The organism is Pseudomonas sp. J380 (assembly GCF_009827115.1).
GTDB classification, from domain to species: Bacteria; Pseudomonadota; Gammaproteobacteria; order Pseudomonadales; family Pseudomonadaceae; genus Aquipseudomonas; species Aquipseudomonas paracarnis.
The window spans coordinates 5,579,223-5,633,477 of the sequence record NZ_CP043060.1; the positions used below are offsets into that span (position 1 = coordinate 5,579,223).

56 protein-coding genes and 2 pseudogenes (1 of these 58 cut by a window edge) are annotated in these 54,255 nt (G+C 60.0%); 37 read left to right on the forward strand and 21 right to left on the reverse strand.

Translation table 11 applies throughout. The features are described 5' to 3' along the window. Positions 1 to 208: 208 nt before the first annotated feature. Together FXO12_RS25455 and FXO12_RS25460 are read right to left on the reverse strand one after the other, a co-directional pair. Entirely contained in the window at positions 209 to 805 is a 597-nt protein-coding gene (locus FXO12_RS25455) for a superoxide dismutase (RefSeq protein ID WP_003175739.1), read from the reverse strand. 178 nt (positions 806 to 983) lie between these two features. Continuing rightward, complete coding sequence (locus tag FXO12_RS25460; protein WP_160049776.1) at positions 984 to 1,583, reverse strand: LysE/ArgO family amino acid transporter; 600 nt, start codon at positions 1,581 to 1,583, stop codon at positions 984 to 986. Positions 1,584 to 1,683: 100 nt separating this feature from the next. Between FXO12_RS25460 and FXO12_RS25465 the strand changes: the two genes are divergently transcribed. The 10 genes from FXO12_RS25465 (at position 1,684) to FXO12_RS25510 (ending at position 12,834) form a co-directional block, all read left to right on the forward strand. After that, a complete protein-coding gene (locus tag FXO12_RS25465; protein ID WP_054896698.1) occupies positions 1,684 to 2,577 on the forward strand; it encodes a LysR family transcriptional regulator ArgP in 894 nt (297 codons plus the stop codon). A 52-nt stretch (positions 2,578 to 2,629) separates the two neighbouring features. Next, positions 2,630 to 3,628 (forward strand): NAD(P)-dependent oxidoreductase, encoded by a 999-nt coding sequence (locus FXO12_RS25470; protein ID WP_034128528.1) that lies wholly within the window; start codon positions 2,630 to 2,632, stop codon positions 3,626 to 3,628. A gap of 127 nt (positions 3,629 to 3,755) precedes the next feature. Beyond that, positions 3,756 to 4,580, forward strand: coding sequence for a hypothetical protein (locus FXO12_RS25475; protein WP_057975126.1), 825 nt, complete (start codon positions 3,756 to 3,758; stop codon positions 4,578 to 4,580). A gap of 148 nt (positions 4,581 to 4,728) precedes the next feature. Beyond that, positions 4,729 to 5,988, forward strand: a complete 1,260-nt coding sequence (locus FXO12_RS25480) for an AGE family epimerase/isomerase (RefSeq protein WP_057975127.1) — start codon at positions 4,729 to 4,731, stop codon at positions 5,986 to 5,988. 104 nt (positions 5,989 to 6,092) lie between these two features. Continuing rightward, complete coding sequence (locus tag FXO12_RS25485; protein ID WP_003193767.1) at positions 6,093 to 7,379, forward strand: ABC transporter substrate-binding protein; 1,287 nt, start codon at positions 6,093 to 6,095, stop codon at positions 7,377 to 7,379. 169 nt (positions 7,380 to 7,548) lie between these two features. Then, positions 7,549 to 8,457, forward strand: coding sequence for a carbohydrate ABC transporter permease (locus FXO12_RS25490; protein ID WP_003193765.1), 909 nt, complete (start codon positions 7,549 to 7,551; stop codon positions 8,455 to 8,457). Next, complete coding sequence (locus tag FXO12_RS25495; RefSeq protein ID WP_003193763.1) at positions 8,450 to 9,295, forward strand: carbohydrate ABC transporter permease; 846 nt, start codon at positions 8,450 to 8,452, stop codon at positions 9,293 to 9,295. Before FXO12_RS25490 ends, FXO12_RS25495 begins: the two co-directional genes overlap by 8 nt. 2 nt (positions 9,296 to 9,297) lie before the next feature. Continuing rightward, a complete protein-coding gene (locus FXO12_RS25500) occupies positions 9,298 to 10,458 on the forward strand; it encodes an ABC transporter ATP-binding protein (RefSeq protein ID WP_057975129.1) in 1,161 nt (386 codons plus the stop codon). An 85-nt stretch (positions 10,459 to 10,543) separates the two neighbouring features. Then, on the forward strand, positions 10,544 to 11,890 hold the full coding sequence (locus tag FXO12_RS25505) for a carbohydrate porin (RefSeq protein WP_054918236.1): 1,347 nt from the start codon (positions 10,544 to 10,546) through the stop codon (positions 11,888 to 11,890). Between the two features lie 98 nt (positions 11,891 to 11,988). Continuing rightward, positions 11,989 to 12,834, forward strand: coding sequence for a D-hexose-6-phosphate mutarotase (locus FXO12_RS25510; RefSeq protein ID WP_054896703.1), 846 nt, complete (start codon positions 11,989 to 11,991; stop codon positions 12,832 to 12,834). Positions 12,835 to 13,022: 188 nt separating this feature from the next. On the opposite strand, the gene FXO12_RS25515 is transcribed toward FXO12_RS25510, so the two are convergent. Beyond that, complete coding sequence (locus FXO12_RS25515; protein ID WP_169856377.1) at positions 13,023 to 13,883, reverse strand: MurR/RpiR family transcriptional regulator; 861 nt, start codon at positions 13,881 to 13,883, stop codon at positions 13,023 to 13,025. A gap of 220 nt (positions 13,884 to 14,103) precedes the next feature. Here FXO12_RS25515 and zwf point away from each other — a divergent pair, with 220 nt between their 5' ends. From zwf to FXO12_RS25530, 3 genes are read left to right on the forward strand one after another with little or no spacing between them, the layout of a single operon-like run. After that, complete coding sequence (gene zwf, locus FXO12_RS25520) at positions 14,104 to 15,570, forward strand: glucose-6-phosphate dehydrogenase (RefSeq protein WP_057975130.1); 1,467 nt, start codon at positions 14,104 to 14,106, stop codon at positions 15,568 to 15,570. Beyond that, positions 15,557 to 16,270 (forward strand): 6-phosphogluconolactonase, encoded by a 714-nt coding sequence (pgl, locus tag FXO12_RS25525; RefSeq protein WP_034128520.1) that lies wholly within the window; start codon positions 15,557 to 15,559, stop codon positions 16,268 to 16,270. The genes zwf and pgl overlap by 14 nt, the downstream gene beginning before the upstream one ends. A 17-nt stretch (positions 16,271 to 16,287) precedes the next feature. After that, complete coding sequence (locus FXO12_RS25530) at positions 16,288 to 16,953, forward strand: bifunctional 4-hydroxy-2-oxoglutarate aldolase/2-dehydro-3-deoxy-phosphogluconate aldolase (protein WP_026067364.1); 666 nt, start codon at positions 16,288 to 16,290, stop codon at positions 16,951 to 16,953. A gap of 205 nt (positions 16,954 to 17,158) precedes the next feature. Here FXO12_RS25530 and FXO12_RS25535 read toward each other — a convergent pair whose 3' ends face one another. Further along, a complete protein-coding gene (locus FXO12_RS25535; RefSeq protein ID WP_057975131.1) occupies positions 17,159 to 18,334 on the reverse strand; it encodes an aminotransferase class V-fold PLP-dependent enzyme in 1,176 nt (391 codons plus the stop codon). A gap of 10 nt (positions 18,335 to 18,344) precedes the next feature. Next, positions 18,345 to 18,581 carry a DUF3820 family protein gene (locus tag FXO12_RS25540; RefSeq protein WP_003193750.1) on the reverse strand — a complete coding sequence of 79 codons (237 nt, stop codon included), beginning with the start codon at positions 18,579 to 18,581 and terminating at the stop codon, positions 18,345 to 18,347. A gap of 204 nt (positions 18,582 to 18,785) precedes the next feature. Here FXO12_RS25540 and FXO12_RS25545 point away from each other — a divergent pair, with 204 nt between their 5' ends. Continuing rightward, positions 18,786 to 19,253 carry a PA2169 family four-helix-bundle protein gene (locus FXO12_RS25545; protein ID WP_034128518.1) on the forward strand — a complete coding sequence of 156 codons (468 nt, stop codon included), beginning with the start codon at positions 18,786 to 18,788 and terminating at the stop codon, positions 19,251 to 19,253. Between the two features lie 147 nt (positions 19,254 to 19,400). Here FXO12_RS25545 and FXO12_RS25550 read toward each other — a convergent pair whose 3' ends face one another. Beyond that, a complete protein-coding gene (locus tag FXO12_RS25550) occupies positions 19,401 to 19,871 on the reverse strand; it encodes a MaoC family dehydratase (RefSeq protein WP_003193747.1) in 471 nt (156 codons plus the stop codon). A 56-nt stretch (positions 19,872 to 19,927) separates the two neighbouring features. After that, a complete protein-coding gene (locus FXO12_RS25555) occupies positions 19,928 to 20,872 on the reverse strand; it encodes an alpha/beta hydrolase (protein ID WP_057975132.1) in 945 nt (314 codons plus the stop codon). Positions 20,873 to 21,092: 220 nt separating this feature from the next. Between FXO12_RS25555 and fadD2 the strand changes: the two genes are divergently transcribed. Next, the gene (gene fadD2, locus FXO12_RS25560; protein WP_054918241.1) at positions 21,093 to 22,781 is read left to right on the forward strand and encodes a long-chain-fatty-acid--CoA ligase FadD2; all 1,689 of its coding nucleotides are present in this window, start codon (positions 21,093 to 21,095) and stop codon (positions 22,779 to 22,781) included. A gap of 381 nt (positions 22,782 to 23,162) precedes the next feature. Further along, positions 23,163 to 24,854 (forward strand): long-chain-fatty-acid--CoA ligase FadD1, encoded by a 1,692-nt coding sequence (gene fadD1, locus FXO12_RS25565; RefSeq protein WP_034128515.1) that lies wholly within the window; start codon positions 23,163 to 23,165, stop codon positions 24,852 to 24,854. Between the two features lie 162 nt (positions 24,855 to 25,016). On the opposite strand, the gene FXO12_RS25570 is transcribed toward fadD1, so the two are convergent. Next, positions 25,017 to 25,394, reverse strand: a complete 378-nt coding sequence (locus tag FXO12_RS25570) for a hypothetical protein (protein ID WP_003193739.1) — start codon at positions 25,392 to 25,394, stop codon at positions 25,017 to 25,019. A 201-nt stretch (positions 25,395 to 25,595) separates the two neighbouring features. Between FXO12_RS25570 and FXO12_RS25575 the strand changes: the two genes are divergently transcribed. From FXO12_RS25575 to def, 3 genes are all read left to right on the forward strand, one after another. Beyond that, complete coding sequence (locus tag FXO12_RS25575; RefSeq protein ID WP_003193737.1) at positions 25,596 to 25,781, forward strand: CsbD family protein; 186 nt, start codon at positions 25,596 to 25,598, stop codon at positions 25,779 to 25,781. Between the two features lie 181 nt (positions 25,782 to 25,962). After that, positions 25,963 to 26,916, forward strand: a complete 954-nt coding sequence (locus FXO12_RS25580) for a YihY/virulence factor BrkB family protein (RefSeq protein WP_032895581.1) — start codon at positions 25,963 to 25,965, stop codon at positions 26,914 to 26,916. Next, positions 26,913 to 27,452: a peptide deformylase gene (def, locus tag FXO12_RS25585; RefSeq protein WP_034128513.1), complete on the forward strand. Its 540-nt coding sequence runs from the start codon at positions 26,913 to 26,915 to the stop codon at positions 27,450 to 27,452. Before FXO12_RS25580 ends, def begins: the two co-directional genes overlap by 4 nt. 120 nt (positions 27,453 to 27,572) lie before the next feature. On the opposite strand, the gene FXO12_RS25590 is transcribed toward def, so the two are convergent. Then, on the reverse strand, positions 27,573 to 27,992 hold the full coding sequence (locus FXO12_RS25590; RefSeq protein WP_054896707.1) for a GNAT family N-acetyltransferase: 420 nt from the start codon (positions 27,990 to 27,992) through the stop codon (positions 27,573 to 27,575). Positions 27,993 to 28,294: 302 nt separating this feature from the next. Between FXO12_RS25590 and FXO12_RS25595 the strand changes: the two genes are divergently transcribed. The 6 genes and pseudogenes from FXO12_RS25595 to FXO12_RS29510 all read left to right on the forward strand — a co-directional run. Beyond that, positions 28,295 to 29,224, forward strand: a complete 930-nt coding sequence (locus tag FXO12_RS25595; RefSeq protein ID WP_054896708.1) for a fatty acid desaturase — start codon at positions 28,295 to 28,297, stop codon at positions 29,222 to 29,224. A gap of 9 nt (positions 29,225 to 29,233) precedes the next feature. After that, the gene (locus tag FXO12_RS25600; RefSeq protein WP_057975133.1) at positions 29,234 to 30,025 is read left to right on the forward strand and encodes a phosphate/phosphite/phosphonate ABC transporter substrate-binding protein; all 792 of its coding nucleotides are present in this window, start codon (positions 29,234 to 29,236) and stop codon (positions 30,023 to 30,025) included. Positions 30,026 to 30,133: 108 nt separating this feature from the next. Continuing rightward, on the forward strand, positions 30,134 to 30,655 hold the full coding sequence (locus tag FXO12_RS25605; RefSeq protein WP_057975134.1) for a sigma-70 family RNA polymerase sigma factor: 522 nt from the start codon (positions 30,134 to 30,136) through the stop codon (positions 30,653 to 30,655). A gap of 110 nt (positions 30,656 to 30,765) precedes the next feature. Beyond that, positions 30,766 to 31,716, forward strand: a complete 951-nt coding sequence (locus FXO12_RS25610; protein ID WP_054918256.1) for an aliphatic sulfonate ABC transporter substrate-binding protein — start codon at positions 30,766 to 30,768, stop codon at positions 31,714 to 31,716. Between the two features lie 293 nt (positions 31,717 to 32,009). Beyond that, a pseudogene (locus FXO12_RS29505) lies at positions 32,010 to 32,630 on the forward strand (PAS domain-containing protein); the annotation flags it as partial. Between the two features lie 198 nt (positions 32,631 to 32,828). After that, positions 32,829 to 33,224: pseudogene (locus FXO12_RS29510) on the forward strand (methyl-accepting chemotaxis protein); the annotation flags it as partial. Between the two features lie 106 nt (positions 33,225 to 33,330). On the opposite strand, the gene FXO12_RS25620 reads toward FXO12_RS29510, so the two are convergent. The 4 genes from FXO12_RS25620 to FXO12_RS25635 all read right to left on the reverse strand — a co-directional run bounded on the left by FXO12_RS25620 (position 33,331) and on the right by FXO12_RS25635 (position 37,333). Beyond that, positions 33,331 to 33,792, reverse strand: coding sequence for a hypothetical protein (locus FXO12_RS25620; protein ID WP_054896713.1), 462 nt, complete (start codon positions 33,790 to 33,792; stop codon positions 33,331 to 33,333). 132 nt (positions 33,793 to 33,924) lie between these two features. Beyond that, complete coding sequence (locus FXO12_RS25625) at positions 33,925 to 35,331, reverse strand: MFS transporter (protein WP_057975135.1); 1,407 nt, start codon at positions 35,329 to 35,331, stop codon at positions 33,925 to 33,927. A gap of 88 nt (positions 35,332 to 35,419) precedes the next feature. Next, positions 35,420 to 36,052, reverse strand: coding sequence for a glutathione S-transferase family protein (locus FXO12_RS25630; RefSeq protein ID WP_034128505.1), 633 nt, complete (start codon positions 36,050 to 36,052; stop codon positions 35,420 to 35,422). A 249-nt stretch (positions 36,053 to 36,301) separates the two neighbouring features. Then, positions 36,302 to 37,333: a LacI family DNA-binding transcriptional regulator gene (locus FXO12_RS25635; RefSeq protein WP_161793224.1), complete on the reverse strand. Its 1,032-nt coding sequence runs from the start codon at positions 37,331 to 37,333 to the stop codon at positions 36,302 to 36,304. 225 nt (positions 37,334 to 37,558) lie between these two features. Here FXO12_RS25635 and FXO12_RS25640 point away from each other — a divergent pair, with 225 nt between their 5' ends. Both FXO12_RS25640 and FXO12_RS25645 read left to right on the forward strand, forming a co-directional pair. Further along, a complete protein-coding gene (locus FXO12_RS25640) occupies positions 37,559 to 38,092 on the forward strand; it encodes a gluconokinase (RefSeq protein WP_057975136.1) in 534 nt (177 codons plus the stop codon). An 84-nt stretch (positions 38,093 to 38,176) separates the two neighbouring features. Beyond that, on the forward strand, positions 38,177 to 39,529 hold the full coding sequence (locus FXO12_RS25645; RefSeq protein ID WP_014719640.1) for a GntP family permease: 1,353 nt from the start codon (positions 38,177 to 38,179) through the stop codon (positions 39,527 to 39,529). A gap of 135 nt (positions 39,530 to 39,664) precedes the next feature. On the opposite strand, the gene alaC is transcribed toward FXO12_RS25645, so the two are convergent. Then, the gene (alaC, locus tag FXO12_RS25650) at positions 39,665 to 40,876 is read right to left on the reverse strand and encodes an alanine transaminase (RefSeq protein WP_057975137.1); all 1,212 of its coding nucleotides are present in this window, start codon (positions 40,874 to 40,876) and stop codon (positions 39,665 to 39,667) included. A 195-nt stretch (positions 40,877 to 41,071) separates the two neighbouring features. On the opposite strand from alaC, the gene FXO12_RS25655 reads away from it, so the two are divergent. Beyond that, positions 41,072 to 41,554 carry a GyrI-like domain-containing protein gene (locus tag FXO12_RS25655; RefSeq protein WP_057975138.1) on the forward strand — a complete coding sequence of 161 codons (483 nt, stop codon included), beginning with the start codon at positions 41,072 to 41,074 and terminating at the stop codon, positions 41,552 to 41,554. A gap of 66 nt (positions 41,555 to 41,620) precedes the next feature. On the opposite strand, the gene FXO12_RS25660 is transcribed toward FXO12_RS25655, so the two are convergent. After that, a complete protein-coding gene (locus FXO12_RS25660; protein WP_014719637.1) occupies positions 41,621 to 42,112 on the reverse strand; it encodes an N-acetyltransferase in 492 nt (163 codons plus the stop codon). Positions 42,113 to 42,257: 145 nt separating this feature from the next. Between FXO12_RS25660 and FXO12_RS25665 the strand changes: the two genes are divergently transcribed. Genes FXO12_RS25665 through FXO12_RS25680 form a run of 4 tightly spaced genes read left to right on the forward strand, consistent with a single transcriptional unit; the run spans position 42,258 to position 44,795 of the window. Next, positions 42,258 to 42,677 (forward strand): nuclear transport factor 2 family protein, encoded by a 420-nt coding sequence (locus FXO12_RS25665; RefSeq protein WP_057975139.1) that lies wholly within the window; start codon positions 42,258 to 42,260, stop codon positions 42,675 to 42,677. Positions 42,678 to 42,719: 42 nt separating this feature from the next. After that, entirely contained in the window at positions 42,720 to 43,073 is a 354-nt protein-coding gene (locus FXO12_RS25670; RefSeq protein ID WP_034128501.1) for a YciI family protein, read from the forward strand. Between the two features lie 25 nt (positions 43,074 to 43,098). Then, the gene (locus FXO12_RS25675; RefSeq protein WP_019819312.1) at positions 43,099 to 43,575 is read left to right on the forward strand and encodes an SRPBCC family protein; all 477 of its coding nucleotides are present in this window, start codon (positions 43,099 to 43,101) and stop codon (positions 43,573 to 43,575) included. After that, positions 43,572 to 44,795 carry an RNA polymerase sigma factor gene (locus FXO12_RS25680; RefSeq protein ID WP_057975140.1) on the forward strand — a complete coding sequence of 408 codons (1,224 nt, stop codon included), beginning with the start codon at positions 43,572 to 43,574 and terminating at the stop codon, positions 44,793 to 44,795. Before FXO12_RS25675 ends, FXO12_RS25680 begins: the two co-directional genes overlap by 4 nt. A 112-nt stretch (positions 44,796 to 44,907) precedes the next feature. Here the strand turns inward: FXO12_RS25680 and FXO12_RS25685 are convergent, their stop codons facing one another. Continuing rightward, positions 44,908 to 45,762: a LysR family transcriptional regulator gene (locus FXO12_RS25685; protein WP_034128498.1), complete on the reverse strand. Its 855-nt coding sequence runs from the start codon at positions 45,760 to 45,762 to the stop codon at positions 44,908 to 44,910. 88 nt (positions 45,763 to 45,850) lie between these two features. On the opposite strand from FXO12_RS25685, the gene FXO12_RS25690 reads away from it, so the two are divergent. After that, positions 45,851 to 46,288: a multidrug/biocide efflux PACE transporter gene (locus FXO12_RS25690; RefSeq protein ID WP_054896721.1), complete on the forward strand. Its 438-nt coding sequence runs from the start codon at positions 45,851 to 45,853 to the stop codon at positions 46,286 to 46,288. Between the two features lie 11 nt (positions 46,289 to 46,299). Here FXO12_RS25690 and FXO12_RS25695 read toward each other — a convergent pair whose 3' ends face one another. Further along, on the reverse strand, positions 46,300 to 47,058 hold the full coding sequence (locus FXO12_RS25695; protein WP_057975141.1) for an SDR family NAD(P)-dependent oxidoreductase: 759 nt from the start codon (positions 47,056 to 47,058) through the stop codon (positions 46,300 to 46,302). Between the two features lie 106 nt (positions 47,059 to 47,164). On the opposite strand from FXO12_RS25695, the gene FXO12_RS25700 reads away from it, so the two are divergent. Beyond that, entirely contained in the window at positions 47,165 to 48,061 is an 897-nt protein-coding gene (locus FXO12_RS25700; RefSeq protein WP_057975142.1) for a LysR family transcriptional regulator, read from the forward strand. Here the strand turns inward: FXO12_RS25700 and FXO12_RS25705 are convergent. Then, the gene (locus FXO12_RS25705; protein WP_014719628.1) at positions 48,058 to 48,975 is read right to left on the reverse strand and encodes a LysR family transcriptional regulator; all 918 of its coding nucleotides are present in this window, start codon (positions 48,973 to 48,975) and stop codon (positions 48,058 to 48,060) included. The genes FXO12_RS25700 and FXO12_RS25705 overlap by 4 nt on opposite strands. Positions 48,976 to 49,224: 249 nt before the next feature. Here FXO12_RS25705 and FXO12_RS25710 point away from each other — a divergent pair, with 249 nt between their 5' ends. Genes FXO12_RS25710 through FXO12_RS25720 form a run of 3 tightly spaced genes read left to right on the forward strand, consistent with a single transcriptional unit; the run spans position 49,225 to position 51,889 of the window. Continuing rightward, the gene (locus tag FXO12_RS25710; protein ID WP_034128493.1) at positions 49,225 to 49,983 is read left to right on the forward strand and encodes a 5-oxoprolinase subunit PxpA; all 759 of its coding nucleotides are present in this window, start codon (positions 49,225 to 49,227) and stop codon (positions 49,981 to 49,983) included. 56 nt (positions 49,984 to 50,039) lie between these two features. After that, positions 50,040 to 50,918 carry an allophanate hydrolase subunit 1 gene (locus tag FXO12_RS25715; RefSeq protein WP_054896726.1) on the forward strand — a complete coding sequence of 293 codons (879 nt, stop codon included), beginning with the start codon at positions 50,040 to 50,042 and terminating at the stop codon, positions 50,916 to 50,918. After that, positions 50,915 to 51,889 carry a biotin-dependent carboxyltransferase family protein gene (locus FXO12_RS25720; RefSeq protein ID WP_054918276.1) on the forward strand — a complete coding sequence of 325 codons (975 nt, stop codon included), beginning with the start codon at positions 50,915 to 50,917 and terminating at the stop codon, positions 51,887 to 51,889. Before FXO12_RS25715 ends, FXO12_RS25720 begins: the two co-directional genes overlap by 4 nt. A gap of 117 nt (positions 51,890 to 52,006) precedes the next feature. Here FXO12_RS25720 and FXO12_RS25725 read toward each other — a convergent pair whose 3' ends face one another. The 3 genes from FXO12_RS25725 to FXO12_RS25735 all read right to left on the reverse strand — a co-directional run. Then, a complete protein-coding gene (locus tag FXO12_RS25725) occupies positions 52,007 to 53,026 on the reverse strand; it encodes a transporter (protein WP_057975143.1) in 1,020 nt (339 codons plus the stop codon). 145 nt (positions 53,027 to 53,171) lie between these two features. Beyond that, a complete protein-coding gene (locus FXO12_RS25730) occupies positions 53,172 to 53,477 on the reverse strand; it encodes a PepSY domain-containing protein (protein WP_034128489.1) in 306 nt (101 codons plus the stop codon). Positions 53,478 to 53,571: 94 nt separating this feature from the next. After that, positions 53,572 to 54,255, reverse strand: partial view of a glycerophosphodiester phosphodiesterase gene (locus tag FXO12_RS25735; RefSeq protein ID WP_034128488.1) — the 3' portion only. Its footprint extends 444 nt past the window's final position; the window shows 684 of its 1,128 coding nt (coding positions 445-1,128); its start codon lies off the right edge, out of view — the gene reads right to left on this strand; its stop codon occupies positions 53,572 to 53,574.

Sequence of the window (54,255 nt, forward strand, 5' to 3'; positions counted from 1 at the left end):
CTCAAGAAGACCGGATAACATTGGCACTGCACCTGCGGCCGTTGAAATAGGATCCATTGTCATTCTCCACATTGATTCAGGAGGTTTATTCCTCCTGGCGTTTGTGTGGTGAATAGTTACCGTTGGGTTCCGGGATTTCTGGCATGGCAATCAGGGCGCCCATGAAAAAGCCCGGCAATCGCCGGGCTCTTTTTACTGCAAGCGTCGCTTAGGCAGTGAAGGTCTTGCCTTCGAACTGCTCAGCCACGAACTTCCAGTTGACCAGGTTCCAGAACGCTTCTACATACTTTGGACGCACGTTGCGGTAGTCGATGTAGTAGGCGTGTTCCCAGACGTCGCAGGTCAACAGCGGGGTGTCGCCGTTGGTCAGCGGGTTGCCGGCGCCGATGGTGCTGGCCAGGGCCAGGGAACCGTCAGCCTTTTTCACCAGCCAGCCCCAACCGGAACCGAAGGTGCCGACCGAAGTCTTGGTGAACTCTTCCTTGAACTTGTCGAACGAACCGAACGCAGCGTTGATGGCTTCAGCCAGTGCGCCGGTTGGTTGGCCACCGGCGTTCGGCGCCAGGCAGTTCCAGTAGAAAGTGTGGTTCCAGACCTGAGCGGCGTTGTTGAAGATGCCGCCCGAGGAAGACTTGACGATCTCTTCCAGGGTCTTGCCTTCGAACTCGGTGCCAGGCACCAGGTTGTTCAGGTTCACGACATAGGTGTTGTGGTGCTTGTCGTGGTGGTATTCCAAGGTTTCCTTGGAGATGTGCGGCTGCAGGGCATCGTGTGCGTAGGGCAGCGGCGGCAATTCGAAAGCCATGATGATTCTCCTAATCAGGTCAGTTGCGGTGAGCGCAAGGCCGATCACGGGCGGCCAAACATGCGCCGGGGAGTTTGTACTCTTTGCGGCGCAGGGGGCCGATCATAGCACCGGGGGTGCGGCATAACCACGCAACAACTGTGTGGGATAGAGGTTCCAGAGCGTTTTGGAATATTGCTCAGGCGCTGATCAGTTGATAGGCCACCGAGAACATCATCGCGGCCACCAGCAGGTCCAGCAGGCGCCAGGTGGCCGGGCGTGCCAGCCAGGGTGCCAACCATGCCGCACCCAGCGCCAGGGTGGCGAACCACAGGAACGATGCACTGGCTGCACCGGCTACGTAGGCACCGGGTTCGGTTTGTTGCGCGCCCAGGGAGCCGATCAGCAGGACGGTATCCAGGTAGACATGGGGGTTGAGCAAGGTGACCGCCAAAGCGCTCAGCAGCACAGCGCGCAATGAGCGCGTCTTGAGGGTGTCGCTTTGGTCCAGGCTCTGCTTGGAGCACGCCCTGCGCAGCGCGCATGCGGCATACCAGAGCAAGAACGCTGCGCCGCCCCAGCGTGCCACCGCCAGCAGTATCGGGCTCTGCGCCAGCACGGTGGCCAGCCCGAATACCCCAGCGGCCACTAGCAGTGCGTCGCAGATCACACACAACGCCGCCACGGGTAAGTGATGTTCGCGGCGCAGGCTCTGCGCGAGGACGAATGCATTTTGGCTGCCGATTGCCATGATCAACCCGAGGGCCACCAGCAAACCGTTCATATAGCTTTGCCACATAGAGGGAGATCCTTGTTGATGCTCAAACGATGCTGGCTATGGTGCGGGTCGGGGCTGTATAAGAAAAACCAATATTGCTGATCGCTCATTAGAGAAACTGATGTTCGACTATAAATTGCTTTCCGCCTTGGCGGCGGTGGTGGAACAAGCCGGCTTTGAGCGCGGTGCCCAGGTGTTGGGGCTGTCGCAATCAGCCATCTCCCAACGCATCAAGCTATTGGAGGCGCGCGTCGGCCAGCCGGTGTTGATACGGGCCTCGCCGCCAACGCCCACCGATATCGGTCGGCGCCTGCTCAACCATGTGCAGCAGGTGCGTTTGCTGGAGCGTGACCTGCAAAGCCAGGTGCCGGCCCTGGACGAGGAGGGCATGCCTGAGCGCTTGCGCATTGCCCTGAATGCCGACAGCCTCGCCACTTGGTGGGCCGAGGCAGTCAGCGACTTCTGCGCCGAACAGCACGTGTTGCTGGACCTGGTGGTCGAAGACCAGACCGTGGGCCTCAAGCGCATGCGCGCCGGTGAAGTGGCGGCCTGCATTTGTGCCAGCGAGCGTCCTGTGGCCGGTGCTCGCAGCCTGTTGCTGGGCGCCATGCGTTATCGGGCGCTGGCCAGCCCGGCCTTTCTGGCGCGGCATTTTCCTGGAGGCGTGCGGGCCGACCAATTGGCGCGCACGCCTGCGCTGGTGTTCGGCCCGGATGATTTCCTGCAGCACCGCTACCTGGCGTCCCTTGGCGTGGACGGTGGTTTCGAACACCATCTATGCCCGTCATCCGAAGGTTTTATCCGCCTGACGGAAGCCGGCCTGGGGTGGGGCCTGGTGCCTGAATTGCAGGTGCGCGACCAGTTGGAAACTGGTGTATTGGTCGAGTTATTGCCAGATAAGCCCATCGATGTGCCGCTGTACTGGCATCATTGGCGCAGTGGCGGGCAACTGTTGGGCTTGTTGACCGACCATCTGGCCGATGTGTGTGGTCATTGGTTGGTGCCGTTGGAGTGATGGCGCGCGTCAAGGCAAGAGCGATGAAAAATGAAAGAACACGGAGTACGACATGAAAATTCTGGTCACCGGCGCAAGCGGCTTCATTGGCGGGCGCTTTGCGCGCTTCGCCCTTGAGCAGGGCCTGGACGTGCGGGTCAACGGGCGGCGCGCCGAGGGTGTGGAACACCTGGTGCGGCGCGGTGCCGAGTTCATCCAGGGTGATTTGAATGATGCCGACCTTGTGCGCGACCTGTGCCGCGATGTCGAAGCCGTGGTGCATTGCGCCGGCGCCGTTGGGCTGTGGGGCAAGTACCAGGACTTCCACCAGAACAACGTATTGGTCACCGAAAACGTCGTCGAAGCCTGCCTGAAACAGCGCGTGGGGCGCCTGGTGCACCTGTCGTCGCCGTCGATCTATTTTGACGGTCGCGATCACCTTGGGCTCACCGAAGAGCAAGTGCCCAAGCGTTTCAAGCATCCCTATGCCGCTACCAAGTACCTGGCCGAGCAGAAGGTGTTCGGCGCCCAGGAGTTCGGCCTGCAAGTGATAGCCCTGCGCCCACGCTTTGTCACCGGGGCCGGCGATATGAGTATCTTCCCGCGCTTGCTGAAAATGCAGCGCAAGAACCGTCTGGCGATCGTCGGCGACGGTTTGAACAAAGTCGACTTCACCAGCGTGCACAACCTCAACGAGGCGCTGCTCAGCAGTTTGCTCGCCACCGGCTCGGCCCTGGGCAAAGCCTACAACATCAGCAACGGCGCACCGGTGCCGATCTGGGATGTGGTGAACTACGTGATGCGGCAGATGGAGCTGCCCCAAGTGACCCGCTATCGATCCTACGGTTTGTCCTACAGCGTGGCGGCGTTGAACGAGGCATTCTGCGCGATGTGGCCGGGGCGGCCGGAACCGGCGTTATCGCGTCTGGGCATGCAAGTGATGAATAAAAACTTCACCCTCGACATCAGTCGCGCCAGGCATTATCTCGACTACGAGCCCAAGGTCAGCCTGTGGGCCGCGCTCGACGAGTTCTGCAGTTGGTGGAAAGCCCAGGACCCGGGCCGCCAATAACCTCATAAGCAGCAACACTTCGGGAACCCCATTCCAGGTTCCGAGTCGATCCATGCGCCGGGAGTGCGGTTTATACTCCTGCCGCTCGGCTTTACAGCCAGCCATCTCATTGATTCAGGGTAGATTCATGCGTAACGATGCTAAAGACGACTTCGACAACGTTCCCAGCCTGCGGGCCGACCTTGGGGATGACGATGATTTCGTGCCGACCCCTGCGACGTCGGTGCGTTCGCGAACGACGCCCGTGGTCAAGGTCAAGAGCGCCAGCACTGGCCCGTTGTGGGCACTGGTCGGTGCGCTGTTGATCGCCTTTGCGGGCCTGGCCTGGTGGAGCTTCCAGCAGATTTCCCTGATGGGCCAGCAGTTGGTTGCCACCCAGGAAAGCTTTGCCCGCATCAGCGAGGAAGCGGCAGGACGGCTACAGGCGATTTCCGGCAAGGTCGTGGCCAGCGAAGCGAATGTGAACAACGGTAGCGAAGCCTTGAAGCTGCAGATCAAGCAACTGGAAGCCCAGTTGCAGGAGCAGGGCAAGCAACAGTTGGGCGTCGCCGGTCAAACCACCGAACTGGACAGCCGCCTGGCCCAGATGAGCGCCAGCAACACCGAGCTGACAGCGGCCAATACCAAGCTGCAAGGCCAGGTGCAGGCCCTCACTGACGCGGTCACCAGCCTCACGGCAGCACAGGCCGAGAGCAAGGGCCTGGCCACCGATGTGGCGGCCTTGAAGAAACAAGGCAACCCAAGCGCGGCCATCGCCCGCCTCGAGCAGGACGTGCTGGTGCTCAAGAGCGCCCAGGAAAACCAGCCGGCCAATATCGACGCGCCGACCAACAAGGAATTTGACGTGTTCCGCATCCAGACCACGCGCAATATCACCACTTTGCAGAGCCAGGTGCAGAACTTGAATCAGCGTCTCAATGCGCCTGCTGCGGCCACACCACTGGGTCAATGAACGCGAAATCGTCCTCTGTAGGAGCGAACAAGCTCGCTCCTACATGGATTGTCACCACTCGGTGACATTTCTTTTCCCCTTCGTTACTTGCCCATCCCACGCCCTTGTTTAGACTCCGGTCATCCCAAAAAAACAATAAGGGCCACCCATGACCACCCAACCACTGCCTGCCAGCAGTTGGCTGAATGCACCTGCCCATTACGCTTGGCTCGCCGCGGAAGGCCAGCGCCTGTTGGCGTTCGCCAAGGCATCGCGCCTGCCGGACGGGTTCGGCAACCTCGACGATAAAGGCCAGTTGCCGGCCAATGCCCGCGCCGAAACCATGAACACCGCGCGCATGACCCACAGCTTTGCCATGGCCCATGCCATTGGGTTGCCGGGTTATGCCGAACTGGTGGCGCACGGTGTGGCAGCGCTCAGCGGCCCGCTGCGTGACAGTGAGCACGGTGGCTGGTTCGCCGCGCCCCAGGCGGCTGATGGCAACACCGGCAAGGCCGCCTATCTGCACGCCTTCGTGGCCCTCGCCGCCAGCTCTGCCGTGGTGGCCGGCGCGCCGGGTGCGCGCACATTAATGAACGACGCCGTCCATATCATCGACCAGTTCTTCTGGAGCGAAGAGGAGGGCGTCATGCTTGAATCCTTTGCCCGGGACTGGAGCGGCGTCGAAGCCTATCGTGGCGCCAACAGCAACATGCACGCCACCGAAGCTTTCCTGGCATTGGCCGATGTCAGTGGTGATACACGTTGGCTGGACCGTGCGCTGCGCATCGTCGAACGGGTGATCCACACCCATGCCGCTGGCAATCAATTCATGGTCATCGAACATTTCGATGCGCACTGGAAGCCGTTGCTCGGTTACAACCAAGACAACCCCGCCGATGGCTTTCGCCCCTACGGCATCACCCCCGGCCATGGTTTCGAATGGGCGCGGTTGTTGCTGCACCTTGAAGCTGCGCGCCTCAAGGCCAAGCTAGCCACGCCGGACTGGCTGGTGAGCGACGCCAAAGGCCTGTTTGCCAGTGCCTGCGAGTACGCCTGGGCGGTGGATGGTGCGCCGGGCCTTGTCTACACTCTGGATTGGAACCAGCGCCCGGTGGTACGCGAGCGCCTGCACTGGACCCATGCTGAAGCCAGCGCCGCTGCTCAGGCGCTGCTCAAACGTACCGGCGAGCTGCATTACGAAACCTGGTACCGACGCTTCTGGGAGTTTTGCGAAACCCACTTCATCGACCGGCTCCAGGGCAGTTGGCACCACGAACTCAGCCCGCACAACCAACCCAGCAGTAAAATCTGGGGCGGCAAACCTGACCTGTACCATGCCTGGCAAGCGGTCGTGCTGCCTGCACTGCCCTTGGCACCCAGCCTGGCCAGTGCATTGGGCAGCGGATGCTATGTCACCAGGTGGTGACATTTGTGCGTCCCTTTGTTACCTGCGCCCCGAAAATCCATGTTTAAACTCCGTGCAGCGCAAGCTCTAGACTTGCATGCATAACAACAAGAAAAGGTACTCAGATGAACGCGATTAATCGCCTCGCCGTCGCTATTTCCATTGCCTCGTTGTTCCCCCTCAGTGCATTTGCCGCCGACTCCAAAGGTACGGTGGAAGTGGTGCATTGGTGGACCTCCGGCGGTGAAAAAGCGGCTGTGGATGTCCTGAAGGCCCAAGTTGAGAAAGACGGCTTCACCTGGAAAGACGGTGCAGTGGCAGGCGGCGGTGGCGCCACCGCCATGACCGTGCTGAAAAGCCGTGCGGTCGCTGGCAACCCGCCAGGCGTTGCCCAGATCAAAGGCCCCGATATCCAGGAATGGGCCTCTACTGGCCTGCTCGACACCGACGTGCTCAAAGACGTCGCCAAAGAAGAAAAATGGGATTCGCTGCTCGACAAGAAAGTCTCCGACACCGTGAAATACGACGGTGACTACGTGGCCGTGCCGGTGAATATCCACCGCGTGAACTGGCTGTGGATTAACCCGGAAGTCTTCAAGAAAGCCGGCATCACCAAGAACCCAACCACTCTCGAAGAATTCTATGCAGCGGGCGACAAGCTCAAGGCTGCAGGCTTCATTGCGCTCGCCCACGGCGGCCAGCCTTGGCAGGACAGCACAGTGTTCGAAGCGGTGGTGCTTTCGGTAATGGGCGCTGATGGCTACAAGAAAGCGCTGGTCGACCTGGATAACGGCGCATTGACCGGCCCGGAAATGGTCAAGGCCCTCACCGAGCTGAAGAAAGTCGCGACCTACATGGACGTCGACGGCAAGGGCCAGGACTGGAACCTGGAAGCTGGCAAGGTCATCAACGGCAAGGCCGGCATGCAGATCATGGGTGACTGGGCCAAGTCCGAGTGGACCGCCGCCAAGAAAGTCGCTGGCAAGGATTATGAGTGCGTAGCGTTCCCGGGCACTGATAAAGCCTTCACCTACAACATCGACTCCCTGGCGGTGTTCAAGCAGAAAGACAAAGGCACTGCTGCGGGTCAGCAGGACATCGCCAAAGTAGTGTTGGGTGAAAACTTCCAGAAGGTGTTCAGCATCAACAAGGGCTCGATCCCTGTGCGTAACGACATGCTGACCAAGATGGAATCCTACGGCTTTGATTCCTGCGCCCAGACCGCCGCCAAGGACTTCCTGGCCGACGCCAAGACTGGCGGCCTGCAGCCAAGCATGGCGCACAACATGGCCACCACCCTGGCGGTGCAAGGTGCGTTCTTTGATGTCGTGACCAACTTTATCAACGACCCGAAAGCCGACCCGGCCGACACGGCCAAGAAGCTTGGCGCGGCGATCAAGTCGGCCAAGTAATACCCTATGTAGGAACCCGGCTTGCTGTGGCGAGGGAGCTTGCTCCCGCTGGGGTGCGAAGCGCCCCCAAAGACAGCGTCTGCTTCGCAGCCGAGCGGGAGCAAGCTCCCTCGCCACAAAGGCGGGTTCCTGCAGGCTGTAGTCCTTTTTCCCTGTACTGGATTTTCCCATGAGTTCTGTTGCTGTGTTCAGCAAGGCCTCGCCATTCGATGTGCTGCAGCGCTGGCTCCCTAAACTGGTGCTGGCGCCGAGCATGTTCATCGTGCTGGTGGGCTTTTATGGCTACATCCTGTGGACGTTCGTGCTGTCGTTCACCACCTCGACCTTCCTGCCCAGCTACAAATGGGCAGGCCTGGCGCAGTATCAGCGGCTGTTCGATAACGACCGCTGGTGGGTGGCGAGCAAGAACCTGGCCGTGTTCGGCGGCATGTTCATCGGCATCACCCTGGTGATCGGTGTGCTGCTGGCGATTTTCCTCGACCAGAAAATCCGCCGCGAAGGCTTTATCCGCACCATTTACCTGTACCCGATGGCGCTCTCCATGATCGTCACCGGTACCGCCTGGAAATGGCTGCTCAACCCGGGCATGGGCCTGGACAAACTCCTGCGGGACTGGGGCTGGGAAGGCTTCCGTCTCGACTGGCTGATCGACCCGGACCGCGTGGTCTACTGCCTGGTGATCGCCGCTGTGTGGCAAGCCTCGGGCTTTATCATGGCGATGTTCCTCGCCGGCCTGCGCGGTGTTGATCAGTCGATCATCCGCGCTGCGCAGATCGATGGCGCAAGCCTGCCGCGTATCTACTGGAGCGTGGTGCTGCCGAGCCTGCGCCCGGTGTTCTTCAGTGCGGTGATGATCCTGGCGCACATTGCGATCAAGAGCTTCGACCTGGTGGCGGCAATGACCGCAGGCGGCCCGGGCTACTCGTCCGACCTGCCGGCTATGTTCATGTACTCGTTCACTTTCAGTCGCGGCCAGATGGGCATGGGTTCGGCCAGTGCAATCCTGATGCTCGGTGCGATCCTCGCGATCATTGTGCCGTACCTGTATTCCGAGCTGAGGACCAAGCGCAATGACTAGTCTCGCCGCCAAACCTGCCATCAGCCTGAGCCGCATCGCGATCTACGCGGTGCTGATCCTGGCGGTGCTGCTGTACCTGGTGCCGTTGGTGGTGATGCTCCTCACCAGCTTCAAGACCCCGGAAGACATCAGCACCGGTAACCTGCTGAGCTGGCCCACCGTGGTCAGCGGTATCGGCTGGGTCAAGGCCTGGGCCACCGTGGATGGCTACTTCTGGAACTCGATCAAGATCACCGTTCCTGCTGTGCTCATCTCTACCGCCATTGGCGCCTTGAACGGCTACGTGCTGTCGTTCTGGCGCTTCCGCGGTTCGCAGCTGTTCTTCGGCCTGCTGCTGTTCGGCTGCTTCCTGCCGTTCCAGACTGTGCTGCTGCCCGCGTCGTTCACCCTCGGCAAGATGGGCCTGGCCAGCACCACCACCGGCCTGGTGTTTATCCACGTGGTCTACGGCCTGGCGTTCACCACGCTGTTCTTCCGTAACTATTACGTGAGCATCCCGGATGCGTTGATCAAGGCAGCACGCCTGGACGGAGCGGGGTTCTTCACCATCTTCCGCCGGATCATCCTGCCGATGTCGACGCCGATCATCATGGTCTGCCTGATCTGGCAGTTCACCCAGATCTGGAACGACTTCCTGTTCGGTGTGGTGTTCTCCAGCGGCGATTCCCAGCCCATCACGGTGGCGCTGAACAACCTGGTCAACACCAGTACCGGGGCCAAGGAATATAACGTGGATATGGCGGCGGCGATGATCGCCGGGCTGCCGACCCTGCTGGTCTATGTGATCGCAGGCAAGTATTTCGTGCGCGGCCTCACGGCCGGCGCGGTCAAGGGGTAATCATGGCTACGCTTGAACTTCGCAATGTAAACAAGACCTATGGCGCCGGCCTGCCCGACACCTTGAAGAACATCGAATTGTCGATCAAGGAAGGCGAGTTCCTCATCCTGGTCGGCCCGTCGGGCTGTGGTAAATCCACGCTGATGAACTGCATCGCCGGCCTTGAGACCATCACCGGCGGCGCGATCATGATCGGTGATCAAGACGTGAGCGGCATGAGCCCCAAGGACCGTGACATCGCCATGGTGTTCCAGTCCTACGCGCTGTACCCGACCATGAGCGTGCGCGAGAACATCGAGTTCGGCCTCAAGATCCGCAAGATGCCACAAGCCGACATCGACGCTGAAGTGGCGCGCGTGGCCAAGTTGCTGCAGATCGAACACCTGCTCAACCGCAAGCCGGGCCAGTTGTCCGGTGGCCAGCAACAGCGCGTGGCCATGGGCCGTGCCCTGGCGCGTCGGCCGAAGATCTACCTGTTCGACGAACCGCTGTCCAACCTCGACGCCAAGCTGCGCGTCGAGATGCGTACCGAAATGAAGCTGATGCACCAGCGTCTGAAAACCACCACCGTCTATGTGACCCACGATCAGATCGAAGCGATGACCCTGGGCGATAAAGTGGCGGTGATGAAGGACGGCATCATCCAGCAATTCGGCACGCCGAAAGAAATTTACAACGACCCTGCCAACCTGTTTGTGGCAAGCTTTATCGGTTCACCACCGATGAACTTCGTTCCCATGCGCCTAAAACGCCAGAACGGTGGTCTGGTCGCGCTGCTCGACAGCGGCCAGGCCCGTTGCGAGCTGCCGTTGAGCATGAATGACGCAGGGCTTGAAGATCGCGATGTGATCCTCGGCCTGCGCCCGGAGCAGATTGTGCTGGCGGCGGGCGAGGGCAATGGCTCCTCAAGCATTCGTGCCGAAGTCCAGGTCACGGAGCCGACCGGCCCGGACACCCTGGTGTTTGTGCAGCTCAACGACACCAAGGTCTGCTGCCGTTTGGCGCCGGACGTGGCACCGCAAGTGGGCGAGACCCTGACCTTGCAGTTCGACCCGGCCAAGGTATTGCTGTTTGACGCCAAGACCGGTGAGCGGTTGGGCGCAGTGGCTTCATTGCCGGCACAGGGGCATGCCGACAATGTGACCCAGTTCAAGGGGCGTTGAGCAAGATAAGTGATTGTTTTAGTTAAAAAATGTAACCCGCGTTAGATAAAAACAGTTTAATAACAATAAAGACGAGGATGTAGGGATGAAAAAGCAACACAACAACACCCGGCTGATCTGCCAACTCTCAGCGGCAGCAGCCCTTGTATTGTCCGCCAATGCGATGGCGGCCGATGCATTCAGCGCCGATTCCAAGTGGATGACCGGCGATTGGGGCGGCGAGCGTACCAAGCTGATCGAGCAAGGTATCGACATCAAGGCCGACTACGTGGGCGAGATGGGCTACAACGCCCACGGCGGCTACAACGACGACAAGACCGGTCGTTACTCCGACCAGTTCGGTCTGGGCGTGGCGCTGGACCTGCAAAAACTGTGGGGCTGGGATAACACCCAGGCCAAGATCCAGTTGACCAATCGTAATGGCCAGAACATCTCCAATGACCGCATTGGCGACCCGCGTGCCGGCACCTTGAGTTCCTCGCAAGAAGTGTATGGCCGTGGCCACATGGTGCGTCTGACCCAGTTCTGGATTCAGCACCAGATGTTCGACAACAAGCTGGACGTGAAGCTCGGTTACTTCGGTGAAGGCGAAGACTTCAACACCTTCCCTTGCGACTTCCAGAACCTGTCGTTCTGCGGCTCGCAGGTCGGTAACTACGTCAATACCTGGTACAACTGGCCGGTCGCCCAGGCCGCTATCCGCGTGAAATACAACATCACGCCTGAGCTGTATGCGCAAATCGGTGCCTACAACCAGAACCCGTCGCAGTTGGAGCACGGCAACGGCTTCAAACTCAGCGGCAGTGGTACCAAGGGCACCGTGATTCCGGTGGAATTGGTCTGGTCGCCGAAGGTTAATAACCTGCCGGGCGAATACCGTGTGGGTTTCTATAAAAGTGCGGCCGATGCTCCGGATGTACGTGAAGACGTCAACGGTAACGATGCGGTCCTCAGCGGCGCCGACTTCCGTACCCGCAGCAGCAAGAAAGGCTACTGGTTCGTTGCGCAACAGCAACTCACCACCCATAACGGCGACGCTTCCCGTGGCCTGAACATTGCAGCCAACGCGACCTTCCATGACAAGGAAACCAACCTGGTCGACAACTACCAGTCGTTGATGCTCGTGTACAAAGGCCCATTCGACGCGCGTCCAAAAGATGACGTCGGCATTGGCGTCGCTCGCCTGCATGTCAACGATGACGTGAAGAAGAACTCTCAATTGCTCAATGCCGCCAATGGTGTGAGCGACTACGACAATCCGCTGTACACGCCGATTCGTGAGACTGAGTACAACGTCGAACTCAACTACGGTTTCCACGTCACCAACTGGCTGACTGTGCGTCCGAACCTGCAGTACGTTGTCCAGCCTGGCGGCGTGGATAAAGTCGACAACGCGCTGGTAGCGGGCCTGAAAATTCAGTCTACGTTCTAACGCTGTTGCGATAAGCTCCTCTCTCTGTGCGCATTTGCGGGTAGCCATGGCTATCCGCTTTTTTTTGCGTGGCACTGTGATATTCGGGACCTGGGCACATGCACGAGCAACCGCTGCAACGCTTTTTCAAATCCCTGCGCGAGCGTCCGGTGTTCGCCTGGGAGCGCTTTCAGATGCGCGATGTGTTGGTGATCGACCATCCGCTGTGCCAGGCGGTGTTCAGTCGCCAGGGCGCGCAATTGTTGCATTTTCAGCCCACCGGCCAGAAGCCCTGGCTGTGGTGCGCGGCCAAGTGGCCACAGGTCGGCGCCATTCGGGGCGGCGTACCGGTGTGCTGGCCGTGGTATGGCCGCCACCCCAGCGAAAATGCCTGGCCTTCCCACGGATGGGCCCGCTTGATCGACTGGAAACTGCTCGACAGCAGCACCGATGACGACGGCGTGCGCCTGCATTGGCAATTGCAGCTGTGCGACTGGCAGGTGGACTTGCACGCGCACCTGGGTGACACCCTGGAACTGCGCCTGAGCACCGAGCATCACGACGAGCTGCCGTGCCAGTTGAGTCATGCATTGCACGCTTACTGGCGTATTGGTCACGTTGATGAGGTAGCGCTGTCTGGGCTCGAAGGAGCACAAGGTTACGACCAGCTCAATCGCCAGGTTTGCCAGCAGGAAGGTGAATTGCGGGTCGATGGCGGATGTCAGCGGGTGTTCCAGCATGAGGGCGAATTGCAGCTCAAGGACCACGCCTGGCAGCGTGAACTGTGCATCGACACCGGCGACAGCGCCGACACGGTGGTGTGGCACCCGGGGAGCCGGCCGCTGTTGGGCGTGAGCTTTAACGAAGCGTCGGGGTTTGTGTGCGTAGAGGCGGCGATGGCGGCAGCGAGCCTGGCGCCGGGGGAGAGGGCCCACTTGAGTTTACAGGCCAGGGCAGGGGTTTAGCGGTGTGGCTGATGGCGCTATCGCAGGTACTGCTGGAAGAGCTGCCTGCTAGTTGAATTCATGATCGTTCCCACGCTCCGCGTGGGAATGCAGCCTATGACGCTCCGCGTCACGACGCTAAAGGCAGACGCAGAGCGTCCAGTGAGGCATTCCCACGCGGAGCGTGGGAACGATCAGTTGACACGGATTTAGTTGAATTCATCCCCCACCGGATATCGGCTGTCATTCAAGCTCTCTTTGATCTTGCGCAAATGCGGCTGGAAATCCACTCCGCGACGCAGGGTCATACCCGTTGCCAATACGTCCAATACCGTCAATTGGATAATCCGAGAAGTCATCGGCATGTAGATATCCGTGTCCTCCGGCAACGGGATGTTCAGGCTCACCGTACTGGCCTTGGCCAGCGGCGAGTTTTCGGCGGTCACGCCCAGCACTGACGCACCGTTTTCCCGAGCGATACGCGCCACTTCCACCAGCTCGCGGGTACGGCCGGTGTAGGAAATGATCACGAACAACTCACCGGTGTGCGCCACCGAGGCGATCATGCGTTGCATCAGCACGTCGGCATGGGCGGTCACCGCCAGGTTGAAGCGGAAGAACTTGTGCAACGCGTCCATGGCGACGGGGGCCGAAGCGCCGAGGCCAAAGAAGTGGATTTGCCGCGCCTGGATCAACAAGTCCACGGCCTTGCTGATCAGCGCCGGGTCCAGGGCCTGGCACGCACTGTCCAAAGAGGCAATGGCGCTGCCAAAGATCTTCTGGGTGTAGGCCTCGGGGTTATCATCGGCCTCCACGGCGCGGCTGACATACGCGGCGCCACTGGCCAGGCTTTGCGCCAACTGCAATTTGAGTTCAGGGTAACCGCTGACACCGAATGAACGGCAGAAGCGGTTGACCGTCGGTTCACTGACCGAGGCGGCCTGGGCGAGGGCGGCGATCGAGAAGCGTGTGGCCTGCTGCGGGTTGAGCAGGATCACTTCAGCGACTTTGCGCTCGGCCTTGTTCAATTCTTCGAGGCGGTTCCGGATCTGTTCCAGAAGATTTCGCACGCGGTCCATTCAGTCTTTCCTTCGGGCGACGATGCAAATAAAAAGGCGGTAACCAATCGATGAGTGGCTTTTCGCGGTGGCCTATCCTACTGAGGGTAGCTGAACACCACCACTCGCAATGCGTATTTCGGGAAAATGTTGTGGTTATTACTACATTTTTCCTTGAGTGATGCCTTGAAAAAAGGTATTTGTAGCTTAACTTGATAAAAGAACAAACATCATGCCTTCGATAACCGTGGAACCCTGCACCTTTGCCCTGTTTGGCGCCTTGGGTGATCTGGCGCTGCGCAAGTTATTTCCTGCCCTTTATCAACTCGATGGCGCCGGGTTGCTGCACGACGACACACGCATCCTGGCCCTGGCCCGTGAAGCCGGCTCCGAGCAGCAACACCTGGCCCATATCGAAAAAGAATTGCGTAAATACGTCGGCAAGGAGCTCGACGAAGCCGTGGCCCAGCGTTTCCTCGCGCGCCTTTCGTATGTGCATGTTGACTTCATGAAGGCTGACGACTACGTCGCCCTGGCCGAAAAAGCCGGCAGCGAGCAACGCCTGATTGCCTACTTCGCCACCCCGGCGGCGGTGTACGGCGCGATCTGCGAAAACCTGTCCAAGGTCGGCCTGGCGGAAAATACCCGCGTAGTGCTGGAAAAACCCATCGGTTCGGACCTGGAGTCGTCGCGCAAGGTCAACGACGCCGTGGCGCAGTTCTTTCCGGAAAACCGCACCTATCGCATCGACCACTACCTGGGCAAAGAGACGGTGCAGAACCTGATCGCCCTGCGTTTCGCCAACAGCCTGTTCGAAACCCAGTGGAATCAGAACTACATCTCCCACGTGGAAATCACCGTGGCCGAGCAGGTTGGCATCGAAGGCCGTTGGGGTTATTTCGACAAGGCTGGCCAGCTGCGCGACATGATCCAGAATCACTTGTTGCAACTGCTTTGCCTGATTGCCATGGACCCGCCTGCCGACCTGTCCGCCGACAGCATCCGCGACGAGAAGGTCAAGGTGCTCAAGGCCTTGGCGCCGATCAGCCCCGAGGGCCTGACCACTCAGGTAGTCCGTGGCCAGTACATCGCCGGCTACAGCGCTGGTAAAGCCGTGCCGGGTTACCTGGAAGAAGACAACTCCAACACCCAGAGCGACACCGAGACGTTCGTTGCCCTGCGTGCCGATATCCGTAACTGGCGCTGGGCCGGCGTGCCGTTCTACCTGCGTACCGGCAAGCGTATGCCGCAAAAACTGTCGCAGATCGTCATTCACTTCAAGGAACCGTCCCACTACATCTTCGCCCCGGAGCAGCGTCTGCAGATCAGCAACAAGCTGATCATCCGCCTGCAGCCGGACGAAGGTATTTCCCTGCGTGTGATGACCAAGGAGCAGGGCCTGGACAAAGGCATGCAACTGCGCAGCGGGCCACTGCAATTGAATTTTTCCGACACCTATCGCAGCGCACGCATCCCCGATGCCTACGAGCGATTGTTGCTGGAAGTGATGCGCGGCAATCAGAACCTGTTTGTTCGCAAAGATGAAATCGAAGCCGCGTGGAAGTGGTGTGACCAGTTGATCGCCGGGTGGAAAAAATCCGGTGATGCGCCCAAGCCGTATGCGGCGGGGTCCTGGGGGCCGATGAGCTCCATTGCACTGATCACGCGGGATGGGAGGTCGTGGTATGGCGATATCTGAATTGAAACTGCCTCAGGGCGTCACTGCCCATGAGTACCGTACGCCTGCGCTGCTGGCCGATGGCCTGGCCAATGACGTGGCTGAACAACTGCGCTCGGCCATCAGTGCCCGTGGCGAGGCGACGTTGGTGGTGTCCGGTGGCCGCAGCCCCGTGGCGTTTTTCCAGAACCTGGCCAAGCAGGGCCTGGACTGGTCCAAGGTCACCATCACCCTTGCCGATGAACGCTGGGTGCCGGTCGAACATGCCGACAGCAATGCTGGCCTGTTGAAGCAACACTTGCTGCAAGGTCCGGCGGCCAAGGCGAAGTTCTTGAGCCTGTACAGCCCCGCTGCCAATCTTGAAGACGCTGCCGAGCAGGCCGATCGCCTGCTGGGCGAGTTGCCAGCCATTGATGTGCTGGTGCTGGGCATGGGCGATGACGGCCACACCGCATCGCTGTTCCCCAACAGCCCTAACCTGAGCGAAGCGCTTAAGGCCGACGGTACCCGCCGTTGCTGGCCGATGCTGGCGCCCACTGTGCCGCACCAGCGCCTGACCATGAGTCGTGCGCTGCTGGCCACGGCCAGCTACACCGTGCTGTCGATTTCCGGCAGTTCGAAATTGACTACCTTGAGCGCCGCCCTGGCCAGCGACGATGTTGCTGCCATGCCGATTCGCGCGTTTTTGCAACCTACTCTAGAGATTTACTGGTGCCCATGAGCCAAGGATCAGCCGCTATGAAAAGCCCTCAACCGACCGTGTCCATGGCGGATAAAGTTGCCTTGATCGACAGCCTCTGCGCCAAGGCGCGGATCCTGCCGGTGATCACCATCGCCCGCGAGCAGGACATCCTGCCGTTGGCCGACGCCCTGGCCGCTGGCGGTTTGACCGCGCTGGAAGTGACCCTGCGTTCCGAGTTCGGCCTCAAGGCCATTCAGGTCTTGCGCGAGCAACGTCCTGAACTGTGCACGGGTGCCGGTACCGTGCTCGATCGTCACATGCTCGAAGCGGCAGAAGTGGCAGGCTCGCAATTTATCGTCACCCCCGGCATCACCCGTGACTTGCTGGAAGCCTCGGTGCACAGCCCGATCCCGCTGCTGCCGGGCATCAGCAATGCCTCCGGCATCATGGAAGGCTACGGCCTGGGTTATCGCCGCTTCAAGCTGTTCCCGGCTGAAGTCAGCGGTGGTGTTGCTGCCATCAAGGCTCTCGGTGGCCCGTTCGGCGAAGTCAAATTCTGCCCGACTGGCGGTGTTGGCCCGGCCAACATCAAGAGCTACATGGCGTTGAAAAACGTGATGTGCGTGGGCGGCAGCTGGATGTTGGATCCGGAGTGGGTCAAGAACGGCGACTGGGCGCGTATCCAGGAAGTCACTGCCCAGGCGCTGGCGCTGCTGGACTGAACTGATTTATCGAATCGTTGTTGCTGTGCTTAACGGCATTTTTGCGGCGCACTTGGTCGGTGTGCCGCTTTTTTTTGCCTGTAGAAAAACCTCAAGCACATCGCTGCTCTGAAGGTGGGAGCTGGCTTGCCTGCGATAGCCATTTATCAGTTAGCCCATCTTTGGCTGATACACCGTTATCGCAGGCAAGCCAGCTCCTACAGTTTTAAACGGTGTTTAGTTTGGTGATCGCGTGGACTAGCGCATTGATGTCCGCCGCCGACGTCACCAGCCCCGGCGTCACCCGGATACAGGTGCCAAACGCTGCCCCCGTGCGCGTAGTGGTGAACAGGCCGTGCTCCTTGAGCAACCTGTCCACCATCATCTGCTGATCACGCCCGATGAACTTGAAGGCTGTGATCCCGCAGTACAGTCGCGGGTCATCCGAGGTCAGCACTTCAATCCCCGGCAACGGCCGTACCTGGTTTGCCCACAGGTTGCGCAGGTAATTGACGCGTGCGCCCTTGGCCGCAGCGCCACCCAACTGTCGATGCTCTTCAAACACCAGGGGCAAGGTCATCAGCGCCGGAAAGTTCGGCGTGCTGTAGGACGTACGCGCTCGCACATCGGTGGCTGGGTAGTGAAACTCGCCCATATCCGGGTCGATATCGGCCAGGCGCTCCGGTGCGATGTACAAAAAGCCCAGGGTCAACGGCGCGCCGATCCACTTGTGCAGGTTGAAGCCTGCGAACTGAATGCCCAGTTCGGCCAGGTTGAATTCGATCTGGCCCAAGGCGTGGGCGCCGTCGAGGATCACGTCGATTGCGCGTTCGCGCGCGGCCTTGGCAATGGCCGCAACCGGCATGACCAGGCCCGTACGGTGGGTCACATGGGTCAAGGCCATTAATTTCAGACGCGGGTACTGCACAAACGCATCGTGATAAGTCTGCACCAAGCTGTCGACACTGGCCGGGTGGGTGTGGGCCACCTCTATCACTTCCACGCCGCGAGTCGATGCCAGCCAGCGCATGGCGCCTTTGACCGTGTCGTACTCCAGGTCGCTGATCAGCACCTGGTCGCCGGGTTGCAGGCGGTTGTAGTTGCGGATCAGTGACTGCAAGGCTTCGGTAGCGTTACGGGTGAAAGCGACCGATTCGGGGTCGACATCAATCAAGCCGGCCAACTGGCGGCGTATCTCGTTGTTTTCACCCTGTTCAAAACGCTGGCGCACATGCACAGAGTTGCTGCGGTTGATAAAGCTGATGTGCTCAAGGTATTGGGCCTGCACCGCCCGGCTCATACGCCCGAAGTAGCCGTTTTCCAGGTTGATCGGACCGGGCTCGTATTCATAGCGCTGGGCGATGGCCTGCCAGTGCGGTTCGTTATCAGCATTCCTTGGCATGGTGAGTCTCTTAGTGACGGGGGGCGGGTCTGCCGTGTTTGGCGCGCAGCGGTTCGAGCAATTCGGATAGGCCGTTGTGGTCGATTTCCTGCATCAAGGCCAGCAAACCGCCCAATTCGCCGTGGGGGAAACCTTCGCGGGCGAACCAGTTCAGGTAGGGCCCGGGCAGGTCGGCAATGATCCGGCCTTTGTATTTGCCGAAGGGCATTTGGCGGGTGATCAGTAGTTCGAGTTTTTCGGGATTCATGAGCGTCGTAGGATTGAGGCCAGGCTTTCGAAAATACAGGCATTCTGCATGAAGGCCAAATGACAGATCATGCAAATAACCAACATACAGATGGTTCAATAATTCGTAAGTTATTGAAAATAAGCATAAAAATAATTTTTATAAACCTGGCACGGGCGCTGCAATAACCAAGGCAACCTTCTAACCCGTACAAGGAATTGAAAAATGACTGATATCAACAAAGAATCGATCTCCGTACTGAACGACCTGATCGAGACCAGCATCGACGGCCAAAAGGGTTTCAAGGAATGCGCTGAAGACATCAAGCATCCGGAACTCAAGGCATTGTTTGCCAAGCGTGCTGTTGATTGCGGTACCGCTGCCGAAGAACTGAAAACTGCTGTGCGTGCCCTGGGCGGCGATCCAGAGAAGTCCGGTAGTGTTGCCGGCGCCCTGCACCGTGGCTGGGTCGACGTGAAGTCGATGGTCACCGGCAAGGACGAAGAGGCCGTATTGAACGAGGCCGAGCGCGGTGAAGACCACGCACTGAAGGCTTACAAGGAAGCGATCGAGAAGATCAACAAGCACAACCTGGTGGGCATTCGTGACTTGGTTGAGCGTCAGTACCACGGTGTACAGCGCAACCACGACCAGGTAAAAGCCCTGCGTAACCAGGCTCGCGCTCAGTCGTAAGACCTGAGGTAAGACCTACGCTGGACCTAGTGTGGGAGCGGGCTTGCTCGCGAAAGCGGTGGATCAGTCACTGTTGTATTGGCTGATACACCGCATTCGCGGGCGAGCCCGCTCCCACATTTTTTTATGCAAAGGCTGGAATGTAGATCAGCCGATGCTGATTGGCGGCAGCTCGGTCAGGGTCACGACTTGCTGTTTGCGCGGCGCCAGAATCTCCGCCTCGCCATCGACTACCAACTCATCACGCTGGTTGAACACCCGAGTGGCAATGCGCACGCGAAACTTCGGCAGTTTCTCGAGGATTTCCAAGCGCACGGTCAGGGTGTCGCCGATCTTCACCGGTTTCTGGAAGGTCATTTGCTGGCCGATATAGATCGTGCCCGGCCCAGGCAGCTCGCAGGCCACTGCCGCGCTGATCAGCGCGCCGCTGAACATGCCGTGGGCAATCCGCTCCTTGAACATGGTCGCCTTGGCGTATTCAGCGTCCAGGTGCACCGGGTTGTGGTCACCCGACATGGCGGCGAACAGCTGGATATCGCGCTCTTCGACGGTTTTGCTGAAGCTGGCAGTCTGGCCCACTTCAAGCGCTTCGTACGGGGTGTTGGTTACCTGGGTCATCTCAAGGTGCATCCTGTGGCTTAACGGTAATTAATCGGCTGATTTTAAAGCAAAAACTATTCGCAGCGGGTGGGCCTGCGCAACGCCAGCGCCTGGTCGAGCCAGGTCAGCAGGTCGGCGGTGACTTCATCACGGTTGGTTTCGTTGAATACTTCATGGCGCGCCTGCGGGTAAAGCGTCAATTGCACGTCCTGGCAACCGGCCTCACGCAGGGCGTGGGCCAGGTGCTTGAGACGCTTGCCTTCACTCACCGGATCACGATCGCCGCCCATCACCAGGATCGGCAGGCCGGGATCAATCTGCGCCAGGTTGGAGACTTTGCTGATCTGCTGCAAGCCGCCCAACAGGTCGATCCACAGTTGATTGGTGCAACGAAAGCCACAGAGTGGGTCGTTGATGTAGTTGTCCACTTCAACCGGGTCGCGGCTGAGCCAGTCAAACGCGGTGCGATTGGGTTTGAAGGCTTTGTTGAATGAGCCGAACGACAAGAAGTCGATCAACGCACTGCGCCCTCGCAGGCCTTGGCGTGCACGTTCGATGCGCGCAATGATTTGCGCTGCACGGTAGAGGGCCACCGGCTGGAAATTCGAGCCGCTGAGTATTGCGCCATGCAAGCTGGCGCTGTGATGCAGCAAGTATGCCTGGGAGATATAGCTGCCCATGCTGTGGCCCAGCAAGATGATCGGCAGCCCGGGATGCTGTTGGCCGATGTGCTGATTAAGGCTGGCCAGATCGCCCACGACTTTGTTCCAGCCATCCGTTTCAGCATATAGCCCAACGGTGCCGGCCTCGGCGGTACGGCCATGCCCACGCTGGTCCAGCGCATATACGCCATACCCTGCGCCACACAACGCTTGCGCCAGGCGCGCATAGCGACCGCCGTGCTCGGCCATGCCATGGGAAATCATCACCACGGCCCTGGGCGGGCCGTCGGGCATCCATTGGTTGACGTACAGACGGGTGTGGTCGTTCGCGGTCAGCCAGAAGGTGCTGTGGTTCATGGCGGCTTCCTTTGCTCAGGGTGGTTGCATTGTATAGCTCATCCGGCGTGGGGCGGGGGTATCTGCCTACGCCTTAGGTACAAGATTCATACAATCAATGACACAGTTCAGCGTCTTGCCTGTTTGGCCATAGCTGCTAACTTCCCCAAAGCTCCGCTTCTTATTGCTGCACATCTGCATGGCAGCGGCCGGACACACTCAGGTAAAGAGGACAAGAATAATGCAACCTGATTTCTGGAATGACAAACGCGCGGCGGGAGTCCCCAATGCCATCGACCTCAGCACCTACAAGTCGGTGATCGAGGTCTTCGAGCGTTCCTGCAAGACCTTTGCCGACCGTCCGGCATTCAGCAGCATGGGCATTACCCTCACCTACGCCGAGCTTGAGCGCCAGAGTGCGGCGTTTGCCGGTTACCTGCAGCAGCACACCGACCTCAAGCCCGGCGAGCGCATCGCGGTGCAGCTGCCCAACGTGCTGCATTACCCGGTTGCGGTGTTCGGCGCACTGCGCGCCGGGCTGATCGTGGTCAACACCAACCCGCTTTATACGCCGCGCGAGATGCGCCATCAGTTCAAGGATGCCGGTGTGCGGGCGCTGGTCTACCTCAACCTGTTCGGTTCACGTGTGCAGGAGGTATGCACCGACACGGAGATCGACTACCTGATCGAAGCCAGGATGGGCGATTTCATGCCCGCCGCCAAAGGCTGGCTGGTCAACACCGTGGTCGACAAAGTCAAGAAGATGGTCCCGGCCTACCACCTGCCGCGGGCGGTTTCGTTCAAGCGCGCCCTGCGCATGGGCGCGGGCCTTGGAGTGACGCGCCATCCGGTGACCCTGGACGACGTCGCCGTGCTGCAATACACCGGCGGCACCACTGGGCTGGCCAAGGGCGCGATGCTCACTCACGGCAACCTGGTTGCGAACATGCAGCAAGTGCGGGCGTGCATGTCGCAACTGGGCGACGACGGCCATCCGCTGATCAAGGAAGGGCAGGAGGTGATGATTGCACCGCTGCCGCTGTACCACATCTATGCATTCACGGCCAATTGCATGTGCATGATGGTCTCCGGTAACCACAACGTGCTGATCACCAACCCACGGGACATCGGCGGGTTTATCAAGGAGCTCAAACAGTGGCAGTTCTCCGGCCTGTTGGGGCTCAACACACTGTTTGTGGCGCTGATGGACCACCCGGATTTCAAGACCCTGGATTTCTCCCACCTGAAGATTACCAACTCCGGCGGCACCGCCCTGGTCAAGGCCACGGCGGAACGCTGGAAAGCGGTGACCGGCTGCGCCATCGGCGAAGGCTACGGCCTCACCGAAACCTCGCCAGTGGCCAGTACCAACCCCTACGGCGGCCTGTCACGCCTGGGTACCGTGGGCATCCCGGTGCCGGGTACGGCGATGAAGGTCGTGGATGACCTGGGGCAAGAACTGCCGTTGGGCGAGCGCGGCGAGCTGTGCATCCAGGGCCCGCAAGTGATGAAGGGCTACTGGCAGCAACCGGCCGCCACCGCCGAAACCCTGGACGCCGATGGCTGGTTGAAGACCGGTGACATTGCGGTGATCGACACCGATGGCTACATCAGTATTGTGGATCGCAAGAAGGATTTGATCATCGTCTCGGGTTTCAACGTGTACCCCAACGAAATCGAAGACGTGATCATGGCCCACCCGGCCGTGGCCAACTGCGCCGTGATCGGCGTGCCGGACGAGCGCACGGGGGAGGCGGTGAAGCTGTTCGTGGTGGCACGGGCCCAGGGGGTGAGCCTCGAGGAACTGAAGGCGTACTGCAAGGCCAACTTCACGGGGTACAAGGTGCCCAAGCATATTGTGTTGAGAGAGTCGTTGCCGATGACGCCGGTGGGGAAAATTCTGCGCCGGGAGCTGCGCGACATCGCTTGAATTGAAATAGGGTACAAAAATGTGGGAGCTGCTTTGCCCGTGATAGCAGTGTTTCAGTCGCCTGTTGAATTGACTGATCCATCGCTATCGCAGGCAAGCCAGCTCCCACACTGTATTTTTCGCCCGTGAGAGCCTGTTCTAGAGCCATTTCTGGAGTTATAGAATTTTTGCTCTAAAAGTGACCATTGGATGTTCTTGAGTCATGTTTATGACTGTAGGGGCCTCTTTTGGCTCTAGGCGGCCCTTGGCAAAGCTGCTACTCTCGGCGCGCTTTGTGACTTCTAGGCCTGCTTGAAAGCGCCAGACTCACCTAAAAACATACACCAATAATAATCGCATCAAATGCGATGATGAATTCGCGTCGCTGAGGAGTGGGCTTCCATGAATGAAGACTTTTGGAAGGATAAGTACCCCGCCGGGATTGCTGCACAGATCAATCCAGACGAGTATCCGAATATTCAGGCGGTACTGAAGCAGTCCTGCCAGCGCTTCGCCAACAAACCGGCTTTCAGCAACCTGGGCAAGACAATCACCTACGGTGAACTGTACGAATTGTCCGGCGCATTCGCCGCGTATCTGCAACAGCATACCGATTTGAAGCCTGGCGATCGAATCGCCGTGCAACTGCCCAACGTTCTGCAATACCCCGTCGCTGTATTCGGTGCGATCCGCGCCGGCCTGATCGTGGTCAACACCAACCCGCTGTATACCGCGCGGGAGATGGAACACCAATTCAATGATTCGGGGGCCAAGGCCCTGGTTTGCCTGGCCAACATGGCGCACCTGGCTGAAAAAGTCGTGCCCAAGACCGCCGTCAAGCACGTGATCGTCACCGAAGTTGCCGACCTGCTCTCGCCGTTCAAGCGCGTGCTGATCAACAGCGTGATCAAATACGTAAAGAAAATGGTCCCGGCCTATCATCTGCCCCAGGCCATCAAGTTCAACGACGTACTCGCCAAGGGCCATGGCCAGCCGGTCAACGATGCCAGCCCGGCCAGCGGCGATGTGGCCGTGTTGCAATACACCGGCGGTACCACCGGCGTGGCCAAGGGCGCGATGCTGACCCACCGCAACCTCGTCGCCAACATGCTGCAATGCAAGGCGCTGATGGGCTCCAACCTCAATGAAGGCTGCGAGATCCTGATCACGCCGCTACCGCTCTACCACATCTATGCCTTCACCTTTCATTGCATGGCGATGATGCTGATCGGCAACCACAACATCCTGATCAGCAACCCGCGCGACCTGCCGGCGATGGTCAAGGAACTGTCGAAGTGGAAGTTCAGCGGCTTCGTCGGCCTCAACACCCTGTTCGTGGCACTGTGCAACAACGAAGGTTTCCGCAAGCTGGACTTCTCTGCGCTGAAGGTCACCCTATCGGGCGGCATGGCGTTGCAGCTGGCGGCGGCGGAGCGTTGGAAGGCCGTGACCGGCTGCGCGATCTGCGAAGGCTACGGCATGACCGAAACCAGCCCGGTGGCCACGGTCAACCCGATCCAGCACATCCAGATCGGCACCATCGGCATTCCGGTGCCTTCCACCGCGTGTAAAGTCATCGCCGACGACGGTACCGAGCTTGCACTGGGCGAAACTGGCGAGTTGTGCGTGAAAGGTCCGCAAGTGATGAAGGGCTACTGGCAGCGCCAGGAAGCTACCGACGAGATGCTTGACAGCGAGGGTTGGCTGAAGACCGGCGACATCGCGATCATCCAGCCAGACGGCTACATGCGTATCGTCGACCGCAAGAAGGACATGATTCTGGTCTCCGGCTTCAACGTCTACCCCAACGAGCTGGAAGACGTGCTGGCGGGCCTGCCGGGTGTGCTGCAGTGTGCGGCTATCGGCGTACCGGATGAAAAATCCGGCGAGCACATCAAGTTGTTCATCGTGGTCAAGCCAGGGGCTACCCTGACCAAGGACCAGGTGATGGAGCACATGCGCGCCAACGTCACCGGCTACAAAGTGCCCAAGGCCGTGGAGTTCCGTGATGCGCTGCCGACCACCAACGTGGGCAAGATCCTGCGGCGTGAATTGCGTGATGAAGAACTGAAGAAACTCGGTCTTAAAAAGTAACCCATAAAAAACCCCGCCGATGCGGGGTTTTTTATGAGGGCGCTGGCGAAACACTTACCCCCGTGGGAGCTGGCTTGCCTGCGATAGCGCTACAGCAGCCATTGCTGTATCGCCTGACTCACTGCCATCGCGGGCAAGCCCGCTCCCACAGGGTTACCGGGCTTACAACGCGAACTGCGCGAAGCTCACACCCGCACCGGCGGGGCGTACGTCCTTCAAGAACGAGTCCTTATCCGCGCTTAGCTCCAGGGTAATCTCCGGCTTGCGCTTGCCCGCATTGCGTACCACCAGCCCTTCGAGTTTTTCACGCAGGAACACGGTCGGCACCTTCAGGTGCAGCAACTGGTCGGTGTCGGCGTTGTGCATCAACAGGTGGATCCACTCGTACTGGCCCACGGCAATACGCCCCACCGGCAGGTCGAACCACCAGATGTTGCGTTTGCGGTCCAGGTCGGTGAAGTGGCAGTTGTTGACGCCGAGTACGGCACCGCCCAGTTCCTGGTTTCTGCGGGCAATGGCCTGTGCTTTATTGAGTTTCATAACCTTCCTACGGGATCTGTTATCCAGCGTTGCAGCCTGAATGTGCCGGGCATTCTCGTGGGTTGGCTGCAAAACATAAAGCCAAACCTGCCGCTTTCGATGAAATGCTTGCGCAAAAATAATTGAAACTCTGCCGTTGCGCTTCGGGTCAACCGCTACGTAGTGACCAAAAACCATTTGATTGTTATCAGGAGTAATACCATGAGCAGCACTTCCGATAAGGTAAAGGGCTTGGCGAACGAAGCTGTCGGTAACATCAAGCAAGGCGTCGGTAAAGTCACAGACAATGACAAGCTGCGTGCTGAAGGCGTGATCCAAGAGAAAAAAGGCGAAGCTCAGCAAGCAGTGGGCAAGACCAAGGACGCAGTGAAAAAAGCCACTGAGTAACACGTCCTGGCTGGCTGACCCCAGCAGCCCGACGGCCATCCACGGATGGCCGTTTTTGTATCCGGTGCTGCAACTAAACTTTCGAAATTGTTTCAAAGTCGCCAAATGGGCTACTTTGATGTAGAAAACGGCCCCTGAGTCGCCCACGAACTCAACCTCTTTTGCGGCGAAAGGAGACGCTATGCTTTTTCCAGTACTCGATGGTCTCAAGCTGCACAAGGTGCTGGTACGCACCATCAAGGAATTCGTCGATGACGAGATGCCTACCTACGCCTCGGCACTGGCCTACCAGATGCTGTTCTCTTTGTTTCCGTTCCTGCTGTTCCTCATTGCCCTGATCGGCTTCCTGCATTTGCCCGACTTCTTCAGTTGGCTGCGCCTGCAATCGGAGCTGGTGTTGCCACCCCAGGCGCTGGAACAGGTCAACCCGGTGATCGATCAGTTGCAGCAGTCCAAGGGCGGCTTGCTCTCGGTGGGTATCGTTATCGCCCTGTGGACGGCCTCTGCGGGCGTGCGCCTGATGATGAGCGCCATGAACGCCGCCTACGATGTGGTTGAAGGTCGGCCGATCTGGAAGCGTTTCCCGCTGTCGATTTTCTACACCGTGGGTATCGCCGGCATGCTGCTGGCGGCCGCCGCGCTGATGGTGCTGGGCCCGCAAGTCATGGAGTGGCTGGCCGGGCAGATTGGCATGCAGGAATTCGTGGTCACGCTGTGGACCATCCTGCGCTGGCCGCTGATTGTGATCTTGCTGATGTTCGCCGTGGCCCTCATGTACTACGTGATGCCGGACGTCGAGCAGGAATTTCGCTTTATCACCCCCGGCTCCGTCTTGGCCGTGGTGGTATGGATCGTCGCCTCCCTGGGCTTTGGCTACTACGTCAAGACCTTCGCGGACTACAACGCCATGTATGGCAGTATCGGTGCGATCATTGTCTTGCTCCTGTATTTCTACATCTCTGCCGCCGTACTGCTGCTGGGCGCGGAGATGAACGCGGTGATCGAGCATATGTCTGCCGAGGGCAAGGACCCCGGTGAGAAGGAAATAGGCGAGCCGGGCCACACCGATGAAAAACAACACGTCTCAGGCCTAGGCCGGGACCACTCCAAGCCCATGACCGAGCCTGAACAATGATCCGTGAAATCCTGAAAATGGGCGACGAGCGCCTGCTGCGTATCGCCCCGCCGGTGCCGCCGGAGATGTTTGACAGCCCGGAGTTGTGGCAACTGATCGACGATATGTTCCAGACCATGGAGCACGTGGGCGGCGTTGGCCTGGCGGCGCCGCAGATTGGCGTGGACCTGCAACTGGTGATCTTCGGTTTCGAGGCCAGCGAACGCTACCCGGACGCGCCGCCTGTGCCGCAGACCATCTTGATCAACCCGCTGATCACACCGCTCAGCCCGCTGCAGGAAGAGGGCTATGAGGGTTGCCTGTCAGTGCCCGGCCTGCGCGGCGCCGTGAACCGTTACCAGCAGATCCGCTACGAAGGGTTCGACCCCAAAGGCGAGCCGATCGTACGTTTTGCCGACGGCTTCCATGCGCGGGTGGTGCAGCATGAGTGCGACCATTTGATCGGCCGGCTGTACCCCTCGCGGATTACCGACTTCAGCAAATTCGGATTTATTGAAGTGATGTTCCCGGAGCTGGACCCAACGGCTGACGAATAGCCCTTCTGACACACTCACAGTTCAACTGTGGGAGCTGGCTTGCCTGCGATGGCGGTGGGCCAGCTACCTTATTTGTAGCTGATACACCGCCATCGCAGGCAAGCCAGCTCCCACATTGGATCAGTGTTTTGGGGCATTGAGCCCCATCGCAATCATCGGTTTATTGCGCTTGTAACGCACCAGCCGCTCACTCAGCGATTGCGGCAAAACCGTGTCCTGGCTGAACCCCATGCCCTGATACAACCCTTCCAGGTCCGGATGGCACAGCAACCAGACCGTCCCCTCACAACCTGCCACGGCCTCGCCAATCAGTCGCGCCGCCAGCTGCTGGCCACGATAAGTCGGCGCCACAAACACCCCCGTCAGCCACTGCCCACCCATCACCGGGCTCAAGCACAAGCCGGCCACGATCTCGGCATCTCGCACTACCCACAAACGGCCGCCCTTGAGCGCCTTCATCGATGAATTGTGGCTGCGGTAAAACTTGTTCAGCAGTGGCCACAGAGGCTCGGCCAGCGGTTCGATGTGCATTGGGGGCATGGGGTTCAGACAAGCATTATCCAGGGCAGGGGATTATAAGCGCCTTCTGCCGGGCAATAGGTGGTATACCCAGTGCTACATCCCCTGTTAGTGGAGCATGCATCATGGCCAAAGGTATGGATTCAAAGAAAGCCGCGAAGAAAAAACCGGCAAAGACCGCGGATGAAAAACGCGCGGACAAGAAGACCAAAAAATCCGAAGCAGGCCTGTTCGGTCACTGAGTTACACGCTTAGAACCAAACGATCTGCAAGATTTTCCCGCCTCATTGCACAGAGCAGGAAACACCTGCTCTGAGCTGCCGATGGCCAATTACCTTGATCCGACCCACCGCCGGGAAATCGAAGCCCTGGCGACGACCTTTGTGGCAAGAACCGAGTGGCCGACCTGGCTGCTGTTGATCGGCGTGTATGCCGGCTGGTTTGCGGTGATCCTTGGCAGCCGGTGGCTGGGCGTGTGGCTGAGCATGTTGCTGCTGATTCCGCTGCTGACCCTGTGGCTATCGGTGCAGCACGAATTGCTCCACGGCCACCCGACCCGTTCGTTATGGCTGAATAAACTCCTCGGCTATGCCCCTTTCGCGGTGTGGTATCCCTACACGCTGTACCGCGACAGCCACCTGTTGCACCATAACGACCATGACCTGACCCTGCCGGGCATCGACCCGGAAAGCCGCTACCTCAATCAGCAGCAATGGAACAACAGCTCACTGTTCGAACGTGGCGTGCATTGGCTGACCAAGACCGTGCTTGGCCGCTTCCTGCTGGCTGCGCCGTTGGCGATTGGCCGGTTGGCACGTCACGAGTTTCAACGCCTGCCCCAGGTATGGCCGATGTGGCTGGCCCACGGCGCCGTCACTGTGCTGATGCTGAGTTTCATCGCCTACTACAGCGCGCTTGCGGTGTGGCACTACCTGCTGCTGGTCAGCGTGCCAGCCTTGTCCCTGGCCTCGATCCGTTCCTACTATGAGCACCGCCCCCATCCTCGGCCGGAACAGCGCACAGTGCTCAACGAAGCATCCTGGCCCTGGGCCTGGCTGTTTCTCAACAACAATCTGCACCTGGTGCACCACGATCTGCCAAAGTTGCCGTGGTACCTGCTGCCCAGGGTGTACCGTGCCCGGCGCGAGCAGTGGCTGGCGCGCAGCGGTGGTTTCCTGGTGCATGGCTACGGCCAGTTGATCAGCCGTCACGGCCTCAAGGCCATCGACAGTCCCCTGCACCCGTTTGCCTGAGAGGCGACCATGAGTGAGCACTACGCCGACCTGCGCATGTACGTTGCGCCCGAGCCCATCCAGCAGGCCAATCAATACTGGCTGGCGCGCATCCTTGAGCGCTTGAAGCTGCATCGTCTTGATGCCGACCACCTCGACTTGCGCGGCCTGTGGCTGGCGCCGCAATTGCTCGTCAGCCAAACCTGCGGCTACCCGCTGATGACCCAACTGCGCGGCCAGGTGCGCATCATTGGGCGCCCCCGTTACGAGTTGGCCCACAGCAGCCACGGCGAACATTGCAGCCTGCTGTTGACCCGCGCTGACAACCCGCGTACCCGCCTGGCGCAGTTCTACCAGAGCCGCGGCGTGATCAACGGCCACGACTCCAACAGCGGTATGAACCTGCTGCGTGACTGCCTGGCGCCGTTGCAGCGCGACGGGCGTTTCTTCGCCAGCGTCGGCATCAGCGGTGCCCATCGCGAGAGCTTGCGCTGGCTGCGTGAAGGCCGCGCCGACCTCGCCGCCATTGACAGCGTCACCTACGACTACCTCGCCCGATTCGCCCCAGCAGAGGTCGCGGGCCTACGCGTCATCGCCCGCAGCGCGCCGAGCCCGACTTTGCCTTACATAGGCGCGCTGGGCTTGAGCGATGCGCAGGTAGCGCAGATTCGGGAGGCGATGAACCTGGCGTTGCAGGACCTGCCGCAGGTGGCGCAAACCCTCGGTGTGCGAGCTGTGCTTCCTGCCAGCGAAGATGACTACCAGGTGGTGCTGGATTACCAGCACAAAGCCGCCAGCATCGGCTATTCGGTACTTCAATAAGGTTATATAAAAATGCGTTTTAAATATTATTAAAGCATAAGAAGCCTTGCTAGGATTGCTTCACCGGAACACCGGACATACCGCGCAACCTACTCAGAAGGAGCCACTATGTCCGGCGCCGATAGTGCTCACAGCGACTACGTGGGCTCATTGTTTCGCATTCATTACCCTTGGCTGTGCAGCCGCTTGCACCGCTACCTCAACTCCCGTGCCCACGCCGAAGACATCGCGGTCGACGCGTTTGTCCAGCTCTTGAGTGCACCTCAGGTAGCGCCGATACGACAGCCCCGCGCATTGCTCACCACCATTGCCCAGCGCCTGGTGTACCAGGTGTGGCGCCGGCGTGACCTGGAGCGTGCCTACCTCGCTGTGCTGGATGACGATGCAGCCTGCGCCGAGGAGCGGGCGCAGGTACTCGAAGCCCTCCAAGCCATCGATCTCTCGCTCGACCGCTTGCCGGCCAAGGTCAAGACGACGTTCCTGTTGTCCCGCGTCAACGGCCTGACGTACCCCCAGATCGCTGCCGAACTGGGGATTTCCCAGCGCTCGGTCAGTGACTACATGGCCCGCGCTGTTACCGGACTTGAATCCCACCCCGATCAAATGTGGGAGCTGGCTTGCCTGCGATAGCGGTGAGCCAGCCAACACCTCTGGCCATGTCAGGCCGCCATCGCAGGCAAGCCAGCTCCCACACTTCCTGTGCTCACTTTGAATCTGATCGAACCACCAAGAGGCAACTTATGAAAGCAATCAGACACCTGCTGGGCAGTTCGCTGCTGGCATTGGCAGTACTGGCGCAACCCACCTCGGCGGCCGAACCTTCCACGCTGCGCATCGGCTACCAGAAAAGCTCGGTCAGCATGGTGCTCGCCCGTGAGCACAAGCTCTTCGAAGCCGCACTGCCGGGCACCCAGGTGCAGTGGACCGAATTTCTCGGTGGCCCGCCGCTGATCGAAGCGCTCAACGCCGGCAGCCTGGACATCGGCAATATTGGCGATATCCCGCCGATCTTCGCCCAGGCAGCCGGGATCGACTTGCAGTATTTTGCCGTCGAGCCCAACGAGGGCAAGGCCGAAGCAGTGCTGGTGCCCAAGGCCAGTACCGTGCAGAACGTGGCCGAACTCAAGGGCAAGCGCGTGGCATTGCTCAAGGGCTCCAGTGCACACAACCTGTTCCTCAAAAGCCTGCTGCACGCCGGGTTGCAGTGGAAGGATGTGAACGTGGTGTACCTGTCGCCTTCCGACGGCCGCGCCGCGTTCGAACAAGGCAAGGTGGACGCATGGGTAGTGTGGGACCCGTACTACTCGGCCGCCGTGATCGACGGCTCGGCACGCGTGCTGCGGGACGGGCAAGGGTTGAACCCTGCGGGCAGTTTCTTCGTGGTCAACCACCCGTTTGCCAAGCAGCACCCAGAGGCCATTGCCACGATTATCCAGACGCTTGGCAAGGCGCAGCGGCTGTCGCTTGATGAGCCTGACGCGAGCATCACGCTGATGGCCGGCACCCTGGGCCTGCAACCGGCGGTGGTCAAAAGCTACTTCGAACATCGCTCGCCCGAGCCGATCCGCCCCTTGGCGGCCATCGACATTGCCAACCAGCAACGCACCGCCGACCTGTTTTTTGCCAACGGCCTGATCCCGAAAAAAGTCGATGTGCAGCAGGCTGTCTTCAAGCCCCTTGATCATCCCTGAGCAGCAATGCTGGCGGATTAGTGGCCTTGCAGAGTGCCAAGGCCTGTCTATGCTCACCCAGAACCGTTAACGACGCTTGGCCGATAAAGCGTTTCCAATGGTTATTTCCCCATGCAGGTGTACCAGAAATATCCAACGTATGAATGGAATGCGCCCTCCAGGCGCCGGGAATCTAGGGTGATCTGACCATGTTCAACCGCCAGCACAAATCCGACCTGCAAGAAATCCAGCGTTTTTCCTGTGCCCTCACCGAAGCCAACGCCAAGCTTGCCGCCATCAGTCGCTCCATGGCGATGATCGAGTTCGACCGCACGGGAGTGATCCTGAATGCCAACGAACGCTTTTGCCAAACCATGGGCTACAGCGTCGAGGAGATCCGTGGCAAACATCACCGCCTGTTTTGCGAGGAGGTGTATACCCACACCGATGCCTACCACCAGTTGTGGCGCGATCTGGCGCGAGGCGAGGCGCTCAGCGGCACCTTCATGCGCCTTAACAAACGCGGTGAGCAAGTGTGGCTGGAAGCCAGCTATTTGCCGGTGCTGGACAGCGACCATCAGGTACGCAGTGTGATCAAGGTGGCGGCGGATATTTCCGCACGGGTCCATCACGAACACGAAAACCAAAGTCTGATCGACGCCATCAGCCGTTCCATGGCGGTAATCGAATTCACTCCCCAGGGCCAGATCCTCAATGCCAACGACAACTTCCTGCGCACGGTGCAGTACACGCGCGAAGAAATCATCGGCCAGCATCACAGCATGTTTTGCCACCGCAGCGAAGTCGAGTCCCCGGCGTATAAAGCGTTCTGGGTTTCACTCAATCGCGGTGAATTTCACTCCCACCGCTTCGAACGTAAAAACAAATACGGCAAGACCCTGTTTCTGGAAGCCTCTTACAACCCCATTTTCGACACCCATGGGCGCTTGTACAAAGTGGTGAAGTTCGCCAGCGATATCACCGAGCAAGTCAGCACCCTGCGCACGGCCGCCGACTCGGCCCACGCCACTTCGGTACAGAACGATGCCTGCGCCCGCAAGGGCTCGCAGGTAGTGCAGCAAACGGTGCAGATCATTGAAGCCATGTCCCACGACCTTAACCAGGCGGCGCAGAGCATCGATGCGGTGAGCAAACAGTCGGACATCATCGGCGCCATCGTGCAAACCATCCGCAGCATTGCCGAACAAACCAACATGCTGGCCCTGAATGCGGCGATTGAAGCCGCGCGTGCGGGCGAGCACGGGCGTGGGTTCGCGGTGGTCGCCGATGAAGTGCGCAGCCTTGCCGCTCGCACCAGCCAGGCCACCGTTGAGATCGTGGACGTGGTGCGCAAGAACCATGACCTGTCGTTGAGCGCCGTGTCGAGCATGCAGTCGAGCTTGAGCCGTACGGGCCTGGGCGTGGAGTTGGCGAACGAGGCGGGGCAGGTGATCCTGGAGATCCAGGAAGGGTCACGGCATGTGGTAGATGCGATCAGTCAGTTCAATTCGACGCTGCAATTGCAATAGCGCAGCCGCCGCTCTATGTGGGAGCAGGCTTGCCTGCGATAGCATCACCTCGGTCCTGCAGATCCACCGAGTTGTTTGCATCGCAGGCAAGCCAGCTCGCACCTGTTTAGATCGCGGCCAAGGTTTCTTTAAGTGTCTGGGCTGGCGAAGCAGTAGCCTTCGCCGCCACCTGCTGCTGTTGCTGCTCTTTCAAGCGCTCGGCCACTTGTTTGGCGATGGCGTCTTGTTTGTCCTGGGGCATCGCCTGCACTTGTTCTTCGGTCAGCCCTTGTTCCTTGAGTAACTGTTCACGAATACGTTCGGCTGGGGTCTTGCTCATGTATTCGGTGAACTCGGTACGTGCCCCATTAGTTGTGGCCTGTAACTGCACGCGGGTCTTGGCGAAGGCTTCGTCGATGCGATCGCTGGCCTTGTCCAATTCCCTCTGCGCGGCGGGCACTGTCACGCTGTGTTGCGCAGCCTGCAGGGCGCCGCTGTACAGCGCACTGGCGGCGGCGTTGGCGGGGTCCATGTCGGGTCGCGTGATCTGTTGCACGTTCGACGCGGCTTGAGTGTTGTTAACCAGCATGATCGTTCACCTATGAAAACAGACGGTGCGACAGCTGGAGCAAATACTGTGCCGGTTGCCAGACCCCAGTGTTTACTGGGGCTGGCGTCGTCGACGCGGCAAGCCTTCTCCTTGTGCGGCCAACCGTTGCCGTCAGTGAGCGATGTTCTCCAGGGCCAGGTTGCGCGTGCGCGGCCCAAACCAACTGATGGTAATCATCACGATCAACATGCTGCTGGCAATAAACGCCAACACGCCCGGCGTGCCCAGGTGTTCGAGGATAAAACCGATCAACAGGCTGCTGAACACCGTGGATAAACGGCTGAACGAATAACAGAACCCGACCGCTCGCGCACGGATATTGGTGGGGAACAATTCGCTTTGGTACGAGTGATAACTGAAGCTCAGCCAGGCATTGCAGAAGGTGATCATCACCCCGCAGAAAATCAGCCCTAACGCCGTGGTTTGCAGGGCAAACAGGCTGCCGAAAATCACTGCACCCATGGCCGATCCGACAATTTGCCACTTGTTCTCGAAGCGGTTGGCCACCTTGACGAACAACAGCGGGCCCAGCGGGTAGGCGAGGGTGATGATGAAGGCGTAGAGCAGGCTGTGGGTCACGCTGACACCCTGGCCCGAGAGCAAGGCCGGCAGCCAGTTGCCGAAGCCGAAGAAGCCGATGGCCTGGAATACATGAAACACGATCAGCATCAAGGCGCGGCGACGGTAGGGCGGCTGCCAGATATCGGCGAAACGGCCAGTGCCCTGCACGCTGATCGCTTCGGGTTCCGGTTCGTCCAGCGGCTTGCCTTGGTCCTTTCGGCAGCGTGCCTCCAGGTTGTTCAGGATCGTGTCGGCCTCTTCGAAGCGTCCCTTTTGTGCAAGCCAGCGCGGTGACTCCGGCAGGCGCTTGCGCAGTTGCCAGATAAACAATGCAAACACTGCACTGCTCAACACCACCCAGCGCCACCCGGCGATACCGAACGGCGCCTGTGGCACCAGCCACCACGACATCAACGCCACGGCCGGTACGGACAGAAACTGGATAAAAAACGCAAAGGCAAACGCCGAACTGCGCATACGTTTGGGCACCAGTTCCGAGAGGTAGGCGTCGATGGTCACCAGTTCGATGCCAAGGCCAATGCCCACCAGAAAGCGCATGCAGATGATGCCCAAGGCCGAGGTTTGAATGCCCATCAACACCGTGGCCACCGTGTACCAGACCAACGCAAAGGTGAAAATCGCGCGTCGCCCGAAGCGGTCAGCGATGGGGCTGAGCAGGCTGGCGCCGAGGAACAGGCCGAGGAACGTGGCCGAGGCGAAAGCGGCTTGGTCCGAGAAACCGAAAACACCTTCGCTGCCGGTATGAAAAATCCCGTCGCTGATCAGGCCAGGGCTGATATAGGCGGTTTGGAACAGGTCATACAGCTCGAAAAAACCGCCGATGGAGAGCAACGCCACCAGGCGCCAAATAGTGGCGACGGCGGGCAGGCGGTCGATGCGGGCGCTGATGTGGGCGGCGCGGGTTGGGTCTGAGACGCAGGCGGCGAGTGTGGGCATGAATAACCTTCAGTTGGGCGAGTTGGAAGCTTCGAGCTTTAAGCCAAACCGCTATTGGGCTTGGAGCTTAACGTGCGCAACTGCTTCTCTAATTGTGGCCGTCGAGCGCGAACGTCTTGAAGCCGGCGTGCTGGCTGAGGCGTTGGTAATACGCCGCGATGGCGGGGTAGGGTGGCCGCTCCATGGGTGTCATCTGCCACCGATGTACCGAAAGGCCTATCAAGATGTCAGCGAGGGTGAACTCTTCGCCGGCCACGTAGGCGCCGGTCTTGGTCAACTGTTGTTCTAGCAAGGCCATCTTGTCATTCCAGGCCTGCACACCCGCCTGGATGCGTTGCGGGTCCTGATAGTCCGGGTTTTGACGCACCAGTGCGTGGAACGCATAGCCCCACGAAGGGTTGAGTTCGGTGGCTTGCCAGTCCATCCACTGTTCGACCCGTGCACGCAAGGCAGGCTCAACGGGTAGCAAGTCATGGCGCTGGTAGAGGCCGACAAGGTAGCGGCAGATGGTATTGGACTCCCACAGCACGCCATGGTCGTCGATCAGCACTGGCACCTGGGCGTTGGGGTTCAAGGCGAGGAAATCGGGGGATTGGGTAGGCTTGAAACCGATGCCCCAGTCTTCGCGCACGTAGTCGATGCCCAACTCCTGGCAGGTCCACAGTACTTTTCGCACGTTGATTGAAGAGGTACGACCCAAGATTTTCAGTGAATGGCCCATGGTGCTTCCCTGGCATCTAAGAGAGTGACCAATCTAGCAGGGGCCGGGCACGGCGGCGAGGGTGTGAAGCGGGCACGGCCGAAAATGTGGGAGCTGGCTTGCCTGCGATAGCGGTGGTTCAGTTGAAGATGCGTTGACTGAGCCACCGCCTTCGCGAGCAAGCCCGCTCCCACAGGGGATCTGTGCCAGGCGCTGATTCTGTGGACACTACATGGCCAGCTCTCACATTGATTGCGTTCGGCTCGACGCTCAGGTGCTCTCGCGCACCTGCAACTCAAACCCCATATCCACCACTGGCTTGGCCACCTTGTTGCCCGCCATGATCGTCAGCAGATGCTCTGCTGCCCGACGCCCGATGGCTTCCCGTGGCGTGCTGATGCTGCTCAGGCGCGGCACCATGAATGACGAGGCGGGTAGGTCGTTGAAGCCCAGCACCGCCACACGTTCAGGCACCTTGATGCCATGGCGCAGGGCTTCGAGCAGGGCGCCCTGGGCCAGGTCGTCGTTGCCGAAGAAGATCGCGTCCACATCCGGGTGGGCGGCCAGCAGTTGCAAAAACAGTTCGCCTCCCAGGCCCACGGAGGACGGGCGTGGCGTCAGCAGCTCCAGCGCCGGATCGTACATGCCGGCCTGTTGCAAGGCGCGGCGAAAGCCTTCGCCACGCAGCAAGGTGCGTTGGTCCAGTTGTGCGCCGATATAGGCCAGGCGCTTGCGCCCCCGGGACAGCAAGTGCGCCGCCGCGGTCTCGCCGGCGGCCAGTTGCGAGAAGCCCACACAGTTCACCCCGGCATTGGGGTCCAGATCCATCATGTACACACAGGGCACATTGCTGGCCTCGACCATTCGTCGCGCGCTTTCGGTGCGGTCAAAACCGGTCAGCAACAAACCCCGTGGCTGGTAGGCCATGTAGTTGCGCAGCAGGTCCTCTTCTTCATCGCGCGAATAATGGGAGTTGCCGATCAGTACTTCAAAGCCCTTGGGCCGCAGTACCTGATGGATAGCTTCCAGGGTTTCGATAAACAGCAGGTTGGACAGTGACGGCACCAGCACCACCACCGAATGGCTCTGCGCCGAGGCCAGGGCGCGGGCGGCGGGGTTGACCACGTAGCTCAGTTCGGCGGCGGCCTGTTGCACTTTTTCCACCAGTTCGGTGGCCACGGTGCTGATGCCGCGCAGGGCACGGGAGGCGGTGATCGGGCTGACGCCGGCCAGGCGCGCAACTTCATTGAGGGTAGGGCGGCCCGTCGTGCGGGTATTTTTATCGTTCTTGGAGGTCATCAGGCGGCTTGCCAAACAAAAATCGAGGCACTAAGGTAGCGCTGTCTCCAAAGGGCTGCAAATTCTTGGATAAAGGGTTGCCTGATCCTGTCCAGCTCTTGAAGTCAATCTGTTGGAACGGATGCACGCGTCACTCCATAAAAATGACAAGTCGGCGCGGGAAAAGCCTGTTTTTGCACTAGCCTTACGCTATGCAAAGGTAGCGCTATCTGCGTCCTGAGGTGTTTCATGAGTCAACCTGTTACCGCCCTGGTCATCATGGGTGTTTCCGGCTGTGGCAAGTCCAGCGTCAGCCAAGCCCTGTGCGCCTTTAACGGCGCCACTGCCATTGAAGGCGACAGCTTTCACCCTGCCGCGAACATCGAAAAGATGAGCGCCGGCCACCCCCTCAACGACGACGACCGCGCCGGCTGGCTCGATATCCTGTGCGATGAACTGCGTCGCGCGTTGAAAGCGGGCGAGCATCCTGTACTGACCTGTTCGGCCCTGAAGAAAAAATACCGTGACCACCTGCGCGAAGCTGCGCCGGGCCTGGGTTTTGTCTTCCTGGAGCTGACCCGTGAAGTCGCCGCTGACCGCGTGTCTCACCGCTCCGGCCATTTCATGCCGGCGAGCCTGATCGACAGCCAGTTCGCCACACTTGAATCGCCCAAGGGCGAGCCGCTGACCCTGGCCTTGAACGCCAGTGAAGACAGCGTCGAGGAACTGGCCGCGCAGACCCATACCTGGTGGCGCAAGCACGGCTTTGAACCTACTCATTAATTTTTTGCCGGAAAAGATAGCGCTATCCCCGGCAGGAAGTTCAACACCCGCTTTAATAACAACAACAAACAGGAGAGACCCCCCATGTTTGGCATGTCCCACGAGTCTTACCTGCTGCTAGATGCAGTAGTCACTATCATCGGGTTGATCGTACTGATCACCAAGTTCAAGGTGCACCCGTTCATTGCACTGATCATCGCGGCCGGTTTCCTCGGCCTGACCTCGGGCATGCCCGTGGACAAGATCATCAAGGCGTTCCAGGACGGTTTCGGCGGGGTGCTCGGCTTTGTCGGCATCATCCTCGCGCTGGGCACGATGCTCGGCAAGATGATGGCCGAGTCCGGCGGTGCCGATCAGATCGCCCAGACCCTGATCCGCGCCTTCGGCAAAGAGAAGGTCCAGTGGGCCATGATGTTCGCCGCGTTCCTGGTGGGCATCCCGCTGTTCTTCGAAATCGGCTTTGTGTTGCTGATCCCGCTGGTGTTTATCGTCGCCCGGCGTACCGGCGTGTCGTTGATCAAGATCGGTATCCCGCTGCTGGCCGGTCTGTCGGCGGTGCACGGCCTGGTGCCACCGCACCCGGGCCCGCTGCTGGCCATCGGCGTGTTCGGTGCCGATATCGGCAAGACCATCCTGTACGGCCTGATCGTCGCACTGCCGACCGCCATCATCGCCGGCCCGATCTTCGGTACGTTCATCGCCAAGTACATCCCGGGCAACCCGTCCCAGGAACTGGTGGACCAACTGGCCCGCGAGACCGATAACAAGTCGCTGCCCAGCTTCAGCATCACCCTGGTCACCGTGCTCTTGCCGGTATTCCTGATGCTGCTCAAAACCTTTGCCGACATCGCCTTTGCCGAAGGCAACGTGGTGCGCAACTGGATGGACATGATCGGCCACCCGATCACCGCACTGTTGCTGGCTTTGCTGTTATCGCTGTACACCTTTGGCCATCGCCAGGGCATCCACTCCAAGCAGATCCTCAAGCTGCTCGACGCCAGCCTTGCGCCCACCGCCGCGATCATCCTGATCATCGGTGCCGGTGGTGGCTTCAAGCAGATGCTGGTGACCAGCGGCGTGGGCGACGTGATCGGCCATATGGCGGTGAACGCGCAGATCAACCCGATCCTGCTGGCGTGGCTGGTGGCGGCGGTGATTCGGATTGCCACCGGTTCAGCGACGGTCGCGACCATTACCGGCGCGGGCATTGTGGTGCCGGTGGTGGGGATGATCCCTGGCGTCAACCGCGAGTTGCTGGTACTGGCGACGGGCGCGGGTTCGTTGATCCTGTCTCACGTCAACGATGCGGGGTTCTGGCTGGTCAAGCAGTACTTCAACATGACCGTGGCCGAGACGTTCAAGACCTGGACGGCGATGGAGACCATTCTGTCGATCGTGGCGCTGATCTTCATCATGTTGCTGTCGTTGGTGGTGTAAGCCACACCCCAAAGCAAGGGTGGGAACTGATCAAATGTGGGAGCTGGCTTGCCTGCGATAGCGGTAGTGAATCCAACACTGCCATCGCAGGCAAGCCAGCTCCCACATTGATTGGGTTTCTTCAGGTGGATCAGGTCAGGCTTTAGTCACCAACCCATCCGCCCTGAACATCCCGCGAATCCCCCGCACGGCCTGGCGAATCCGGTCCTGGTTTTCGATCAGCGCAAAGCGCACATGATCGTCGCCATACTCACCAAAGCCGATCCCCGGCGACACACACACCTTCGCTTCCAATAGCAGTTTCTTGGCAAACTCCAGCGAGCCCATGGCCGCGTACTGCTCGGGAATCTTGGCCCAGACGTACATCGACGCCTTCGGATTCTCCACCATCCAGCCCAGTTCATGCAGGCCCTTGACCAGCACATTGCGACGCTGGCGGTACTGCTCGGCGATGTCCTTCACGCACTGTTGGTCGCCTTCCAGCGCCGCAATCGCCGCCACTTGCAGCGGGGTGAAGGTGCCGTAGTCGTGGTAGCTCTTGATGCGTGCCAGGGCGTTGACCAGTTCAGGGTTGCCCACCATGAAGCCGATGCGCCAGCCGGCCATGTTGTAGCTCTTGGACAGGGTGAAAAACTCCACCGCAATGTCCTTGGCGCCGGGCACTTGCATGATCGAGGGGGCTTTCCAGCCGTCGTAGACGATGTCGGCGTAGGCCAGGTCGTGCACCACCAGCACGTCGTACTGCTTGGCCAGGGCGATCACCCGTTCGAAGAAGTCCAGCTCCACGCACTGCGCGGTCGGGTTGGACGGGAAGCCGAGGATCATCATCTTCGGCTTGGGGATCGAGCCACGAATCGCGCGCTCCAGCTCAGCGAAGAAATCCACGCCCGGTATCAGCGGCACCGAACGTACCTGGGCGCCGGCAATCACTGCGCCGTAGATATGAATCGGGTAGCTGGGGTTGGGCACCAGCACGGTATCGCCCTGGTCCAGGGTGGCCAGCATCAAGTGCGCCAGGCCTTCCTTGGAACCGATGGTCACGATAGCTTCGGACTCCGGGTCGATTTCCACCGCGTAACGGTCCTTGTACCAACGCGAAATCGCCCGGCGCAAGCGCGGAATGCCTTTGGAGGTGGAGTAGCCGTGGGTGTCTTCACGCTGGGCGACGGTGACCATTTTCTCCACGATATGAGGAGGCGTGGCGCCGTCAGGATTACCCATGCTCAAGTCGATGATGTCTTCGCCGCGCCGACGCGCAGCCATCTTCAGCTCGGCAGTGATATTGAAAACATACGGGGGGAGTCGATCTATGCGCGCAAAGCGGCGCGGCGAACCTTGGTCTGCCATTGTTGCCTCGAGGTACGTAAGCGCCCGGAACCGTCCGAGCGACGTCGGCCACTGCGGTGGCCTGCGGGGCAGACAATACGGGCGATGATGGCCAGTTGTCCAGATGCGTAGGAAATTTTTCTACATGGAGTACAACGCGGATATGCCCCTATACTCGATGCGGGTTTGTTCCCTCATAAGAAGGAGACTGTTCGTATGGATCAGCAGACAAAACAACCGTTGGAGCCACGCCTGGAAGCCGGTAAGGCCCTGGTGATCGCCGGGGTACAAGGGCGATATTCGAAGGCCACCGTTGGCGATATCCCACGGCTGTGGGAGTTGTTCGATACCTGTATCAAGGACATCAAGAAGCGCGTCGGCGGTGTGACCTACGGGGTGTGCCATAACCCGCATCACGGCGAACTCGATTACCTGGCAGGTGTTGAAGTCCCGGCCAAGAAGGACGTGCCGAGCAATTTCGAGGTGATCGAAATTCCGCCACTCAACTATGCCGTGTTCCCCCACTACGGGCCGGTGCAGGCGCTTGAGCAAACCTACGAGCGCATCATGTTCGAATGGCTGCCGCACTCGGGCTACAAGGTCATGGGCGCGGATTTCGAGCGCTATAGCGCGGACTTCGATGCCAGGAAGGGCACGGGGACGGTGGAAATCTGGCTGCCGATCGGGGAGCGGGGCTGACACTGCACCCGATGTCACGTAAACACGACATGCACGCTTAAAAGTCATGTTTACGTGACATTGCCGCTATGGATTAAACCTGAAACTCAACCGACGCTCATACCCTACACGACCCTTGTACGCCTCACCGCGATCCACCCATCCCGCCCCCAGATACAACCCCATTGCCGCCAGGTTGTGGGCATCCACCGACAACTCCAACCCCTTGATCTGCGGCCAGGCCTCGCGCGCCACGGCGGGCAACGCCTGCAAACACATCTTGCCGTATCCACGCCCCTGTTGATGCCGGTCTACCTGTAGCGCGTGGAGTGTGGCGCTGTGTTCATCGGCCCAATGAGGCAGGCACGGTGGTCGCTTGAGCAGCAAGAACGCCACAGGAAGGTCGTCGACCAACAGCGCAAAGCCCTTGACCCCAGGGCTCGGGTTGGCGAGCAGGGTATTGAGGGCGCAATACATATCACCGCAAAACGGCAGTTGTTCAGGGTGAACTTCGATGGCGCCGACTTGCTGTTGTTGCACAGCGTTCAGCGCCTCGTAAGCAACGAGGCGGGTTGGCATGGGACTATCCGAACGGCTGCAAGAGAAGTGGCAGTTTATCGGGTTTGAACCACGGGAAATTATTTTTCAGGGGGATGTCGATTTCCCTCCGGGCCATTCGACTAAGGGTGTCTTCCGTGATTTTCCACCCCAAGGAGTCATCGCCATGAGCACTGCAATCAAGAGCCTGATCGAGCAATGGAAAGACGCCGTTGTCAGTCGCGATATCGACCAGATTGTCAGCTTTTACGCCGACAATATCGTCTCGTTCGACGCCGTAACCGCTCTGCAATTCAAGGGCAAGGCGGCCTACCGCGCGCATTGGGAGGCGTGCATGGAGCACTGCCCCGGCCCCGGCATCTTCGAGTTTCATGAATTGCATGTCGTCGATGCGCCAGACAGTGCGTTTGCCCACTGGCTGGCCCACTGCGGCGGCGCCGGGCCGGACGGCGAGGTAAAGGCCTGCTGGATGCGCGTGACCGCCGGCTACCAGCGTATCGATGGCCAATGGAAGGTGGTGCACGAGCACTGGTCGGCACCGTTTGATATGCAAAGCGGCACGGCGTTGTTCGACCTGAAACCTTGAGCACCGCGAACTATAGTCAGTAGTCCGAAAACGGAGAACGCCATGAAATACCTGTGCCTGATCTACAGCGATGAACAGGTGTTGCACACCTCGCCCGACAGCCCCCACGACTCGGAATGTCTGGCCTACGCCGAGGCCGTCCAGGCCAGCGGGCGCATGCTGGCCGCCGAGCCGCTGGAGTCGGTGACCACCGCCACCACCGTGCGCATGCGCAACGGCAAGCTGTCGATCACCGACGGGCCTTTTGCCGAAACCAAGGAGCAGCTCGCCGGGTTCTACCTGATCGACGCCAAGGACCTCAATGAAGCGCTCCAGGTGGCTGGCGGCATTCCGGCAGCCCGGGTCGGCAGTGTGGAAGTGCGCCCCGTGCGCCAATTGAATCTCTCAACACAATAATCAAAAGACTTGAGGAGGTTGCCCCGTGAACATTCAACCCGCCGAATTTGAACTGTCCATCAGCCGCTTGATCGATGCGCCGCGCCGCCGGGTGTTTCGCGCCTGGACCGAGCCAACCCTGCTGCAACAATGGTGGGGCCCCCACGGCATGACCACCCCTGAATGCGAGATGAACCTGTGGGTCGGCGGCTTGTTCCGCACCTTGATGCGCGCCCCGGATGGCAGCGAGTACCCGACCCAAGGCGTGTTCCTGGAGATCGACGCGCCCAACCGCCTGGTGTTTACCGACGCGTTCATGCCGGGTTGGGTGCCTTCGGGCAAGCCGTTCATGAGCGCCGAAGTCACCTTTGAGGAGGTCGGAGAAAAGACCCTCTATACCGCCCGCGCCATGCACTGGAGTGCCGAGGACAAGCAGGCCCACGAAGCCATGGGCTTTCATGACGGCTGGGGCCAGAGCCTGGACCGCCTGGTGAAGTTGGTGACCGAGGACATGGTCGATTGACCCAGCAGATCGACGCTATTTACCGCCGCGAATCACGCCGCGTGCTCGCGACGTTGATTCGTGTGCTGGGTGATTTCGACTTGGCCGAGGAGGCGCTGCACGAAGCATTTTTCGTCGCCCTGCAGCGCTGGCCCGAGGATGGCGTGCCGGATAATCCACGGGCGTGGCTGGTGTCCACCGGTCGCTTCAAAGCCATCGACCGCCTGCGTCGGCAGTCGCGTTTTACCCCGTTATTGGAAGAGCAGGCCGAGGCGTTGGAGGTCGCGCCTTGGAGTGATGAAGACGTGGAAGACGACCGCCTGCGCCTGATGTTCACTTGCTGCCACCCAGCGTTGGCAGCCAATGCCCAGGTTGCGCTGACCTTGCGCGAGATCTGCGACCTGAGCACCGAGGCCATCGCTCACGCTTTTCTTGCCACGCCCACCACCATTGCCCAACGCATCGTGCGCGCCAAGGGCAAGATCCGTGAGGCGAAAATTCCGTATCAAGTGCCGTCCCGCGCCGAATTGCCCGAACGATTGGACAGTGTGCTGCGGGTGATTTACCTGGTGTTCAACGAGGGCTATTCGGCGTCAGCGGGTGCCGACCTCACCCGTGAGGACCTGACCTTGGAGGCCATTCGCCTGGGGCGTTTGCTGCTGGAGTTGCTGCCCGAGCCGGAAGTCATGGGCTTGCTGGCGTTAATGTTGCTGCACGAGTCGCGTCGGCCTGCCCGCACTTCTGCCAGCGGCGAACTGGTGCTGTTGGACGCTCAGGATCGTACGCTTTGGGACAGGGCCTTGATCGCTGAAGGCTGCGCATTGGTGGAGCAGGCGCTGATGACGCCACGCTTCGGGCCGTATTGCTTGCAGGCTGCGATTGCCGCCGTGCACGCCGAGGCGCCCAGCGCAGGGGAAACCGATTGGCGGCAGATTGTCGGGCTCTACGATGTATTGCTCAGGTCTGTGCCGTCGCCGGTGATCGAGTTGAACCGTGCGGTAGCGGTGGCGATGGAGCAGGGGCCGTTGGCGGGGTTGGTGCTGGTAGACAATCTTTTGCAGCGCGGTGAGTTGCAGGACTACCACTTGGCGCATTCGGCGCGTGGGGAGTTTTGCCGGCAGTTGGGGCGGTTTGACGAAGCCCGCAGCGCGTACGAAAAAGCGCTGTCGCTGACGCAACAGGCGCCAGAAAAACGCTTCATCACGCGGCGTCTCGCCGAACTCAATTCCTCCAGGCAGTGACGATCCAAATGTAGGAGCGAGCTTGCTCGCGAAAAACTCACAGACGCCACGTTTCTTCAGGAAGCACGCGTTATCGTTGACGTTCTTCGCGAGCAAGCTCGCTCCTACAGGCTCATTCCAGCATCTTGCCCAGCAACCAGCTCCCCGCAGGCCCCGGCGGCTGGTGCCGGGACCACAGCGCATCCACCGCCACCGAACGCGGCCAACTGCGCACCTTGAGTTCAACCAACTGGTTGCCGCCAAAGCGCTCCACCAGCCAGCGTGGAATCGGTGCCCAGCCAAACCCCAGCTGTGCCATCTCCATCAGCATCAGGTAACTCGGCGCCGACCATACTCGCTGCGTGCCGCGGTTTTCATTGGGGCTGATGATGCTCGCCAAACGCAACTCCCGGTGTTGTTGCAAGGTGTGCGGGTGAACCTTGTCCAGGGTCGCCAATGGGTGTCCAGGCGAGACAAACAGCGCGATCTCCGTGCGCTCCTCCACCGTGGAGAAGGAAAGGTCCGGCGGGTAGGCTTCTTGTTTCTCGATAAACGCGATCTGCGCCCGGCCACTTTGCACCAGTGCGATCAAGTCTTCGCATTCCGCGATCAGGCATTCCAGCTCAAGGTCCGGGTAGCGTTGCTCGAAGGCCGTGAGGGCGACCTCGAATCGATCGGATTGGTAAGTATCGGACATGGCGAGACTCAACTTCGGCTCCAGGCCTTGCGATAACTGACTGGCTGCCAGCTCCAGGCGGCTACTGGCTTCCAGCACTTGCTCAGCCCTTTGCAGCAACACTTGCCCCGCCGGCGTGAGGGTCGGCTTGCGGCTGCTGCGGTCAAACAGCACCACGTTCAGGTCAATCTCAAGGCTGGCCACTGCCGCGCTCACGGTGGACTGGCTTTTGCCCAGCTTGCGCGCCGCCGCGGAAAACGAGCCTTGGGTGGCAGCCTGGACAAACGCCTGAAGCACTTCATGGGAGGCCATGACTATCGCCTTGATCGATGGTTATTGGTTATGAAGTATCGATACAAAGCCTGATCATGGCAACCATCGTCACTCACGGAGCCGGGTCATGACCCCTACCAAATCCTTTACTGAACGCGTGTTTCAAGCCCTTGGTTTCGAAGGGCTGGCCTTATTGATTTGCACGCCGCTGTTGGTGTGGATCACCGGCCGGCCGGCGCTGGAAATGGGCGCAGTGACCCTGGGCATCAGCCTGTTGGCACTGAGCTGGAACGTGGTGTTTAACAGCCTGTTCGACCGCCTTAAAACCCGCCTGCAACTGGCCAACGGTGGTTGGACCCGTGTGCTGCACGCGCTGTTGTTTGAAGGCGGCCTGATTCTCTTGGCAGTGCCGTTGATTGCCGCCTTGATGAAGATCAGCCTGCTGGAAGCCTTCATCCTCGACATTGGCGTGTTGCTGTTCTTCCTGCCGTACACCTACGTGTACCACTGGGGTTATGACGTGCTGCGTGAGAAATTCGCCGGTAAAACCCCAGTTACCCCGTAGGCGTGCGTCGCTCATAGGAACATCCCGCCCGATGCCTCGATCCGCTGGCCGGTGACCCAATGACTGCCATCGGCCAGCAAGGTCGAAATCGCCCCGCCAATATCGTCCGGCAAGCCAGCGCGGCCCAGGGCGGTGTTATTGGCAACCATCGCATTCACATCGGTGTTATCGCGCACCGCGCCGCCGCCGAAGTCAGTGGCAATCGCGCCCGGTGCCAGGGTGTTCACGGTAATACCCCGTGGGCCCAGCTCTTTAGCCTGGTAGCGCGACAAGACTTCCACCGCGCCTTTCATGGACGCGTAAGCGGCATAACCCGGCAGGCTGAAGCGCGCCAGGCCGCTGGAGACATTGATAATGCGCCCGCCATCGCTGATCAGCGGCAGCAGTTTCTGCGTGAGGAAAAACGGTGCCTTCACATGGATCGCCACCAACTGGTCGAACTGGGCTTCGGTGGTTTCGGCAAAGCTTGCGTAGGTGCCAACCCCGGCGTTGTTGATCAGGAAGTTGAAATGTTCCTGGGCGAACACATCCTTGAGCAGGGTGCCGATCTGCCCAACGAATGCATCGAAGGTTGCGCTCTGGCTGACGTCCAATTGCAGCATGGCGGCGCGACCGCCCAAGGCCTCTACCTGGGCAACCACGGCTTGGGCTTCGGCCGCTGCGCTGTGGTAAGTGCCGATGATGTCGATGCCTTGCGCAGCCAGGTGCAGGGCGGCGCTTTTGCCCAGGCCACGACTGGCGCCGGTGATGAGTGCGATTTTACGGGTCATGGTGCAGTCCTCGAATGGGGTGAGTGGGACTGAGTGTATTTGTCCGGCCATAACGTGATAAACAGGCTGATATCGGAATCACTGGCCGGATAAGGCGAACAATCTAATGAACAAGCTTGAGTTGCTGCGCACCTTCGTACGCGTCACTGAGTTGTCGAGTTTTACCCAGGCCGGTCAAAGTCTGGGCTTGCCGCGCTCTACGGTCTCCGAGCATGTGCAGGCGTTGGAGGAGTTGCTCGGCGCACGGCTGTTGCAACGCACCACGCGCAAGGTGCAGGCGACCCAGGATGGTCGTGTGTTGTATGAGCGCAGCAAGGATCTGCTGGCGCATATGGAAGAGCTGGAAGGTTTGTTCCGTCAGGACGAAACCCAATTGGCCGGGCGCATACGGGTGGACATGCCCAACGTCATGGCGCGGGGCTTGATCTTGCCGAACTTGCCCACGTTCATGGCGCGCCATCCTCTGATCGACATGGAGATCAGCGGTTCGGACCGCCAGGTGGACCTGATCGCCGAAGGTTTTGATTGCGTGGTGCGCGTCGGCGCCCAGCCCGATCAAACCGTGGTAGCGCGGCGGGTGTGCAGCATGCCGATGGTCAACTGCGCGAGCGCGGCGTACCTGCAACGGTATGGCGTGCCCGAAACCCTGGCAGACCTGGCGCATCACCAGTTGGTGCATTATGTGCGGCCGCTGGGCGCACGCTCGGCCGGGTTCGAATACATGGTGGGCAACAAGGTGCAGCGGCTGGCGATGGCAGGCCGGGTGACGGTCAACAGCACCGACGCCTATCAATCGGCGTGCCTGGGCGGGTTTGGCATCACCCAGGTGCCGCAGCTCGGGATACGCGACTTATTGGCCAGCGGCGAGTTGGTGGCGGTGCTGCTCGACTACCAAGCGCCGCCCTTAGATGTGTCGTTGCTGTACGCCGGCCAGCGGCATCTGCCGTTGCGAGTGCGGGTGTTCATGGACTGGTTGACCGCCACCCTGCAAGCTCATCTTTAACGGCGTGCCGACAACTGCTGGGGCGCCAGAAACGCGTCGTGGAAGTAATCCCGGAACGCTTGCATCGCTGGGGTAAACGCGCGCTCGCGGTGCCAGGCCAGGCCGACGCTCATGGGTGTGACCGGGTCGGTCACGGTCAGGGTTTCGATGCGTTTGCCTTCCAGGGACCAGGGCCGGTGCACCAGGTCTGACAGGATCGCCACGCCGCTGCCGTTGGCAACCATGCTGCGCACCGCCTCCACTGAGCTGGTGCGCAGCCGCACCTTGGGCGTTTGCCCGGCCTGTTCCCAGTAGCGCATGGCGCTGTGTTCGGCTTCGTCGACGGTGAGCAAAATGTAGGGTTCCTGGGCCACGTCGGCCAGGCTCACGGCTCCGCGTTCGCACAACGGGTGATGGCTGGGCAGCCACAAGCGGCGCTCGGAGTTGAACAGAATTTCCGAGACGATATCCGCGTGGGTAAGGTTGGCGGTCAGCACCACGGCCATGTCGAACTGGCCGTCGAGCAGGCCCTGTTCGATGGCCTGGCGCTCCTGTTCGAACACCTCGATGGTTACGTCCGGATGCCAATGCTCCATGCGCTGTAAATGGTGCGGCAGGAAATAACCCAGCACCGTGTAGCTGGCCGCCACCCGCAGCACGCCGCTGGCGCGGTAGTCCGGCAACGGGCTGTTGAGGGCGTCCTCCACACTGCGCACAATCACATAGGCACGGTTGAGAAAATGCCGCCCGGCGTCGGTGAGGTTCATGCCTTGGGCCGAGCGCACGAACAACTGCACGCCGAGCATGGCTTCCAGCTCCTTGATCGCCGTGGTAACCGCCGATTGGGAAATATTCAAGTGAATCGCCGCCTGGGATATCTGGCCGATCTCCGCGGTGGCGACGAAGTAGCGAACCTGGCGCAAGGTTAAAGACATATCGCACTCTGCTTATTGATCGTTCCCATGCTCTGCGTGGGAATACCTCTTGTGGCGCTCCGCGTCACGGTCTCAAGTGCGGACGCAAAGCGTCCATGGCTGCATTCCCACGCAGAGCGTGGGAACGATCTGGGGTCGAGGATAAAAAGCTATCTGATTTTCAGAAGATGGGCCATCTGATAATAGATCTTCCCAAGGGGTCAAGCCACGGCCTACTTTGCGGGCATCACCTTTGGCGGAGCGACCTTGATGCAGGCAGTGGATTTCAATTCAGACATGGGCGAAAGCTTTGGCCCCTGGACCATCGGCGACGGCGTCGACGTAGAGCTGATGGGCTATATCAGCTCGGCCAATATCGCCACCGGCTTTCACGCTGGCGATCCGGGCACCATGCGCCGCACCGTCGAGCGCGCCAAGCAACTGGGTGTGGCCATCGGCGCGCACCCAGGCTTTCGTGACCTGGTGGGTTTCGGTCGCCGGCACATCAACGCACCGGCCCAGGAACTGGTGGACGACATGCTCTACCAGCTCGGTGCCCTGCGTGAAATGGCTCGTGCCCAAGGCGTGACCCTGCAACATATCAAGCCTCACGGCGCGCTTTACATGCACCTGGCCCGTGATGAAGAGGCCGCCCGGCTGTTGGTGCAGAACCTGCAAATCATTGAGCCCACGCTGATGCTGTACTGCATGCCCAACTCGGTGATCTGGCGCATCGCCAAGGAACTGGGGCAGCCGGTGGTGCGCGAGTTCTATGCCGACCGTGAATACGACCTGAGCGGCTCCATCGTGTTTACCCGCAATGTGCGGGCGCTGGCCCCAGCCACAGTGGCCGCCCGGGTCTTGCGTGCGTGTCAGGCCGGCCTGGTACGTACCGTCGAAGGCGAAGACCTTGCGATCGAATTCGATTCCATCTGCCTGCACAGCGACACCCCTGGCGCCCTGGATCTGGTGGAGGCTACCCGTGAAGCCTTGGACCAGGCGGGTATCGACGTCAGAACACCCCGATAAGATCCAACCCTTACTTTTTTGCCTGCCTTTCTACAATGATTCCAAGAGGAACAGACATGGCTGAAACGTCCCCCATCCGCTACAGCTTCGGCGGTGATGAACACCTATTTGCCGAGGTCAGCGACAGCATGTCCCTGGAGGCTTTTTTCAAGGGCATGGCGGTGACCCGCGCGGTGGAGCGCCTGGCGCTGGAAGGCGTACTGGATGTCTGCCTGGCCAACGCATCGTTCCAGATTCGCTTCGACCCTGACCGCATCGCCCCTCACGCGCTGCTCGACGCCGTGCAAAGCGCCGAAGCCCAGGCCGTGGCCGAACGCACCTTGCGCACGCGCATCATCGAAATCCCAGTGCTCTATAACGACCCCTGGACCCACGAAACCCTGATGCGTTTTCGTGACCGCCACCAAGACCCCAGCGGCACAGACCTGGAATACGCGGCACGCATCAATGGCCTGGCCGACGTGGACGCGTTCATCGCCGCCCACAGTGGCGCGCCGTGGTTTGTGTCGATGGTCGGCTTTGTCGCGGGCTTGCCGTTCATGTTCCAGATGGTCGAACGCGAGCGGCAATTGCAGGTGCCCAAATACCTGCGGCCACGCACCGACACACCGAAACTGACCCTGGGCCATGGCGGTTGCTTTGGCTGTATCTACTCAGTGCGAGGGGCGGGCGGTTATCAGATGTTCGGCGTTACCCCGGCACCGATCTACGACCCGGCGCAGCAGTTGGCGTACCTCAAGGAGCACATGGTGTTCTTCCGACCTGGCGATATCGTGCAGTTCAAGCCGATGGACCGCGAGGCATATGACCTGGCGGTCGCCGAGGTGGACGCCGGGCGTTTCGACTTGCGCATTCGCCCGGTGGAATTTTCTCTGGATGCCTTTCTCGCCGACCCCATTGGCTATCCGAAAACCCTGCAGGAGGCGCTGGCATGATCAAGGTCCTCAAACCCGGCCTCGCCACCTCCGTGCAGGACCTGGGCCGCGAAGGTTATTACCATTTAGGCATCCCACCATCGGGGGCGCTGGACCAATACGCGTTGAGTGCGGCCAACCACCTGGTGGGCAATCCCGTGGGCGCGGCGGGCCTGGAATGCACGCTGATCGGGCCGGCGCTGGAGTTCCAGCAGGACGCGCTGGTGGCCTTGAGCGGCGCCTTGATGTCGCCGCGCCTGGACGGTGAAGTGGTGCATCAGGACACCGCCTTTGCCGTACGCGCCGGGCAGGTGCTGCGGTTCGAGTTTCCCAAGGCCGGCGCACGCACCTACCTCGCCGTCGCTGGCGGTATCGACGTGCCGTTGGTGCTCGGCAGCCGCTCCACCTACACCCTCGGCGCCCTCGGCGGGTTTAATGGCCGACGCTTGCAGGAGGGCGATCAATTGCCGATCGGTAGCGCCAGCGGTACCGGGCGTGCGGGCAACAGCTTGCCGATGGCGTTGCGGCGTTCGGTCGGCGGCGATGTGACGTTGCGGGTGGTGCCGGGGCTGTATTACGAACGCTTGAGCTTGGAGGCCAAAAGCAGCTTTTTTGCCGAGCCGTGGACGGTCGGCTCCGAGGCCGATCGCATCGGCTATCGCTTCAAGGGCGGCAGCGCGTTGAGCTTCCAGCCACGTGAACAGCCGTTTGGCGCGGGCTCCGATCCCTCCAACATCGTTGACAGTTGCTACCCGATCGGCTCGATTCAAGTACCGGCGGGGCTGGAACCGATTGTGCTGCATCGCGATGCGGTGTCGGGCGGTGGCTACGCGATGATCGGCACGGTGATCAGCGCCGACCTGGACTTGATCGGGCAAATGCAGCCCAACCAGCGGGCGGGGTTTGTGGCGGTGAGTCTGGAGGAGGCTTTGGAGGCGCGGCGGTTGTACAAGAAGCGGCTCAGAGCGATGACGGGACTCTTCAATCACTGAACATACGCTTAACCCCTGTGGAAGCTGGCTTGCCTGCGATAGCGGTGGGTCTGCTTGCATTGTCTTGGCTGATACACCGCAATCGCAGGCAAGCCAGTTCCCACCTTTGGGCTTATTTCAATTTGAGAATTTGCGGAATGCCCACCGCCCAGCGATCAGGGTGAAGGTTGCGACCAAGGCCACCAGTATCCAGAAGCCTTCCGGGTCTTGGGACAGGGGCACCCCACCCACATTCATGCCAAAAAAACCGGCAATGATGTTGATCGGCAGCGCCAGCACCGTCACCACTGTGAGGGTAAACAATGTGCGGTTGCTCTGTTCATTGAGGTTGGCGGCGATCTCTTCCTGCAACAGCTTGATGCGTTCGCCCAGGGCGGTCAGGTCGTTGATGATCAGCGCAAACTCCTCGGTGGATTTGCGCAATTCCTTCACGTCTTCCTTTTGCAGCCATTGCGGCGGGCGATTGAGCAGGCGTAGCAGCGAGCCCGGCTCCAAAGCCAGCAGGCGTTGCAGGCGCACCAGCACGCGGCGGGCGGCGCCCAGTTCGGCACGGTTGGTGGACAGGCGCGAAGACAACAGCTGATCCTCGATTTGGTCAACGCTGATGCTGGTCTTGCGCACGATCTGCGTCAGCACTTCGCCCTGGTCGCGCAGCAGGTGCACCAACAGCTCCAAGGGGGAGCGAAAGTGTTCGCCGGCCTTCACCGACGAGCGCAATTTATCCACCGAGTGCAACGGCTGCAGGCGTGCGCTCACCAGCAAGCGGCTGCGCGCACACACCCACAGCGTGGAAATATCCGACGACACCATGCTGCTGAAGTTGAACACCACATCGTTGACCACGGCCAATAAGGCCGAGTCCACATGCTCGATGCGCGTGGAGCGTGAGCCCTCATGCAAGGCTTCAAAAAACTCTTCTGGCAGTGACAGATGCGCCTGCATCCAGCGCTCGCAGGCGGCGTGCGCCAGGTTCAGGTGCAGCCACAGGAATTCTTCCGGATCTGGCGGTTGCTGCAAGGCGGCGAGGGCGGTGGCGGAATCAATTTGTTGGCCTTTCTCGCCGGGGCGAAAACGAAAACCGTAAAGCAGGCCAAACAGATCGGAATCTTGATGGCCGTGGTCGATGCTGTGGTTCATGGCGACTCGCAGAGAAAGGGCCTGTAGGACGTTTCACAGGTTCCTGAGCGAATCATTGCAAGGCGGTATGACGGTTATGTGACGGTTTGAGGCGCGCATAAAAAAACGCGCCACCCGAAGGTGGCGCGTTTTTTCAAGGTTCAACTCAGGTGTCTTGCTTGTTTTCCAGCACGGCACCGGTTTTGGCGTCGAGCTTCACATCCCATTTCTTGCCGGTGGTGTCGGTCAGGTCCACTTCGTAGACCAGCTTGCCAGCTTCGTGATCCAACTCGGTATCGTTGATGGTAGCGCCGGCATGTTGGGCGACGGCGGCGGCGTTGAGCTTTTCGAACGCCATCACTTCACCGGTCTTGAGCAGGCTGGGAATCTGGTCTGGACGAACATCAGCCTGGGCCAGGCCGGCGGTCAAGGTCAGGGCAGTAGCGGCGAACAGGGCGGTCAAGGTTTTCATGGTGTATGTCCTTCTTAGGTTGAGCTGTTTAAGTGGCGCCAGATTAACCAGCGCAACTTAACTCATCCTTAATGGCTCACTGACACCAACGCTTTTAGTACTTATGGTCGTTGAGCAGGTCTTGCACGCTGGACGACGGCCAGCGCTTGTAGAACTTCAACAGCTCGGCGGCGCGGTTGGTGAAGATGCCATCGACGCCGGCCTTCATGACCTTCTCGAAGTCCACCGGCTCATCCACGGTATACACATGCACCAGCAGGCCCTTGTCGTGGGTCAGCTTGTTCATTTCCGGCTTCACCAGGTCGGTGTAGCTCTGGTCGCCGTGGTCGGTCAGCTCAGCCGACGGGCCGGTGCCGATGGCGCCAAGGCTTTTGGCCTCATCGACCCACTTTTCGAATTCGGCGGCATCTTTGGGCTCTTGCTTGGCGTAGTAGGCGGCCTTGGTGGCTTCGCCAGACTCGGCGAAGGTCACTTTGGATTTGGGCTCGATGCTGCCTTCACCCACCCACAACAGCAGGATTTTCGGAGTGTTGGGCATTTCTTTCTGCAGCTCTTTGAGGCTGGCGGTTTCGAAGGTTTGCAGCACCACGCGGCCCTTGCCTTGGCCGACACCGGTGTTGCTCTTGCCCAGCTTGGAGCCGGCGGAGCTCAGCCAGCCTTTGTCCAGCAGCTTGTTTTTCAGGTCGGCTTCGATGCCCGGGAACTGCTTGGGCTCCTTGGTCTCGATGTACAGGCCGGGTTTGTGCGAGGGGTTGCCTTCGGCGATCTTGATGATGTC

What these genes read in the sequence shown, in the direction of transcription:
- FXO12_RS25455 (WP_003175739.1), bottom strand. Translation starts at nt 805, where the DNA reads ATGGCTTTCGAATTGCCGCCGCTGCCCTACGCACACGATGCCCTGCAG.
- FXO12_RS25460 (WP_160049776.1), bottom strand. Translation starts at nt 1,583, where the DNA reads ATGTGGCAAAGCTATATGAACGGTTTGCTGGTGGCCCTCGGGTTGATC.
- FXO12_RS25465 (WP_054896698.1), top strand. Translation starts at nt 1,684, where the DNA reads ATGTTCGACTATAAATTGCTTTCCGCCTTGGCGGCGGTGGTGGAACAA.
- FXO12_RS25470 (WP_034128528.1), top strand. Translation starts at nt 2,630, where the DNA reads ATGAAAATTCTGGTCACCGGCGCAAGCGGCTTCATTGGCGGGCGCTTT.
- FXO12_RS25475 (WP_057975126.1), top strand. Translation starts at nt 3,756, where the DNA reads ATGCGTAACGATGCTAAAGACGACTTCGACAACGTTCCCAGCCTGCGG.
- FXO12_RS25480 (WP_057975127.1), top strand. Translation starts at nt 4,729, where the DNA reads ATGACCACCCAACCACTGCCTGCCAGCAGTTGGCTGAATGCACCTGCC.
- FXO12_RS25485 (WP_003193767.1), top strand. Translation starts at nt 6,093, where the DNA reads ATGAACGCGATTAATCGCCTCGCCGTCGCTATTTCCATTGCCTCGTTG.
- FXO12_RS25490 (WP_003193765.1), top strand. Translation starts at nt 7,549, where the DNA reads ATGAGTTCTGTTGCTGTGTTCAGCAAGGCCTCGCCATTCGATGTGCTG.
- FXO12_RS25495 (WP_003193763.1), top strand. Translation starts at nt 8,450, where the DNA reads ATGACTAGTCTCGCCGCCAAACCTGCCATCAGCCTGAGCCGCATCGCG.
- FXO12_RS25500 (WP_057975129.1), top strand. Translation starts at nt 9,298, where the DNA reads ATGGCTACGCTTGAACTTCGCAATGTAAACAAGACCTATGGCGCCGGC.
- FXO12_RS25505 (WP_054918236.1), top strand. Translation starts at nt 10,544, where the DNA reads ATGAAAAAGCAACACAACAACACCCGGCTGATCTGCCAACTCTCAGCG.
- FXO12_RS25510 (WP_054896703.1), top strand. Translation starts at nt 11,989, where the DNA reads ATGCACGAGCAACCGCTGCAACGCTTTTTCAAATCCCTGCGCGAGCGT.
- zwf (WP_057975130.1), top strand. Translation starts at nt 14,104, where the DNA reads ATGCCTTCGATAACCGTGGAACCCTGCACCTTTGCCCTGTTTGGCGCC.
- pgl (WP_034128520.1), top strand. Translation starts at nt 15,557, where the DNA reads ATGGCGATATCTGAATTGAAACTGCCTCAGGGCGTCACTGCCCATGAG.
- FXO12_RS25530 (WP_026067364.1), top strand. Translation starts at nt 16,288, where the DNA reads ATGAAAAGCCCTCAACCGACCGTGTCCATGGCGGATAAAGTTGCCTTG.
- FXO12_RS25535 (WP_057975131.1), bottom strand. Translation starts at nt 18,334, where the DNA reads ATGCCAAGGAATGCTGATAACGAACCGCACTGGCAGGCCATCGCCCAG.
- FXO12_RS25540 (WP_003193750.1), bottom strand. Translation starts at nt 18,581, where the DNA reads ATGAATCCCGAAAAACTCGAACTACTGATCACCCGCCAAATGCCCTTC.
- FXO12_RS25545 (WP_034128518.1), top strand. Translation starts at nt 18,786, where the DNA reads ATGACTGATATCAACAAAGAATCGATCTCCGTACTGAACGACCTGATC.
- FXO12_RS25550 (WP_003193747.1), bottom strand. Translation starts at nt 19,871, where the DNA reads ATGACCCAGGTAACCAACACCCCGTACGAAGCGCTTGAAGTGGGCCAG.
- FXO12_RS25555 (WP_057975132.1), bottom strand. Translation starts at nt 20,872, where the DNA reads ATGAACCACAGCACCTTCTGGCTGACCGCGAACGACCACACCCGTCTG.
- fadD2 (WP_054918241.1), top strand. Translation starts at nt 21,093, where the DNA reads ATGCAACCTGATTTCTGGAATGACAAACGCGCGGCGGGAGTCCCCAAT.
- fadD1 (WP_034128515.1), top strand. Translation starts at nt 23,163, where the DNA reads ATGAATGAAGACTTTTGGAAGGATAAGTACCCCGCCGGGATTGCTGCA.
- FXO12_RS25570 (WP_003193739.1), bottom strand. Translation starts at nt 25,394, where the DNA reads ATGAAACTCAATAAAGCACAGGCCATTGCCCGCAGAAACCAGGAACTG.
- FXO12_RS25575 (WP_003193737.1), top strand. Translation starts at nt 25,596, where the DNA reads ATGAGCAGCACTTCCGATAAGGTAAAGGGCTTGGCGAACGAAGCTGTC.
- FXO12_RS25580 (WP_032895581.1), top strand. Translation starts at nt 25,963, where the DNA reads ATGCTTTTTCCAGTACTCGATGGTCTCAAGCTGCACAAGGTGCTGGTA.
- def (WP_034128513.1), top strand. Translation starts at nt 26,913, where the DNA reads ATGATCCGTGAAATCCTGAAAATGGGCGACGAGCGCCTGCTGCGTATC.
- FXO12_RS25590 (WP_054896707.1), bottom strand. Translation starts at nt 27,992, where the DNA reads ATGCCCCCAATGCACATCGAACCGCTGGCCGAGCCTCTGTGGCCACTG.
- FXO12_RS25595 (WP_054896708.1), top strand. Translation starts at nt 28,295, where the DNA reads ATGGCCAATTACCTTGATCCGACCCACCGCCGGGAAATCGAAGCCCTG.
- FXO12_RS25600 (WP_057975133.1), top strand. Translation starts at nt 29,234, where the DNA reads ATGAGTGAGCACTACGCCGACCTGCGCATGTACGTTGCGCCCGAGCCC.
- FXO12_RS25605 (WP_057975134.1), top strand. Translation starts at nt 30,134, where the DNA reads ATGTCCGGCGCCGATAGTGCTCACAGCGACTACGTGGGCTCATTGTTT.
- FXO12_RS25610 (WP_054918256.1), top strand. Translation starts at nt 30,766, where the DNA reads ATGAAAGCAATCAGACACCTGCTGGGCAGTTCGCTGCTGGCATTGGCA.
- FXO12_RS25620 (WP_054896713.1), bottom strand. Translation starts at nt 33,792, where the DNA reads ATGCTGGTTAACAACACTCAAGCCGCGTCGAACGTGCAACAGATCACG.
- FXO12_RS25625 (WP_057975135.1), bottom strand. Translation starts at nt 35,331, where the DNA reads ATGCCCACACTCGCCGCCTGCGTCTCAGACCCAACCCGCGCCGCCCAC.
- FXO12_RS25630 (WP_034128505.1), bottom strand. Translation starts at nt 36,052, where the DNA reads ATGGGCCATTCACTGAAAATCTTGGGTCGTACCTCTTCAATCAACGTG.
- FXO12_RS25640 (WP_057975136.1), top strand. Translation starts at nt 37,559, where the DNA reads ATGAGTCAACCTGTTACCGCCCTGGTCATCATGGGTGTTTCCGGCTGT.
- FXO12_RS25645 (WP_014719640.1), top strand. Translation starts at nt 38,177, where the DNA reads ATGTTTGGCATGTCCCACGAGTCTTACCTGCTGCTAGATGCAGTAGTC.
- alaC (WP_057975137.1), bottom strand. Translation starts at nt 40,876, where the DNA reads ATGGCAGACCAAGGTTCGCCGCGCCGCTTTGCGCGCATAGATCGACTC.
- FXO12_RS25655 (WP_057975138.1), top strand. Translation starts at nt 41,072, where the DNA reads ATGGATCAGCAGACAAAACAACCGTTGGAGCCACGCCTGGAAGCCGGT.
- FXO12_RS25660 (WP_014719637.1), bottom strand. Translation starts at nt 42,112, where the DNA reads ATGCCAACCCGCCTCGTTGCTTACGAGGCGCTGAACGCTGTGCAACAA.
- FXO12_RS25665 (WP_057975139.1), top strand. Translation starts at nt 42,258, where the DNA reads ATGAGCACTGCAATCAAGAGCCTGATCGAGCAATGGAAAGACGCCGTT.
- FXO12_RS25670 (WP_034128501.1), top strand. Translation starts at nt 42,720, where the DNA reads ATGAAATACCTGTGCCTGATCTACAGCGATGAACAGGTGTTGCACACC.
- FXO12_RS25685 (WP_034128498.1), bottom strand. Translation starts at nt 45,762, where the DNA reads ATGGCCTCCCATGAAGTGCTTCAGGCGTTTGTCCAGGCTGCCACCCAA.
- FXO12_RS25690 (WP_054896721.1), top strand. Translation starts at nt 45,851, where the DNA reads ATGACCCCTACCAAATCCTTTACTGAACGCGTGTTTCAAGCCCTTGGT.
- FXO12_RS25695 (WP_057975141.1), bottom strand. Translation starts at nt 47,058, where the DNA reads ATGACCCGTAAAATCGCACTCATCACCGGCGCCAGTCGTGGCCTGGGC.
- FXO12_RS25700 (WP_057975142.1), top strand. Translation starts at nt 47,165, where the DNA reads ATGAACAAGCTTGAGTTGCTGCGCACCTTCGTACGCGTCACTGAGTTG.
- FXO12_RS25705 (WP_014719628.1), bottom strand. Translation starts at nt 48,975, where the DNA reads ATGTCTTTAACCTTGCGCCAGGTTCGCTACTTCGTCGCCACCGCGGAG.
- FXO12_RS25710 (WP_034128493.1), top strand. Translation starts at nt 49,225, where the DNA reads ATGCAGGCAGTGGATTTCAATTCAGACATGGGCGAAAGCTTTGGCCCC.
- FXO12_RS25715 (WP_054896726.1), top strand. Translation starts at nt 50,040, where the DNA reads ATGGCTGAAACGTCCCCCATCCGCTACAGCTTCGGCGGTGATGAACAC.
- FXO12_RS25720 (WP_054918276.1), top strand. Translation starts at nt 50,915, where the DNA reads ATGATCAAGGTCCTCAAACCCGGCCTCGCCACCTCCGTGCAGGACCTG.
- FXO12_RS25725 (WP_057975143.1), bottom strand. Translation starts at nt 53,026, where the DNA reads ATGAACCACAGCATCGACCACGGCCATCAAGATTCCGATCTGTTTGGC.
- FXO12_RS25730 (WP_034128489.1), bottom strand. Translation starts at nt 53,477, where the DNA reads ATGAAAACCTTGACCGCCCTGTTCGCCGCTACTGCCCTGACCTTGACC.